The organism is Bacillus cereus group sp. RP32 (assembly GCF_040459735.1).
GTDB classification, from domain to species: Bacteria; Bacillota; Bacilli; order Bacillales; family Bacillaceae_G; genus Bacillus_A; species Bacillus_A wiedmannii.
The window spans coordinates 696824-754137 of the sequence record NZ_JARVHO010000001.1; the positions used below are offsets into that span (position 1 = coordinate 696824).

Here is a 57314-nt window from a genome sequence, read left to right on the forward strand (position 1 = left end):
AAATGGCGGAACTGGTATTACGAAGCGTGATGTGACGATTGAAGCAGTATCAGCGTTATTACATAAAGAAATTGTTGGGTTTGGTGAGTTGTTCCGCATGATTAGTTATTTAGAAGATATCGGAAGCAGCGCAATGTTAAGTAGAGCGATTGGTGGTACAATTGGGCGCAAAGTAGTTTTCTCGATGCCAGGATCGAGCGGAGCAGTTCGCCTTGCGATGAATAAATTAATTTTACCGGAATTAGGTCATATTACATTTGAGCTGCATCGCCAATGAGTAAATGGGCTGGAATTGTATTAGCGGGCGGTATGTCGAGTAGATTCGGTGAGCCGAAAGCGTTAGCGAGCTGGCAAGGGAGTACGTTTATTGAGCATATTTTGAAAGTGATGACAAGGACGCTCCAAGAGGTTGTAGTCATTAGTCATTCTGATATAAAAGAGCGAGTAGAGCAACTCGTACAAGTTCCTGTTATAGAAGATATTCCGCACTATAAAGGAAACGGACCACTTGCTGGGATTGTATCAGGAATGGAATATATAGAAGCAGATTGGTACGCTATTATGCCTTGCGATGCACCAAACGTTTCGCCAGAGTGGTTTACCATTTTACTAGAGCAAACGAGTAATGAATATGATGCGGTTGTACCTGTTATTAATGGAAGAAAACAACCGTTACTTGCAGCGTATCATAACCGTGTGAAAGAAAAGATTTATGCTTTGCTTCAGGAAGAAAAAAGAAGTGTGGGCCAGCTTTTATCACAATGTAATGTAAAGTATGTTGCTGGAGAAGATGTACAAGCGCATGCGGATTGGTTTATAAATGTGAATACGAAAGAAGAATATGTGCAGGCTCAAAAAAACCTTTCAAATGAATGAAAGGTTTTTTGGTATACAGAAATTGGGGAACAATTACTGTATAAAGGTATGTGAGTAAGTTGATTTTAAGGGGAATTCTTAAAATCACTATACAGTTAAAATACTATATAACCATATATTAATTTTATGGGTTTTTATTACAAGTCTGTTTAGTTATGTTTATTTTTGGTATAATGAATATAGAAATAAGACAATATTTAACCTTATGTATCATTTATGAAACTAAAATTTATAACTGTGTAATAAACTCCCTTCGTCTAGTTGAAGGGAGCTCTTCTGTTTAAGCGAGTAATTCTGATGCGGTGTTCTGAAGGACGGTTTCGTATTGGTCAAGTAACCCACGGAAAATCTCATCCCAGCTTTTTGTTTTAGCATAAGATGAAGCCGCTATGCTCATTTGCATAAGTTGCTCTTCATTTCGCAATAAAGAATGGATGGATGATAGAAATGAATCCGCATGTTTGGGCGGGCAAAGAACTCCTGTCTGTCCATCCGTAATAATATTTTTAACCCCGCCACTATTTGCACCGATGACAGGTGTACCGCATGCAAGTGATTCGAGTACGACATTTCCGAACGTTTCAGTAGCGGATGGAAATACCATGATGTTAGAACAAGCATATGCTTCAGCTAAATCCTTACCTTGTAAATATCCAGTAAAAGTGACATTTGTATTCGGAACAACTTCACGTAAATTTATTGCTAGAGGACCGTCTCCTGCAATGAGCCAATGAATATCGTTTCGAGTATGCGCTGTTTTCGCGATAAGGTGTTGTAACGTATCAATATCTTTTTCAGGGGCAAGCCGTCCAACATAGGAAAGGACATACTTCGCTGTAATATTATATTTTTTTCGGAATAGGTCTGTATTGTAAGATGGATGAAAGAGTGTGCAATCTACACCACGTCCCCATATGGAGAGGGCCTGAAAGCCTTTATTTTTTAGTTGGTGTAACGTTTCAAAGGAAGGAACGAAATTTTTTTGCATATGGCTATGAAACCATTTTAAATAGTTCCAAAGCATGTTAGAGAGAAATTCGATTTTGTAATAGCGTAAATAAGCATCGAAATCAGTATGATAAGAACCGACAACTGGGATGTTTAACTTTTTTGCATAATACAATCCACAAAGTCCCATGTTGAAAGGTGTAGCAATGTGAATAATGTCAGGTTTAAAGGAAAGAAGTTCTCGTTTAATGCGCGGAGTAGGAAAAGAAAAGCGGCATTCTGGATATAATATTGTTAACGGAATACTTCTCATCTTGTTCACATTAGCTACGAAATTATCTTCAGCTGTATGCTGAGGGGCGAAAACAGAATAGGCGATCTTTTCTTTCTGAAAGTAACGTGTTAATCGTTCTAATGTTTTCGCAACTCCGTTAACTTGTGGCGTAAAAGTATCGGTAAAAATGGCGATTCTCATCATATCACTCCTTTATGTGAAAAGTGGGATGAATTGATAAAAAGAGATGATGCCAGAGCAAGTGCCGAGGCACATACCGACGAATACATCAGACGGATAGTGAAGCCCTAAATAAATGCGAGAAATACCAACGCATAATGCTAACGGTAATAGAAAAGCAAATATGCTTGGATTATAGCAAATAAATGGAACAAGGACAGAGAAAACGGCTGTTGTATGACCAGACGGGAAAGAGTGGTCTTTTAATGGATGGACTGGATATTTCGCATCCTGAATTGTTAAATAAGGGCGTTTTCGCGGATACCATCTTTTTAATATTTGTACAGGAATATGGCTAATTGCTAAAGAAATAGCAGTTGCGATTGCAGCTTGATGCAAAGTCCCTTTTGCAAAAATTAAAAAGAAAAGTGTGAGTGCGATTGAGAAAGTAGCACCACCGATATGAGTAATATTGCTGAAAAAGATATTTAATGTTTTTTGATCAAAGTATCGGTTAATTCCTTTGAAAATGTAACATTCTATTTTATACAGTCCACTGACCTTCATGAAAATTCTCCTCCCTCGTTTACATATATATGGAGATATTAGCTTTTATTTTAATAAGATTTTATTGAGGGAGTAATAATGTTTTGTAAAGAAAAAGTTAGTTTTTATCCCGCTTTAATGGGCAGTAAGACCCCCACCTCAAAATTCAGCGAAAGCAAAGAAGTTAGGTGGGGGATCAACTGCCCATTAAAGTCCGATTGGTGAGGGCTAATAATCAGTGGGGGATGAAGAAAACCCCCACTGATTAAAGTTTCACTTTATATAAAAAGCTGCCACTTTAATGGCAGCTGGAAAAGTTACTTCTGTAATGATTTATAATACTGGCCTTTTTCAACATATTGTGTGCGAATTCGCTCCATGTCTTTACGGTCTTCTTCTGTTAATTCACGAACGACTTTAGCTGGTCGACCGAATGCTAATGTGTTTGGCGGGATTTTCTTTCCTTGTGAAACGAGGCTTCCAGCACCGATAAAGGCTCCTTCACCAATTTCAGCACCATCTAATATAATAGATCCCATTCCAATTAAAGCATCTTTTTTAATATGACAGCTATGTAAAATAACTTGATGCCCAATGGTTACGTCGTCTTCTAAAATAAGAGGATACTGTGGGCTTTGGTGAAGTGTACATTGGTCTTGTACATTTACCCGGTTTCCAATGATTGTTGGTGAAACATCACCGCGTATGACTGTATTAAACCAAATACTTGATTCTTCACCAATGGAAACGTCGCCTGTAATCGTAACATAATCAGCGACAAAAGCACTACTCGCAATTTTCGGATTTTTTTCTTTGTAAGGATATATCATGTAAAGTCTTCCTTTCCTAGAGACTAGTTTCAGTGTATCAAATTATGAGAAAGAGTGAAATGGAGGAGGTCCGTATGTGGAATTATGAAGCAGAGGAAGCGAAAGCTGTCGTTGTTATCGTGCACGGCGCAATGGAATATCACGGACGTTATGAAGTCGTTGCGGAAATGTGGAATCATATCGGCTATCACGTCGTGATGGGGGACCTTCCGTCACACGGAACGACTTCAAGAAATAGAGGACATATTGATTCATTTGATGAATACATAGAGGAAGTTAAATTATGGGTGAAAGAGGCAAGAAAGTATAGGTTACCTATTTTTATATTTGGTCATAGTATGGGTGGTCTTATTGTCATTCGTATGATGCAAGAAACGAAGAGAGAAGATGTAGACGGCATTATTTTAAGTTCGCCATGTTTAGGCTTAGTAGCTGGACCTTCAGCACCACTTCAAGCTGCCTCAAAAATATTAAATATTATCGCTCCAAAATTGCAATTTGCAACGAATCTTACAGTGGAAATGTCCACTCGTAATCATGAAGTTAGGGACGCGATGGAGAATGATTCATTGTTCTTGCGCAAAGTATCAGTACGTTGGTATAGTGAATTGATTAAGTCTATCGAAATTGCTCATAAAAAAATAGATGATTTTCCAGATGTTCCGCTCTTGCTAATGCAAGCTTGTGAGGATAAACTTGTAGATAAAATACGTGTCCGCACTTGGTTTGATAATGTTAAAATAAGTGATAAGGCTTTTAAAGAATGGCCGAATTGTTATCACGAGTTATTAAATGAGTATGAGCGTGATGAAATTTTGAATTATATTCAGTCATTTACTGAAATACGCATCAATAACATAATAGAAACAAACAAATAAGTAAATTATTTGTACATCGAATAGAGGAGATGAAGGAAGAAGTGAACGTACCGAGTAATCCCATAACGCTCATGGCGAAAGTATACCGTGATGTGTTTCCGGTAGTACACCATGAGCTAGCGGTGTGGAAAGAGCGTGCCTACCATATTCCGAATGATGAGCTTCATAGTCAGGCAATCGCGAGTATTGAGAATAAAACGTTTCATTGCGAAGGCGGTGGTATTTTAGCACTGTTAGCAAATGAGCACCGAGAGGAATGCATTCGTTTTATCGTAGCGTATCAAACAATCAGCGATTATTTAGATAATTTATGTGACCGCAGTACATCACTTGATCCGAATGATTTTGCCGCACTGCATGAATCTATGTTAATGGCATTATCACCTGAAGTAGAAGGTGGCGGTAATTATTATCGCTATCGTGATGACCAAGACGATGGTGGTTATTTAGATGAACTTGTTGAAACATGCCAAGATGTTTTAAAGAAAACGAAGCACTATGACAAAATTGCTCCTGTTCTTCATGAACTTGCTTGTTATTATTGTGATTTGCAAATTCATAAACACGTGAAGTTAGAAGAAAGAGAACCACGCTTACAAAAATGGTTTGAAGCACATAAAGAAAATTTACCTGAAATGAGCTGGTTTGAATTTTCAGCATGTGCCGGTTCTACACTTGGAATCTTCTGTCTTGTAGCATATGCATTTCATGATGAATTACATGATGAAGATATTGCGAAAATTAGACAAGGATACTTCCCATACGTACAAGGACTTCACATTTTACTTGATTATTTCATCGATCAAGAAGAAGACCGTATAGGCGGGGATTTGAATTTCTGTAGTTATTATGAAAACGAGCAAGCGATATTAGATCGTATGAAACATTTTGTAGAAGAAGCAGAGAAGAGCATTGGTGATTTACCTCATGCGAAGTTTCATCGTCTCATAAGCCGAGGGTTACTTGGTATTTATTTATCAGATCAAAAAGTATCAGCACAAAAGAATATGAACAAAATGGCACGGCGCATTGTAAAATACGGAGGGCTTACTTCACGATTCTTCTATTGGAACGGGAAGATGTACCGAAAGAAAATGGCGCAGTGATGAATAAAACCACTCATGTAGAGTGGTTTTTGTTATAATATGGTAAAGGTTGGTGGTGGAAATGAAGCGATTGTTTCAAAAGCTATATGAAAATATTGAAGTAACGTTACTCATGCTACTTTCCATTTCATTTGTAATTGGAATGTATATGATGATGAATAGGCCAAGTGGTCCTACTATGATGGATTATGTGCCGCAAGTAATAATTGGCACAATTATTATTGTAGATATCGTGTTCTTAATGAATAGTAGAAAAAAACAAACGAATAGTAAATAAAAAAGCATTTGTACACGAGAGTACAAATGCTTTTTTATTTATGATCGTATTTTTGCAAATACATATAAAAGAAGTTCAATCGCAAAAATAACTAAAACAGATAGTCCGAATAAAGGCATGACAGCGCCTAGTATAACCATCATGATAAAGAAAACGATTATGCTTTTCTTATCTCTTTGCTTTGGTGGTGCTGCTAATTTTCCTTTCGGCTTTCTTGCAAACCACATTTTTACTCCGTAATAAATAAGAAGTAATAAAGATAATGTCGTTAGTAAGCATAATATTTTATTTGGCCATCCGAATAAATGACCTTCGTGAAGCGGGATACCGTAAGTGAACCATTGTGCAAATAAGCCATAATCACGATAGTCCGTTTTTGAAATGAGTTTTCCGCTATATTGATCAAAGTAAGCTGTTATTTCTTCATTTGGTGCCACATCCATGCCCGTAATACCAGAACCGCTCGATTTCGAAACGGTGAATACACCTTTCGGATCAGTTGGTAGTGAGATAACGTATGGCTTCTTTATTTCAATTCCTTTTTGTAATTCATCGACAGAAATTGTTTTTAGCTCATTTGAATTCGATTCAGGAGGAGCTTCTTTTCTTGTTGCCCACGGCAATTCTTTTACCTTTGATTCAGGCGGTGCCATATACAACTTTGGATATCCAATCGATTCATTCGACGATGCGATTTTATAAATTTGGTTACCCATAAATCCTGACCATGGCAATCCAGATGCGACTAACAAAACGAGTGGAATTGTAAATATAATACCGATAATAGAATGACGTCGTTTTGCTTTTTCTCGCTTAGTGGATGCCGGTGTGTTTTTGAATTGGCGTATACTCATATACAATCCAGTCACAATTAAAAAGATTGTCCAGCATGCCGCAAGCTCTACAGTATAGTTGACGACAGTGCCACCAACTAAAAGAGAACTATGTAATTCCCGCATTATATTGGCAAACGTTTCACTTGCATTTTGATCTCCAATAATTTGATTATTGCTATCTAAATACACATATTTTTGTTGCCCCGTATATTCATTTGCAATAGTAAGCCTCGTATTATAATCCCCATTAAACTCACTAATTTTCGCCACACTATAATGTGGATATTTTTTCTCTGTTAAGGAAATAGAATCAGACATCGAAATAGATTCCGTTTGGGCGCTCTTCCCAAAATATAAATCTTTATAGATGAAATCTTCAACTTCTTCCCGAAATAAATACCCAATTCCGCTCAGTGACAACGTAATAAGAAGCGGTGTAATAAAAAGCCCAGCATAAAAATGCCAACGCCAAAAAATGTAATGAAGCGAACGATTTACTTTCATACTTTCAGTTCCCCTAACCTTTCCTATATGAATAACTACTTATTTAATATAGCGAGATTAAGTGTGATTACTTTGAAAGAATTGTGAAGAAAGTTAAAAGTTTTTAGGGCAGATTTTATCGGCAAGACATACAATACGCAATGCAAAGCTTAGTTGAATGAATTAGCTCTTCATTTCCTTTTTGTAGCCTAATTTGAAGCGCTTTTTGAAAACAAGTAAGGGCGGTTTGGAAGTGGCCCTTATCTAATTTACTTTTCCGTAATTAATGGTGCTATAGTATTAAGTCAATTTTTAAATTGATTTCATTGCTCAAGTTCTTAATCTAAAATATCTAATTGTTCAGCTGTTATTTGCTCCTTTCGTATATGTAACAGGACATTCGGTTCTTGCTCTAATTTAGCAATTGACTTACTTTTGTGTAAGCTTCATTTCTTTCCTCTAAAAGAAGCAGCTCATGTCCCGTAGCATTGTGTTCCTCTATGATGCCACCGCATTTTGCAGTTAACCTTTTCCCTACTTCATCTACTAAAAAGGAAATATTTATAATAAAAATAAAATGTAATATTCTGTATATTATCGAGAAAAATATGCTTAACTATAATTTCATTTGGTAATATGTTACAAATATATACAGGCGTTTCAAAATTTGAAATATACTAACAGTTAAAGGCGAGGGAATTTTATGGGGAAAACTCAATTGAATTTTAAAAAGGCAGGAATTATTACATTAACATCAGCTATGTTATTTGGCGGACTTTTGCCAAATATTTCTCATGCTGAAGAAAGTAACGTAGCAAAACTTCAAACATTCTCTTTATCTAACATGCCAGAAAAGGCAAAAAACATTGACTTAAATGAATTGAAAGAAACGGAGGAAGAATATTTAAGTGAAGAAGAGGTAAGGTCAATCGATCCATATCAATTAAATTTGATATTTAAAGAATTAAAAGATGAGATAAAGAATGGGAAATATACTCATGCTGAATTGAATCAAATTGCTAGTGAAAAGATAAAAAATAGCACAGCAAAATCCCCTAGTTTATATGGTTACGATATACCAGGAATGCCTGATTTAACAGAAGCGGAAATTTCGTTAGCAAAGAGGCATCCTATTGAATTCGTAACTTATGGAGGATGTTCAATTGATGCTCTTAATGAAGCAAAGAAATATTATGGTGGTGATCAACTTACTAAGGGAAATGGTGATGCGTTTAGACATGCTTATTGGAATGCGATTTTAGTTCCGAACATGGGTGGTTCTAGTGGTGCTGTATATGGCGAAGAAAGAGCAAAAGCTTGGACTGATGCTCATGAACAATATTCTGTTGGTATTGATAAAGAAATGGATCTTCATAACAATTGGTTTGGAAGATCTGTAGCAATGAATAATTATTATTGGACTACGTCAAAATATAGCAGTTACATGAGAGAAAGAGTAAGTAAAGGTTCTTTAGCACGAATAGTTAATAATCAATTAGTGGCCACAAATGGTGTTACTGGTAAGTAATGCACAGAATGAATGTGAGAAGAAGTAAGTATCCTATAGTATTGTCTTTATATTTTACTTAGTGATATTCTTTAAATTAACACCTTGAAAATACATATTTGTATAAAAAAGGAGACAAAGATTTTGAAAAAGAATTTAATACTGATTTTTTGTCTAGCTATTTTATTCATATTGTCTGCTTGTCAAAAAGAATACAAAGGAAAATATGTGAAATGGGGCGACACTGTAGAAACTGTTGACACAGAAAGATTTGAAAGAAACAATATTCCATATAAAGTAGAGGGCAATAAGGTGTATGTTCCAGAAGATGCATTTGATGATGCTATAGTATGTTGTTCTTAGGAAGTTGCGTTCTATGAATAGGTAGCAGTAAAACTCCAACATGGCGCTATGTTGGAGTTTTACTAAATTTGAGAGAGTGAAGCAATTGCGAGGTTACTCATTCAACAAGCAGGATGTACAAATCAAAACATAACCGCTTGTGGATCAATAGTTTAGAAGTAGATAATACTAAAAAGGTTTTCAGAATTTAAAGCCTGGTTCAGATTATGAGCACATGTTTGCTGAAGTGCAAGTACGTCAAATTAGCGATTGGATTATTGGAATGAATGCTAGTAGGTTATATACACTTTTCTTTCTTTGAATTGGAAGTGCAATTTACTTCTGAAAATGGTGGATACAAAGGGCATTATATAGAGAGATTTGCAACTAAAGGTGAATTAATGAACTTGCTGCAGCAACATAATCTTTCTGAAAACAATAGCCAGTAAGGTATATTCATTGGGACCCCCTTATATTTTCTACATACATCCTAACAACCGCTTTCGCAAGACATTGAGAGGAATCAACAAAATCCTCACTAGCCACAACATTTAAATCGGTACATGCGATAATTGCGGTATCTACTTCATTTCTCAATTGTAAAACGAGCGTATGCCACAATTCGCGGGCTTTTTCAATTTCTCCATCTTTAACACAAGAAATAGTTTGATTAATCATTTCTTGCCATTTTCCATGATGAATGTATTCTATATTCCGTTTTGCAATACCGTCTTGATAAATACCAGCTTGAATTGTCGCTTCTGTTGCGAGAAGAGCGATTCTTTTTGTATTCTCAGGAATTGCTTGTAACGTCTCATCGACTATATTTAAAATGGGGATAGAAAGAGAATGCTGTAATTCTTCAAAATAAAGATGCGCTGTATTGCACGGCATAGCGATAAAGTCTACGCCAATACTTTCAAGTTTTTGTGCCCCTTCAATAATTGCTTTTTTCATCGCCTCATGATCAATAGGCCGATCCATATAAAACGGTGTTGGACAAGAATAAATCATCATATGAGGAAAGTCCATATCATGCTTTGCTCCGTATATAGTTTGGCACCCTGCTACAACTGTATCAACGAATGGCCCAGTTGATTTTGGTCCCATTCCTGCTAGTATTCCGATCATTAGTTTGTCTCCTTTAATATGTAATTAAAAACGTTTTTTACGAAGGACAAAAAGAAATAAAATAAGTAATAAAAATGAATATACGATAGCCCAAGCTGTGAGCCATAGCGTGTGAGTAAGTATATTAAATTTGTATTGTCCAAGCATTAGAAAGCTTTCGACAGGTGGTAAAAACCATAGTAACTCTTTTTTAAACCGGATTGAGGCGATTGTTATAAGTAATATAAATATCAGGCTAAGCCAAGCTGTGCTTGCTTTTGGAATCATATTTCTAGTAAATAAAGTTGCAATTGAAATTCCTAGTATAGAGAAAGACATGTGAGTGAGAAATCCGACTAAAAATAAAGAAACTGTCATTTCTTCATTAAACATTTGCAAAAAAATTGGGTAGATTACGGATATAAAAGATAAAACAGTACAAATGAGAAGAGCTGTAATATATTTACCAACGTATAATGCTGAAATGTTATTTGTATGAGACATAGTAATTTGTTCTTGTACAGGATCTTCAGTATGAAAAATTGTGACCGTAATCCAAGCAGATAATAAATAAAGTGCGAGTGCCGTTTCTAAGTATGTCGGCACAATAGGAGTAGGTTTATATGCATATACAAAAAGTAAGCTCACAAAGTACATCGCAATAGGAGGGACGTACTTATACGATTTTGTATAGTCGAGAAAGTGATAACGAATAAGAGCAAACATAATAAACCTTCTTTCGATTTAAAAGTTAGGTTGTAGCAGTGTGATAGATGCTTTTTTATGTAATAAAAACTGAAGCATTTCGTTTGTATATTCTTTTTCGATTTGTAATTGAATAAGGTTTTGATTTGAATTGTGTGTAACGTGTATAAAACCTAATTGTTTCCGTAGTTCTATCGCTGAAAACGTTTCGTGAACGATTGCTTCAATATAGACTTGTTCTGCCACTTTTTGCACAGAGATATCTTCCGTGATTGTATGATTTGCTAACGTCACAATTCTATCGGCGAAGTTTTCTAGTAGTTGTTTTTCGTGACATGTGAAGAGTATAGATATGCCGTGTTGTTTTAATGAGAGTAGAATATGTTCTAGTTCTTGCTGAGAGTTAGGATCAAGTCCAGAAAGAGGTTCATCTAAAATTAATAAATGGACGTCTGTAAGCAATGCTTGCATAATGCCAGTTTTTTGTTTCATACCTTTTGAAAAGTTTCGTACAACGGAATGCCTTGCATGATGTAAATGAAAAGATTCAAGAAGCATCGGAATTTTATCTTTTAAATATTTTGTTGATAAGCCGTGGATGTGGCCGAGATGATATAAATAATCCTCTAATGTAAAACGAATCCCTTCAGGAAAATGTTCAGGTACATAGCCAATTTGTATATGTTCTTTTCTTTGAAGTGTCCCTGTTGTAGGTGAAATAAATCCTGCAATTATTTTGAGTAGAGTACTTTTTCCAGTCCCGTTCCCGCCGATAATAGCGAGCGCTTCTCCTTCTGGAATGGATAAATCAATGTTGTCTAGTATAAGTGATTTGCCATACTTCTTTTGGATTCCCCGTAGTTCTACTAGCAAAGTTCTATCCTTCTTTCTTTAAATAGTGTATATATCCATTATATAGGAGAATAACAAAAAGACGTGCAGTGAGTGCACGTCTTTTTTTGTTATCTTTTGTCGAATCGTCGATATATCGAAAAAATCGTTGATATATTTTATCGCTTCTCAATCGCCACAATAAATGGTGGGTTATTTTGCTGGTTAATGAAGCCGTATCGTAGTACGTGAGCTTGTTTTTGGTCGAGTTCTTCTGCAAATTTGAGAACAGCGTCGCGTTCTACTTGTCCTTCTGGGTGTCCGTGGTAAATGACAAGGACGATAATTCCTTCAGGTGCCATTACTTCTAGTAATTGTTCAATTGCTGAAATTGTTGAGTTCGGTTTTGTAACGATATGCTTGTCACCGCCAGGAAGGTAACCTAAGTTGAAGATAGCGCCTGTTACTTTTCCTTTTGCATCTTCTGGTAGTACGGATAGAAGCGTATCGTGACTATTGTGAACTAAAACAGTACGTTCAAAAAGCTCTTTTTCTTTTAGACGGATAGTAGAGCTTTCAATTGCTTCTTTTTGAATATCAAATCCAAATACTTTTCCGTTATCTCCAACGATTTCAGCTAGGAAGCATGTGTCATGTCCATTGCCGAGCGTTGCATCTACAGCGTAATCGCCTTCTTTTACTGCCGTTTGCAGTAGTGTGCGAGCAAACGGTAATACACGTTCTAATTTCATTGTTGTTTCTCCTCATTTGCATATTTTCCTTGCCAGCTTCCGCGGCGTACAAATTCTGCATCGATGGAATTTAATACTTCCCATTTATTTAAGCTCCACATTGGACCAATCATTAAGTCAGGCGGACCGTCACCTGTGATACGGTGCACAATTACGTCTTCTGGAATCATTTCAAGTTGGTCAACAACGAGACTTACGTAATCCTCAAGAGAAAGGAATTCTAGTTGTCCTTTTTCATATTGCTTCACCATTGGCGTTCCTTTTAATAAATGAAGTAAATGAATTTTAATTCCTTGTACATCAAGCTTCGCTACTTCACGAGCTGTTTCCATCATCATGTCGTAATCTTCAAGTGGAAGACCGTTAATAATATGAGAGCAAACTCTAATACCATGTTTGCGTAATTTATTTACGCCTTCCACGTAAGAAGGATAATCGTGAGCGCGATTAATAAGGTTTGCAGTTCGTTCGTGAACAGTTTGTAAACCGAGTTCAACCCAAAGGTATGTGCGTTTATTTAAGTCCGCTAAATATTCAACAACATCATCTGGTAAGCAATCTGGACGAGTTGCAATAGAAAGACCGACAACGTCTTTTTCTGCTAGAAGCGGTTCGAATTTTTCTTTTAACACTTCAAGTGGTGCATGTGTATTTGTGTATGCTTGGAAATAAGCGATACATTTTCCGTCTTTCCACTTTGAACGCATTTTTTCTTTCATTTCATGATATTGCGTTATAACATCATCGCGGCGATCACCAGCGAAGTCACCAGATCCGGCAGCACTGCAAAATGTACAACCGCCGTAAGCAACTGTACCGTCACGGTTCGGACAATCGAAGCCAGCATCTAATGAAACTTTAAAGATTTTTTCACCAAATTCATTTCGTAAATGGTAATTCCATGTATGATAACGTTTATTGTCGTTTGTATATGGAAAAGGGTTTTGAACCTTCATTACTTTCCCTCCTAAGCCGAGTCAAAATGAAACAAAATCCATTATAACATACTCATAAGGTAGAGATGGAAGGGACACACTAAAGGGGAATTGAAGCAAGGAGGGACAATTATGGCAGAGCGTCAATCACTTGAATCGTATATTACACAAGCGGAACAAGCTGTAGAATATGCGAAAGAACAATTAGACCAAGGCATGAGACAAGAGCATTACAATACGATGGAGTATTCGGATGCGCAGTTAAAATTAGAACAAGCATATAACGATTTACAAACGATGCAACAACATGCAAATGATGAGCAACGTGAGCAGTTAAATAGAGCACGCATGGCAATTCGCCAACTGCAACATCAAATGATTATTACACCGCACTAATAAGGAGTGAATGTAATGGCGAAACGTTCAGATCAAAATAACCCAGAGCAAAAAACACAAAATGGACATAACGCTGAGTTTTCAAATGAACTTGATCCAGTTGTTCAAGTGAAACAGCGCAACAGTAAAAAAGGACAACCTCAAAGATCAAAGCAATCAGAGTAAACCAGGTCGCAATATGACCTGGTTTTATTTTGCTATATGACAATAATGTAAGATTTCTGTAAGGTTTGCCGATAGTTGTAAGCTTACTTTTCCAGTAGAGTAAGGGAGGATTAAATTTTGGACAAGGAGTTGCTTTATGGGGAACAACATTACAAACAAACGAATTGATGAGTTAGATTACATTCGTGGCTTCGCATTACTGGGGATTATTTTAGTAAATATTCTTGCACTACTAAATATTAAGGTACCCGATCCTAATACAGTAGATGCCAGTTATCAAAGGTTTCTATACTTATTTGTAGAAGGTCGTTTCTTCTCGATTTTCTCATTCTTATTTGGAGTAGGATTCTACATCTTTATTACAAGAGCAATTGCGAAAGGGAAGAATGGGTACGTTCTATTTCTACGCCGCGTAGTTGCACTATTTATTTTTGGTTTAATTCATCAAATGTTTCAGCCTGGAGAAGCACTAGCGTTATACGCAATTTGTGGATTAGTCGTTTTACCGTTTTATAAAGCGAAAAAAGAAGTGAATGTAGTACTCGGTCTTATTCTTACGATAGCTTTTAGTATTATGGCAGCTAAGGAATTATTACCATTAGGTTTAATTTTATTAGGTCTTGCTGCAGGGCAGTATAAAGTGTTTGAAAACCTTTCAGCAAAAATCAAACAAGTCGCTATTTTTACAGGCATTATGTTTGTTTTAAGTGTTGCAGCGTTATGGTATCAATATGGGCACGTTCCTGCTAATCCATTTGTAAATATGATAATTATGAATGAAGATGGAACAATGGACGCTGCAGGTCAATTCTTAAAAATTGGTGTTACAGTTGGACCAATTATTTCAGCTTTCTATGTAGGAGCATTAATTTTATTACTTCAGTTAAAACCAGTTCAAACATTGTTAGCACCATTGAAATACTACGGTCGTATGGCTTTAACGAATTATATCGGACAAACTGCAATGATTTTAATTGCTGGTAGTGTATGTAACTTTGCAGGAAACTTAACATACATGCAGACGTTATATGTATGTATCGCAATTTATGCTATTCAAATTGTGTTTAGTGTAATTTGGATGAAAATCTTTAAAATGGGTCCACTAGAATGGATTTGGCGTGTTATTACGTATTGGACGGTAACACCTTTAAAGAAATAAAGAGAGAAGTGGGCTGTTCCTTTTGTGGAACAGCCCTTTTTTCTTGTTATCTTTTGTCGGTAAGTCGCTATATTTTGAAAATCGCTGATAAAAGTGGAAGAATCGCTGATAAAATTTCATTCACCAATGAAGTTGATCAAAAAGAAAAAACGAACCTTACACGCTCCCCTTTTTTATCTTACAAAAGTGTAAGGTAATTGTAATGTTAACAAATAGCAGTTCTCTTCTAAAAAGCGCAAAATAGGTAATGGAAAAACAAGCGTAGGAGGATATATATGACGAAGCCAGTTGTAGACGTGAAAAACGTTCAAAAAGTGTACGGTAAAAAAGGTGAGAACCAATCACACGCATTAAAAGGTGTTTCATTCTCAATTCAAGAGGGTGAGTTTGTTGGAATTATGGGACCATCTGGTTCTGGTAAAACGACATTATTAAATGTAATTTCAACGCTTGATAAAGCAACGGGCGGTGTTGTTGAAATTGCGGGTACGGACATTACGAAAATGAAGCAAGGTGAACTTTCTGATTTCCGTTCACAAAAGTTAGGATTCATTTTCCAAGACTTCAACTTATTAGAGAATTTATCTATTTATGAAAACATTGCACTTCCACTTTCCCTTCAAGGAGTTTCATCACGTAACATTGGACCAAAAGTAGAGAAAGTAGCGGGTATGTTAGGGATTACAGAAATTCTTCAAAAGTATCCATCTGAAGTATCTGGTGGACAGAAACAACGTTCAGCAGCAGCGCGCGCACTTGTGCATGAGCCAGCAATTATTTTAGGGGACGAGCCAACAGGAGCTCTTGATTCTAAAAATGCAGCGAGTTTACTTGATGCGATGACAAACTTAAATGAAGAACAAGGCGTATCTATTATGATGGTTACACATGATCCGTATAGTGCAAGTTACTGTCAGCGTATTTTATTCATTCAAGATGGTGAGCTATATAAAGAAATTCATCGCGGTGGTACGCGTGAAGAGTTCTACAAAGAAATTTTAGATGTACTTGCAGATTTAGGTACACAAAAAGCGTAAGAAAGGAGGTTCCAGTATGTTATTTAAACTTTCCATGTCGGGGCTGAAGAGTAAGCTGAAAGATTATATCGTCTTACTTGTTGGTCTTGTCATGTCTATCTCAATTTTTTATATGTTCCAAACGTTAGCGCTGAATAAAGCGTTTATCGAATCTAACTCAGTTATTCAATCAATTGGATTCGTATTCCAGGCAGGTTCATTTTTACTAGCCATTATAACGTTCTTCTATATTTTATATGCGAACTCTTTCTTATTATCTCTTCGTCAAAAAGAGTTTGGTATGTACATGATGTTAGGAGCAAAAAAACATAAAGTTACATTGCTTATGTTTATTGAAACAATTGTATTAGGTGCTGCGTCTCTTGCGATTGGTATTACAGTTGGTGTAGGACTTGCAGAAGGTATCGGGCAGTTATTAATGAAACAATTAGAATTTGCTGGTGAAGGGTATAAAGCGTTTTACCTTCCATCTATGACTGTTACTTGCATCTTCTTCTTTGCATTATTTGTATTATCAGCAATTATGAACAGTATTAAGTTATCACGTATTTCTGTACTGCAACTTGTACATGCAGATGCACAAACAGAACGTGTTGCAGTAAAAGGAAAAATGACAGGTTTAGTTGCATTCCTTGCGGTTATTTTATTAGGAATTGGCTATGCATCAATGATTTACATGGAAAAACTAAGAGAGATGGGAATCCTTATTGCATTAATTACAACAACAGCTGGTACTTACATGCTATTTGGATCACTTCTTCCGGTTATTATTAAAAAGTTAAAAAGTAATAAGAAGCGTAGTGAAAAAGGACTTAACGCTTTTACTTTTGCACAATTAAACTTCAGAATTAATAGTTTAACGAAAGTACTTGCGACGGTAGCGATGTTAGTTGCTCTTGGAGCCGGTGCAATTTCAGGTGGTATGGCGTTTAAAAATAACGTTATAAAAATGGTTGATGGTTTAGTAATCTATGATTCAGTGGTTCATAATCCAACAGCTGAAGAAAAGAAAATTTTGGATGGTATTACATTTAAAGAGAAAAGTGAATATCGTTACAAATTAGATGATAAATATGTTTACTATGTAAAAGAGGATTTAGAGAAAAATCGTCCTTTAATAAGAGATATGGCAAATATGGAGTCAATGAAAGATTTAGTGAATACGAAGAACGTTTCAGAGGAACTACAAGTAGGTGTAGTTTCTAGAGAAATGAATGAAAAAGATGCGAGTGCTAAAGAACTTCCAGAAGAATGGAACGAGGCTTTCAGAACAATTCAGCCATTTTATCTATATGAAGATCATGCAATTAAAATTGTAGATCAAAAAATGTACGATGGGATAAATGGTAAAGAAGGTATAGCATTTATCGGAAAAACAGATGACTTCTTAACATATACAAAAGAGTGGAAAAAACTTGACGAGTTGCAGCTAGTTAAATATAAAAATGTAAAAGCTGAAAGAATGGATAGTAAATATCAAGCTTACAATGGGTTCTATGGCATTGCGAGTGGAACAGTGTTTATGGGCTTCTTCCTTGGAATTGCTTTCTTAGCAATGATGGCAAGTTGTTTAATGTTTAAAATTCTTTCTGGTGCATCAAAAGATATTACGCGTTATCAAATGCTTCGTAAAATCGGTGTGCGCCGTGAGTTATTAACGAAATCGATTTATAAAGAGTTATTCTTAGTATTCTTATTCCCGGCAATTGTGGGTATCGCTCACGTATTAGTTGGTATGAATATTTTCGGATTTATTTTAATGGATCCTTACTTCCGTATTTGGGTACCAATCGTAATTTTCGTAGTTATTTATGCGATTTATTACTTCATTACAGTTCAATTGTATAAAGGAATTGTTCTTCCGAAAGAAGATTAATAGGTAAAAAGCCGAGTGAAAGTACTCGGTTTTTTATATTTTCAGAAAAAACACTTTAATGTTACTGAAATATATAATATAATGTAAATAAGTAACATAATATATGAGTATCAGCAACTGGAAAACGAAAGGAGGATTCGATCTATAGAAAGAAGCTGAACTTGTATCCCCTATTTTTCTACCCACCCCGTATTTGTACAATCATAAATTTCCAAATGAAAAATTGTCAGACCTAAGTCGTATATTGTGAAAATAATGGATAATACATGGAAATCTCATAGCATGATAAGGTAAAATGGACAGGATAATGAGAAAATTACTGTTCATAAGATGAGGAGATACATGTATGGAAGTTGTAGAGGCATTAAAAGATATAAGCCAAATTGAGGCTATGAAAAAGTATTTAAAAGAGCACTCGCAGCGAGATTATCTTTTATTTGTTATTGGAATTAACACTGGATTAAAGATCACGGAACTACTTAGTATGAAATTTGAAGAGGTATTGAATGAAGATGGAACTGTTAAAGAGTTCTATTCTCTTCCTGTGAAAGATGAAAAATTTAAACAAGATATTTATTTAAATACAAAAGTAAAAGAAGCCCTTTTAGAGTATGTAAAATCTATTGATGCTCAAAGAGAAAACTACGTATTTCAATCTAATAAAACGAAAAATTCAATCTCACGCCAACAAGCGTATCGCGTTATTCATAGTGCAGCTGAAGCGGTTGGGATTGTTGGAAAGATTGGAACGAATTCAATGCGAAAAACATTTGGATTTCATGCGTACAAAAGAGGAATAGCGATTGCGCTATTGCAAAAGCATTTTCATCACGCAACCCCATCAGAAACGCTCAAGTATTTAGGAATCTCAAAAGATGAGAAGTTTAAAACAGAGATTGATGTAGATTTGTAAAAGCCGTAACTAAAAACTTTAGGAGGCGGAAAATATGAATATTAGAGAGAGTGAACTACCGGGCATTGGATGTAAATTTGAAGTGATAACAAAAGGTAATGAAAAAATGGTTATCGTTATTCATGATGATGGCCGAAGAGAAATGTATCATTTTGATGCGGATCACGATGAGAGTATTTCAAGCATTTCTCTTCGTGATTCTGAAGCGAGACAAATTGCGGCTATATTAGGCGGAATGGTATATAGGCCGCAAGCGCTAGACACAATTGAGATGGCTTTTGAAGGATTATCAATTGAATGGTTTAAGGTGGAGAATAATGCACCAGTAGTACAACAAACAATTGGTAGCTTACATGTCAGAAAAACATATAACGTAACGATTATTGCTATTTTGAAAAAGAATATGAAGAAATTCTTTAATCCAGGTCCAGACTCTATTATTGAAGCTGGCGATATGCTCGTATTGTCGGGTGAAAGACATGAAGTGAAAAGAATTATTAATGAATTGCTTTCAGCAGGAGGTGATTCCTAATCGATGGATACTTTAATCTTTGAAGTTGGAACTGCGTTAGTATTAGTAGCTTTTGCAGCTATCCTCGCTGCGAAGTTAAAGTTCTCGATTATTCCGTTTCTCATTATACTCGGTATGTTAGTGGGGCCTCATGCCCCAGATTTAGGACTTATCGATTTAAGGTTTATTGAAAGCGGAGAAGTTATTTCCTTCCTCGGCCGTGTTGGCGTCATATTCCTCTTATTCTACTTAGGTTTAGAATTCTCAATAAAAAAATTAATTAAATCAGGAAAGTCGATTGCTTTTGGGGGGAGTATTCATATATCGCTTAATTTCATATTAGGTTTACTTTATGGATATGTTATGGGTTTCCCCTTATTAGAAACATTAATTATTGCTGGAATCATTACAATCTCATCGAGTGCAATTGTTGCAAAAGTAATTGTTGATTTAAGAAGATCTGGTAATAAAGAGACTGAATTAATATTAGGAATCATTATGTTTGATGATATCTTTTTAGCTGTATATTTATCAGTCGTTTCAGGGTTAGTACTCGGTGGTGCAACATCATTTGTAGGTGCTCTTACATCGGTGTTAATCGCGGTAGGGTATATGCTACTATTCTTTGTAATCGCTAGAAAAGCTACGCCGTTTCTAAATAAAGTATTAGATATTTCGTCAAACGAAATTTTTATTATTGTAATATTCGCCATTTTATTCTTTGTAGCAGGATTTTCAGAAACGATTCATGTTGCTGAGGCAATTGGAGCATTATTGTTAGGACTCGTCTTTTCTGAAACAGAGCATAGTGATCGGATTGAGCATCTCGTCGTTCCATTTCGTGACTTCTTTGGAGCCATATTCTTTTTCAGTTTCGGTTTAAGTATAGATCCGTTTTCACTTGGAGGAGCAGTGTGGTTGGCATTAGGAGCAGTTTTCATTACGCTCATCGGTAATTTTACAGCTGGAATGATGGCGGGACGTAAAGCTTGGTTATCGCATAAGGCTTCTACGAATATCGGTTTAACCCTCGTATCACGCGGAGAGTTCTCCATTATTGTAGCCAATATCGGCATTGCGGGTGGTTTAATGGCAACGATTAAACCGTTCTCTGCACTGTACGTTTTAATATTAGCATCGTTAGGACCGTTATTAACGAAGGAGTCTGGGAGAATATACTCTCTACTAGATAAAATATTTAAATGGAGTGCGAAAGAACGTGCGAAGCGAGAAAAAGAAGTTGGATAGTATAAATAAGGGGGAGACTGGATGAACTTTATGCAGTCTTCCTTTTTTATATATTGTTGTTGATGTCGTTTTTTGTCGGTAAGTCGATATATTTTAATAATCGCTGACATATTTTGAGATTCGCTGATATATTTTCAAGTGACAATTCATATAATTTCATTTACCGAAAAACCATTATCTGAATTTCATCAACTATTAATCAGTTGCCTTCCTATTTAAAAACGACTACAATTTTACTGTTATAGATGAACGAAAAAAATAGAATAGGAGGGGAGACTATGCCAAGGAAAGTATGGCTATTAGTAGCTGGGATGATTATTAATGTCACGGGTGCTTCTTTTTTATGGCCTTTTAATACAATTTATTTGCATGATCACCTAGGAAAATCTTTATCTGTGGCCGGAATGGTATTAATGATCAACTCGCTTACTGGTGTAATCGGAAACTTGCTCGGCGGTGTTTTGTTTGATAAATGGGGCGGTTATAAATCAACTTTAGTAGGGATTGTCATTACACTTGTATCGATTTTAGGCCTTGTGTTCTTCCACGGTTGGCCGTTATATGTTGTGTGGCTAGCATTAATCGGCTTTGGTTCTGGAATGGTCTTCCCATCGATGTATGCGATGGTCGGTACGGTTTGGCCAGAGGGCGGAAGACGAGCATTTAATGCGATGTATGTTGGGCAAAACGTTGGTATTGCTATCGGAACAGCGTGCGGTGGTTTAGTTGCATCTTACCGTTTTGATTATATTTTCTTAGCCAATTTTGTTTTGTACTTTGTTTTCTTCTTAATTGCTTTTATCGGATTCCGTGGTATGGAAGATAAAAAAGAGCCAGGAGTGCAAAAAGAAGTCGAAACGAAAAAAGGTTGGTCGCTTACACCTGGCTTCAAAGCGCTTCTTATCGTATGTGTAGCATATGCTTTATGCTGGGTTACATACGTGCAGTGGCAAGGGGCGATTGCAACACATATGCAAGAATTAAACATTAGCCTTCGTCACTACAGTTTATTATGGACGATAAACGGAGCGATGATTGTTTGTGCGCAGCCATTAGTTAGTATGCTAATTCGCTGGATGAAGCGTTCTTTAAAACAACAAATTATGATTGGGATCTTTATTTTTGCGGCGTCATTCATTGTTTTAAGTCAAGCGCAGCAATTTACGATGTTCCTCGTTGCGATGGTAACTTTAACAATTGGTGAGTTATTCGTTTGGCCAGCAGTTCCAACGATTGCAAATATACTTGCGCCAAAAGATAAATTAGGTTTTTATCAAGGTGTTGTAAATAGCGCGGCGACCGTAGGGAAAATGTTCGGACCGGTCGTTGGCGGAGCGATTGTTGATTTATACAATATGGAAGTATTGTTTATAGCAATCATGGTAATGCTTGTAGTAGCGATTATTGCAACGAGCATGTATGATAAACGAGTAAAAGTAGAAGAAACAGTAGAAGAAAAAATTGCAGTTTAGTTTGACGGAACATGTAACATGTTTTAGAATATATTTAAATAAAACAACCTTTGGAACAAGGGAGATAGCTCGGCTGTCCTAAGACGAATTCGTTAGTTATTAAGAGTAACGATTAACCGAGAAGCCTTAGCTTCAAGTAAGCTCTTTAGAGATACGAAGTGGTGGGTAGTTCACATTAACTTATATTTGTAATAACAGTGAGAAGGAGTAGTAGTAATAGAAGCTGGTTTAGAGAGTTGACGGTCGGTGCAAGTCAATCCACGTTTCGTTATGAACTCGCCTTTGAGTTGCAGTTGTGAAACTAGTAGTAGCAATTGCCGTTAATCCACGTTACGGATCTAAGCGAATGTATATTTTTACATTAATTTAGGGTGGTACCGCGGGAATCTATAACCTCTCGTCCCTTTCTAGGGATGAGAGGTTTTTTGTATTTTGGGCGGTGAAAATAAATAGAATTTCAAGGAGGGTATCTCATGAGCTTTAATCATCAAAATATTGAGAAGAAGTGGCAAGGGTACTGGGAAGAGAATAAAACATTCCGTACGCCAGATGAGACAGAAAAACCAAAATTTTATGCACTAGATATGTTCCCATATCCATCAGGTGCAGGTCTACACGTAGGACATCCAGAAGGTTATACAGCGACAGATATTTTATCTCGTATGAAGCGTATGCAAGGATATAACGTTCTTCATCCAATGGGATGGGATGCGTTCGGTCTTCCAGCAGAGCAATATGCACTTGATACTGGAAACAGCCCGGCAGAATTTACAGAGCTTAATATTAATACGTTCCGTAATCAAATTAAAGCATTAGGCTTCTCTTACGATTGGGATCGTGAAGTAAATACAACAGATCCAAACTACTATAAGTGGACACAATGGATCTTCCTAAAACTATTTGAAAAAGGTTTAGCTTACGTTGATGAAGTACCTGTAAACTGGTGCCCAGCACTTGGTACAGTACTTGCAAATGAAGAAATCATTGACGGTAAGAGTGAGCGCGGTGGACATCCAGTTGAGCGTCGTCCGATGAGACAGTGGATGTTAAAAATTACAGCTTACGGAGATCGTCTATTAGAAGATCTAGATGAGCTTGATTGGCCAGAAAGCTTAAAAGATATGCAACGTAACTGGATTGGTCGTTCTGAAGGTGCAGAAGTACACTTCAACATCGATGGTACAGACGAGAAATTCACAGTTTTCACAACGCGTCCTGATACACTATTTGGTGCGAGCTACTGTGTACTTGCTCCAGAGCATGCGCTTGTTGCTGACATTACAACAGCAGAGCAAAAAGAAGCTGTAGAAGCTTACATTAACTCTGTTAAAATGAAGAGTGACCTAGAGCGTACAGAACTTGCGAAAGAGAAAACTGGTGTATTCACTGGTGCTTACGCAGTTAACCCAGTAAATGGCGAGAAATTACCAATCTGGATCGCTGACTATGTTCTTGCAACTTACGGAACAGGTGCTGTAATGGCAGTTCCAGCTCATGATGAGCGTGACTATGAATTCGCATCAACGTTCAATCTTCCAATGAAGGAAGTTGTAAAAGGCGGAGACATTACGAAAGAAGCATACACAGGTGATGGTGCGCACGTAAACTCAGCATTCCTTGATGGTTTAAATAAAGAAGAAGCAATCGTAAAAATGATTGAATGGCTTGAAGTAACGAGCGCAGGAAATCAAAAAGTAACGTACCGTCTACGTGACTGGTTATTCAGCCGTCAACGTTACTGGGGTGAGCCAATTCCAGTAATCCATTGGGAAGATGGCACAATGACAGCTGTGAAAGAAGAAGAATTACCATTAGTTCTTCCTAAAACAGAAAACATCCGTCCTTCAGGTACAGGTGAATCACCACTTGCTAACATTGAAGAGTGGGTAAACGTTGTTGATCCTGAAACTGGTAAAAAAGGTCGTCGTGAAACGAACACAATGCCACAATGGGCTGGTAGCTGCTGGTATTACCTACGTTACATCGATCCAAACAATAGCGAAGCACTTGTAGATCCTGAAAAAGTAAAACAATGGCTTCCAGTTGATATTTATATCGGCGGAGCGGAGCACGCTGTACTTCACTTGCTATATGCTCGTTTCTGGCACAAAGTATTATACGATATCGGTGTAGTTCCAACGAAAGAGCCGTTCCAACAATTATTCAACCAAGGTATGATTCTAGGTGAAAACAACGAGAAAATGAGTAAATCAAAGGGTAACGTTGTAAACCCTGATGATATCGTAGCAAGCCATGGTGCAGATACACTTCGTCTATACGAAATGTTCATGGGACCATTAGATGCTTCGATTGCTTGGTCTGAAAATGGTCTTGACGGAGCTCGTCGTTTCCTAGACCGCGTATGGCGTCTATTCATTCAAGATAATGGTGAATTAAGTGAGAAAATTACTGATGTACCAAATAAAGAGCTTGAAAAAGCTTACCACCAAACAGTGAAGAAAGTAACAGAAGACTATGCAGAGCTTCGCTTCAACACAGCGATTTCTCAAATGATGGTATTCATCAACGATGCATATAAAGCTGAAACACTTCCGAAAGAATATGTAGAAGGTTTCGTAAAAATGATTGCACCAGTTGCACCTCACATCGGGGAAGAACTATGGAGCAAACTTGGATACAATGAAACAATCACATATGCAAGCTGGCCAACATTTGATGAGTCTAAACTTGTAGAAGATGAAGTTGAAATCGTTGTTCAAATTATGGGCAAAGTTCGCGCAAAACTAACAATGAGTAAAGATGCATCAAAAGAAGAAATGGAACAACTTGCACTTGAAGCAATTCAAGAACAAATCGAAGGAAAAACAGTTCGTAAAGTAATTGTAGTTCCTGGAAAACTTGTTAACGTTGTTGCAAACTAATTCATTCTAAATAAAAGCTCAGAGTATTTATACTCTGAGCTTTTTTGTGTAGAAAATAATCTCAGGATCACCTTCATCTAAGTTTTCAATCATTCCACTGCGTACAAATAAAAGAGCGGAATTCCAATACAGACAAACACCTATTTTTTTATAGGAAATATGATAAAAAAGGTAGGCTAAATTAAGTAGAAGAGGTGAAAGGAATGAAAGGGATGGACAATAATGCACCACATGGCTTCTTCGGAGGTGGATCGGGTAGTTATGAACAAATGATGTTAATGGGAGGAGCTGACCAACAAGGATATGGTGGAATTCCGAGCTGGATGGGTGGAGCAGCAGGAGGCTTTCCAACATCGGTAGCTGGCGTACAAACAGGAATTCCAGTAGGAGCACCAACTACATTTCCTTCTTTCGTTGGAGGAGTGCAGACAGGATTTCCGGTACCGGGAGTAGGTGTTGTAGCTGGAGGAATAGGTGGGTATCCGCAAGTTGTTCATGGCCATCATGGACATCACCACCATCAAGGCCAACACGGTCATCATGGACACCATCATCACCAAGGCCAACACGGCCATCATGGACACCATCATCACCAAGGCCAACACGGCCATCATGGACACCATCATCACCAAGGTCATCACGGCCATCATGGTCATCACCATCACCAAGGCCAACACGATCACCATGGTCATCACCACCATCACGGCCATCAGGGGCAACAAGTACATCACCACGGACATCATCACATTCATCCGCAAGCTGTTCTTTATCAAATGCACCAAGGCCACCAAGGCCACCATGGTCAACACGATCATCATGGTCAACACGGTCATCATGGTCAACACGGTCATCATGGTCAACACGGCCATCATGGTCAACACGGCCATCAAGGCCAACATGGTCATCAAGGTCAGCACGGTCATCAAGGTCAACACGGTCATCAAGGCCAACACGTTCACCAAGGTCAGCACGTTCACCAAGGTCAGCACGGTCATCAAGGCCAACAGGGTCAACAACAGCAACAATATCAGCAATATCAACAACAGCAACAATCTTCTCCTTGGGCAGGTGGAATTGGAGCGGGAGCAGCAGGAGCAGCGGCAGGAGCGGCTAGCATTAGTGGAGCAGCAGGGCATGCGGGACACGTGGGGCATTAATGAATTGCAGAAAAAAAGACATAATAAAAAACTGCTAGGAAATCCTAGCAGTTTTTTTCAGCTTCTTTGCGCTGACGTTCGATTTCAGCACGAAGTTGTGGTTCTGGTGCTTGCCAGCCTTCTGGTTTTAGAATTTTGCCATCGCCTTCGCGGAATCGAGGTTTCCCATCAGGGAATAATTTTGCCATGTTTGCGTTATTTACAATTTCGAATCCTTTATCTGGACGTACGCCCATTTCTGCAAACGTTCCGAATGCAAAGTAAATAAGATCAATCAGTGCATCATATTGATCTTCAACAGTCGTTGCTTCTAGAAATTCTTCTAGCTCTTCTTGCATAAAACTTGCACGGATTTTTGCACGTTCTTCTGTTAGTTTTGTTGGAGTATTTGTCACAGGATGTCCGAACTCTTCATGCATTTTTGCAACAAGTTCGTACCCTTTATCTAAACCTTTTTCGTTTGTCATGTTGTTTCATCCTTTCTCGCTTTGTCCGAATCTCATTGTAACATAGGGTGATTATGAAATGAAAAGGGACTGTTCAAAAGTTTCATCTTTTAGTTAAGGTAGGGAGAGCGTATATCGACTAAATGCCAAAACATAACCCGTTAATAAAAAAAAGCCATCCCGAAATAATTTTGGGATGGCCCTGCTCGTTATTTTTCTTCTTTTATTAAAATGGATAAAATAAGATCGATGCCAAACATACCAACGAGCAACATTGGTATAACGACAAGTAAATAACGTGTGAAGGAAACATTTTTTAAATATGTATGAGCAAATAAAAAGACGCCGAGAAATAAAATACCATTTAAAATAGGCTTTACTAATTTTTTAGACATAAGCTCCCCCATAAATATCTTCTCTCTCTATCTAAAATAAAAACTCCTCTTTCCGTTGTATCATGCCGGGGAGAGGAGTTCAATCATTTCTCATTCAATCACACCAGAATTTGTAATGTTTACGGTGTATTTTACAGTGACGGGGACATCTTTGTACATCTGTCTCCATTTTTCTAATTTGAATGGACGATAATGTTGCTTATATTTAGCCCCTAGTCCAAGGGGGTCGACGCCTAAAGATTTAAACTGCTTAATTAATTTAGCAGCTTGTGTATTTAATTGTTTTTGTACATCTTTTTCAATGTTTTTTGTGTTCTTGTTATTTTCTAAGTTAATTTGTTTCGATAGTTCTTGAATGCGCGCCTCAAGATGAATGTGAATGAAGAAAGAAGGCTTTCCATTTTTAATTTTTATATCGTAAGTTGGAACAGAAAGAATGTTATTAATCATTACGTACGCAGAATCGGTTTTAAATTCATGTGAATCTAATTTATGTTTTTCTAATAGCCCTTTAAATATGAACATATCTTTTTCCGCAATTTTACCGATATATTTATCCTTTTTAAAAAGGCCGATTCCAGTGATTTTTATTTTATCACCATGCTTTTTTAAAATTGGAATATAGTAGTCTTTCCCTTCTTGATAATAACGGAATGCTCCTACATGCAGATTATCCGTTGGTAAAGGACCCGTTTCCATGTTATGCTCTAACAATTTTTTTATATAAATTGCAACATTGTATGAAGTCGTATATTTTCCTTTCAAAAGTTCAGTACCATTACCTTCAAGTAAAGCAACATATAAAGCGTTCCCTATATTCACATCTCGAAGTAATGTATCGAATGAAGTAGACATGCCTTTTTTGGCAAGTCTTATAGTATATAAAGCAACACGCATTTGTCCACTAGCAAATGGTTGGGAAGACTCTAAAGATGTGTCTGCTTTTACTTGTTTTACAGCGTTTGCGGTACCTTCAAAAACTTGAACTTTATTTCCTTTTTTCTGAATGGGACAAACGAATGTTACTTTTACTTTATTATCCTTTGCTGTATCAAAAACGGTTCCTTGAATAAGTTGTACATCATCGATAATATTTTTTTGTAAACATCCAGTTAAACTAAAAAGTGCTATACAAGAAATAAGTATTAATTTGCTTTTGATTTTTTCCATTTTCTTTTCACCCACACAATAATAAATAGGATTGGGATGTATACATAAATAAGCCAAAAACTCCCCTTTGATGCATTACTAATAAAATTATTAATATCGTGTCTGTTTGTTAAAAGTTGTGAAACAATGAGAGTGATAAAGATAAAAGCGATTAAAACACCTCTTTGTTTTACACGGAATATTTCATGGGTTGCTCTCATTGATGCCCATAAAGGGAGGATAAAACTTGAAATAATAACGAGTGCATAGCCTGAAATTGCAATATATTCTAGTCTTTCTATAAATGGTAATTGAATGACTTGGGTCATAGAAAGTTGGGCCCATATCGTTTTTAACAATTGTTTTTCACTAAAAAATACAAAGGCTAAAAGGGTGCTAAATAAATATAGAAGATTTGAAAATAGTGCTCCAAGCTGAGCGTATTTATGAGATTGCATAGGCTTTTTCACAAATGGATACACCATGAGGTAAACTTCAAAACCGGTCATACTGTAGATTGACACTTGAGCGGATTTTAAAATGTCTGAAAAAGAATGTGTGAATATAGGTAATAAATTATCCCAATGTGAGTATTTCAAAACGAATAAGCTTAGAAATAAATATCCTAATGTACCACCAACAGAGATGACGCAAATACCGGTAATGACACGAAATCCAGAAGAGATAATGTAATAGCTAACTAAGCACAAAAAGAGTGTTAACATCCACGTGGAAGCAGTTGGGAACATCCATACTTGAATAATTTCAACATACGTTCGAATAACCGAAATACTGACGATTAAAAAATAGGCTGCAAAGATGATATTAAAGACATTCCCTATCCACTTTCCAAACGTTTGTCGTTGTAAATCAATTAAATTTCCGTTTGTTTCTTTTAATAAAAAATACATCATCCATATAAGGAGATGGATACAGAGTCCTGTGATTAGAACGCCTATCCAGCCGTCGTATCCAGCGGTCTTGGCAGTAATTCGAGCGAAGCCGAGAACGCCAGCTCCAAACTGTGCACCGTGAATTAAGAAGAAGACAAAAACAGGTGATATTTGATATTTTTCTTGAACTTTACTCATCAATGCACCTCATTCCTTAATCATCAAAGTCTGATCTATGTTTTGTTGAAATTCCTTTCGCTGCTTTTTTTACATGTTGTGGTCTTGCTTGTACATCTCTTGTATCAATCATTGTTAAGGGAAAACGAATCCAAGAGTCCTTAACGGATTGTTGTCTCGTTGGATAAAACAAAGCGTACGGTTTACGTAAGGAAGTGAGCCTGAATAGATGAGTAAATAAAAAGATAAATCCAAGAGAAATCCCGAACAATCCGCCTATTTCTGCAAACATAAGAAATGGAAAACGTAGTAGTCGAACTGCATTACCCATTTTATAAATAGGTGTAATAAAGGAAGCAAGTGCTGACAAGGCAACGATAATTAATAAAATGTTACTCGTTAACCCAGCTTGTACAGATGCTTGTCCGATTACGATACCGCCTACAATACCGAGTGTTTGACCAACTTTCATTGGTAACCTCGCGCCAGCTTCTCTTAATAAGTCGATTGCAAGTTCTAAAAAGAGTGCCTCAATTAAAGGTGGGAACGGTACTTGTGCCCTTGATAAAATCAAAGTCTCAAGTAAATCACTTGGAATGAGTTCGTAATGATAATTTAAAATTGCAACGTATAACGGTGTAGCACAAATTGAAAATAGAACGGCGATTAATCTTAAAATCCTTGAAAATGTAGCGTATAACCAGGAAACGTTATAGTCTTCTGGCGAAATGAAAAAATCAAAATAAGATACAGGTGTTAGTAGAACGCTTGGAGAACCATCCACAAAAATAGCGATTTTCCCATCAATGAGTGCTTTTGTAACTCTATCAGTACGTTCTGTATTGATATAGAGGGGGAAAATTGACTTTTCTCCCATTAGTTCTTGTATATAAGCACTATCATTAATTTGATCATATTCAAGAGCGCGTAATGACTCCTCGAGAAAATCTACATTATCTTTTTCAGCGAGGTTGTCTAAATACATCATGACAACCTTTGTTTTGGAAAACTCACCGACAATCATTTCTTTTGTTTGTAAATCTAAAACTGGAAGACGTTTTCGTACTAAATTAATATTTGTATCAATATCCTCTACGAAACCTTCTTGAGGACCGATAACAGTTGATTCATTTAAAGGAGGTGTTGGTGCGCGATAATTATCAATTGCAATGTTTGCGAGCATACACTTTTGATCTTGCTGATTCAATTGAATAATTGCATGCCCTTTTAAAACCATATCCTCAATTTTTTGTAAATCGTTCGTAATTGTAATGCCGCTCATCGGAATATGTTCTTTCAGCTCTTCTAGTGAAGCGTTAGGTCGTTCTAAAAGAGTAGGCATTAAATACTTTTGCAATTTCTCACCATCAAGCGAAGGTCGATAGTAAGAAATCCAATAGGGCATCGTTTCATCGTCGGATGTATGGTAATTAACAAAATCACTAGACTTTTTGAGCTTTTCTATTAAATCTTGTAGAGAATGAATACGGTCTTTTTCTGGTTTTGTAAAATCATAAATACTATTATTTCTGGAGTGTTGCTGTTGATCTTGAGATGAGTCATTTTGTTTAGAACTTTGCTGTTTATCCTGATTCGAATCATCTTGTTTAGAGTCTTGCTGTTTATCCTGATTCGAATCATCTTGTTTAGAGCTTTGTTGTTTATCCTGATTCGAATCATCTTGTTTAGAGCTTTGTTGTTTATTCTGATTCGAGTCGTCTTGTTTAGAACTTTGTTGTTTATCCTGAGCTGATTCGCCTTGCTTAGAATGATGCTGCTTATCCTGATTCGAATCATCTTGTTTAGAGCCTTGTTGTTTATCCTGATTCGAGTCGTCTTGCTTAGAACTTTGTTGTTTATCCTGATTCAAATCATCTTGTTTAGAGTCTTGTTGTTTATCCTGATTCGAGTCGTCTTGCTTAGAACTTTGTTGTTTATCCTGATTCGAGTCGTCTTGTTGAGAACTTTGTTGTTTATCCTGAGCTGATTCGCCTTGTTTAGAATGTTGCTGTTTGTCTTGAGAAGAATCCTTGTTTTCCTCTTTTTTTTGCTCGCCATTGTTATCTTTATTATGCTTCATACTTCTAGTCTGTTTTTGGTTATCATCCTCTTGATTGTTAAGTTGTTGCTCCGAGTTATCTGTTTCGCTTTTCTCTGTTGTATTTGATTTTTTTTTCTTACGTAGCCAATTCCAAATCATATGTATGCCCTCTTTAATTGTGTAATATAGTGCTATTTTGTGGCTAATTTTGTATATTATTCATTTATTTATGAAAAGGAGGAGGAGATTGGTTTGCATAGAAAAAATCCTTTAGTAAGCAATTCATACTATGTCAGGAAGAGGGCGAGTCTGTGCAATTTGTGAAAAAAGAGAAGTTTATTTCAAAAGAGTTTACATTTCAAAATGGCAGGGAAATTCCTGTTCAAATGGGGTATGAGACGTATGGTATTTTAAATAGAGAGAGGTCAAATGCGATTTTGGTTTGTCATTACTTTAGTGCAACGAGTCATGCGGCAGGAAAATATACGGCGCATGATGAGGAGTCTGGCTGGTGGGATGGTTTAATTGGACCAGGAAAAGCAATTGATACAAATAAATACTTCGTTATATGCACTGATAATCTTTGTAATGTGCAGGTGAAGAACCCTTATGTGATGACAACAGGACCGAAATCGATTAATCCGAAAACTGGAGATGAATATGCGATGGACTTTCCGGTTTTTACATTTCTTGATGTAGCTCGTATGCAATATGAGTTAATCAAAGATATGAGGATCTCGAGGCTATATGCTGTAATGGGACCGTCAGCTGGCGGGATGATTGCACAGCAATGGGCTGTTCATTATCCTCATATGGTAGAGCGGATGATTGGTGTTATTACGAATCCGCAAAATCCAATTATTACGTCGGTAAATGTAGCGCAAAATGCCATTGAGGCTATTCAACTAGATCCAAGTTGGAAGGGCGGAAAATACGGAGAAGAGCAGCCAATGAAGGGGCTTCATTTAGCAAATAGAATGATGTTTATGAACGCGTTTGATGAGCATTTTTATGAAACAACATTTCCTCGTAATAGTATAGAAGTAGACCCTTATGAAAAGATTTCTACATTAACATCATTTGAGAGAGAAATAAATAAAGTTACAAAAAGAAGTATAGCTTTAGTAGATGCAAATTCGTGGATATATACTGCGAAAGCAGTTTTATTACATGATATTGCGCATGGATTTTCATCTTTAGAAGAGGCACTGTCTAACATAGAAGCGAATGTACTTATGATTCCGTGCAAACAAGACCTGCTTCAGCCATCACGTTATAATTATAAAATGGTAGATATTTTGCAAAAACAAGGGAAATATGCGGAAGTGTATGAGATAGAAAGTATAAATGGGCATATGGCGGGAGCGTTTGATATTCATTTATTTGAAAAGAAAGTTTATGAATTTTTAAATCGGAAAGTGTCTAGTTTGGTGTAGAAAATAAATGGTGTGAAAAAGGTGCGATGTATGTAGTAGGCACCTTTTTTTACATGATTTGTAGACGGAAAATATATGTGGCAATTGCTATACCGAAGAATGCGATACTAAGCAATAGAAATAAGAATGACATTTCTTGTGGTGATTTTATCTTTTTATTATTCTTCATACTAAGTGCAATAATTGCGGCGATTAAGAAAATGATGCCCGTAATGAAAAGAAAAAGTGTCATTTTCATTGGCTCCTTTCATAAAACAAGTATATTGAGGATACAATGCACGAGTTATGTTTGTAAAGAATAAGTTTTGCGAGAAAATTGAGAAATAAAATTTCCATTCTTTGCGTTCTTTCTTTCGCATGCTAAAATTGACTAGATCTGCTTGTTTAAGGAAGAGACTAAAGGTTTTATTGTATATAAGGAGGAACGAAATATGACAGAAGTTAAAACAATTACTACAGAAGAAGTGCAAGAGCGTTTAGAAAATGGAGAAACGTTATTTTTAGTAGACGTAAGGGAAGATGAAGAAGTAGCAACAGGGAAAATTCCAGAAGCTGTACATATTAAAATGGGCGATATCCCAAATAAAGTAGATTTCTTTGATAAAGAGAATGAATATATCTTTATTTGTCGTTCGGGGATGCGCAGTGAAAATGTATGTCATTATTTAAATGAGCAAGGATTTAAAACAATGAACATGGTTGGCGGTATGCTTCAATATGAAGGTGAAATTAAATAAGTAGTTAAAAAAACTTGAAACGTGTTTGTTTCAAGTTTTTTTCTTTTGCATACAGTGTACAAAAGGGGGATAGGTAAATGGGGATTAACTTGCGGAAAGTAAAAATTATTAATAATACAGGGGCTGTTAATGTCGGTGACTGTTATGATATCTCACCTTTAGCTGTAGCAAAAATATACGCAGGTGCTGGAGGATCGAGTGCGGCTATTTTTTTAAATGGGAAAAGACAGTCAGAAGCGGTGATTAGAACATCAGTGTTTCTTCCGCCATTAGCAACGAGTACACGTACATTAGGTTCATAGAGGAAAGGTAGAGTGTAATTATGCCTGCTCATATAAAAGAGTTTGTTATTGTGAATAACACTGGGAATATATTTACTGGTGATAATTTGAGTGATACGTCATTTACTGCTACGAAATCGTATAGTGGCTCAATGGGGTGCACTTGGATCGATGTTGTTACAGTAATAGGGACGGAGACGAAGCTTTGTTTACAGCCAGGTGATTCGGTGACGACAACATATACAAGAGGCACTCCTGCTGGTACTGTAACAGGAACAAATATGGGGCAAAGTGTAAACGCATCGAGTATAGCACAAGCTGTCCCTAATACAGATAATATGGATTCAACTGCTGGACTCCCTTAAGGAATTAAGGGGGTTTTTATTTATTTGAAATAAAAATAGTCTTTGAGATTGTTTTTATAAATACATATTAAGAAGAGGTTTGTTTCATGTAAAAAAGATGGTGTGTAGGTGGTGGAAGTGTGAAAGAGCGCGATAAACAAAATTCATTAAACTCTAATTTCAGAATTTCACCAAATCTTATTGGACCTACTTTTCCTCCTGTTCCAACGGGATTTACTGGCATTGGGATTACTGGTCCAACCGGTCCACAAGGTCCGACTGGCCCACAAGGACCAAGAGGATTGCAAGGTACGATGGGGGAGATGGGCCCGACAGGTCCTCAAGGTGTCCAAGGGATTCAAGGACCAGTTGGACAAATGGGTGCAACTGGTCCAGAAGGACAGCAGGGGCCACAAGGATTGAGGGGACCAGAAGGAGCAACAGGAGCGACAGGCCCTCAAGGGGTGCAAGGGTTACAAGGTCCGATTGGTCCAACCGGAGCGACTGGGGCACAAGGTATACAGGGGATACAGGGATTACAGGGGCCAATTGGAGCTACTGGACCTGAGGGACCTCAAGGAATACAAGGAGTGCAAGGAGTACCAGGAGCAACTGGTTCGCAAGGAATACAAGGACCTCAAGGGATACAAGGCTCACAAGGACCGAGTGGAAATACGGGAGCAACAGGAGCGACAGGTCAGGGGATTACTGGTCCGACTGGCATAACAGGTCCAACAGGGATAACAGGTCCATCTGGAGGACCTCCTGGTCCAACGGGGCCAACTGGTGCGACAGGTCCGGGGGGCGGACCGAGTGGGAGTACAGGTGCGACGGGAGCAACAGGAAATACAGGGACAACAGGAAGTACAGGTGCAACTGGAGTAATGGGAAATACAGGTCCGACTGGAAGTACAGGAGAAACAGGAGCACAGGGACTGCAAGGAACCCAAGGGGTTCAGGGGATTCAAGGGATAACGGGGGCAACTGGAGATCAAGGAACACAAGGTATACAAGGGGCTATAGGACCTCAAGGTGCAACCGGAGCAACTGGAGATCAAGGTCCACAAGGAATCCAAGGAGTACCAGGGCCAACAGGAGAAACGGGAATACAAGGAGTTCAAGGGCTTCAAGGCCCGATGGGTGAGATAGGACAAACAGGCCCAGAAGGCCCAGAAGGGATTCAGGGTCCGCAAGGAATACAAGGGGTGCCAGGACCAGCTGGAGCAACCGGTCCAGAGGGTCCGCAAGGTATACAGGGAATTCAAGGGCCAATAGGAGCAACCGGTCCAGAAGGTCAACAAGGAATTCAAGGAATCCAAGGGGTTCAAGGTGTAACAGGAGCAACCGGAGCACAAGGAGCAACTGGAATACAAGGTGTACAAGGGAATATAGGTGCAACAGGTCCAGAGGGGCCGCAAGGGGTTCAAGGTACTCAAGGGGAAATAGGTCCAACAGGTCCAATGGGAGCACAGGGAATTCAAGGTATTCAAGGGATCCAAGGTCCGACGGGAGCACAAGGAGTGCAGGGGGCACAGGGAATTCAAGGAATCCAAGGTCCAACAGGAGTAACAGGAGATACGGGCGTAACTGGAGCGACAGGGGAAGGAACTACAGGACCGACAGGAGTAACTGGTCCAACAGGGATAACAGGTCCTTCTGGAGGGCCTGCAGGACCGACTGGTCCAACGGGGCCATCAGGTCCGACGGGAGTGACAGGTCCATCTGGTGGACCACCTGGACCAACAGGAGCAACCGGGGCGACAGGCTCAACTGGAGTGACAGGAGCGACAGGAGAAACAGGAGCAACTGGAGTGACTGGCTTACAGGGTCCCCAAGGAATTCAAGGTGTTCAAGGCGAAATAGGCCCAACCGGTCCGCAAGGTGTTCAAGGTCCACAAGGGATTCAAGGAGTAACTGGAGCAACAGGAGATCAAGGCCCTCAAGGAATTCAAGGATTGCAAGGAATCCAAGGTCCAACTGGTCCACAAGGAATTCAAGGAGACCAAGGCCCACAAGGAATCCAAGGTGTGACAGGAGCAACAGGTTCACAAGGTCCGCAGGGAATTCAGGGGATACAAGGGGTGCAAGGTCCGACCGGTCCACAAGGCCCAACCGGAATTCAAGGTGTTCAAGGCGAAATAGGTCCAACCGGTCCACAAGGCGTGCAAGGATTGCAAGGTCCACAAGGCCCAACAGGGGATACTGGGGCAACCGGAGCACAAGGTCCCCAAGGAATTCAAGGTCCACAAGGCCCAACGGGATCCACTGGAGAAACCGGAGCGACCGGTCCTCAAGGAATTCAAGGCCCACAAGGAATCCAAGGTCCAACAGGCCCGACTGGAGCGGGAGCAACCGGGGCTACTGGAGCAACGGGTGTGACCGGAGTTAGTACAACTGCAACGTACTCATTTGCAAATAATACATCAGGAAGTGCTATTTCTGTTCTGTTAGGTGGTACGAATGTACCGTTACCGAACAATCAAAATATTGGTCCAGGGATCACTGTTAATGGTACGAATACGGTATTCACAGTTGCGAATGCAGGGAATTATTATATAGCTTATACAATTAATATAACGGCAGCTTTACTCGTAAGTTCACGTATAACTGTAAATGGGGTTCAACTTGCAGGAACCGTTAATTCACCAGCAGTAGCTACAGGTTCGTTTAATGCGACAATCATTGCTAATTTGCCTGCTGGAGCTGCTATTAGTCTGCAGTTATTTGGATTACTTGCAATAGCTACATTATCTACGACAACACCAGGAGCTACACTAACTATTATTAGGTTAAGTTAATAGGGAGAAAACCTTGGGGCTTTTATGCTTCAAGGTTTTTTATCTCGTTATAAGTAGGAAGTCTAATTGGTTAGGAAAGTTTCACTTTATTCACTTGAGCAAAAACATCGCAGTTCGAAAATATATTATAATAGAATGAAAAGAGAGAAATTTGACAGAAAGGGAGGGTGGCGATGCAGGAGATGGTTACAGATTTTTTTGGACGCCCACTTCAAGATTTGCGCATATCTGTCATTGATCGTTGCAATTTTAGATGTACATATTGTATGCCAGCGGAAGTTTTTGGGCCAGATTATGCTTTTTTGAAAGATGAGTTTTTACTGACGTTTGATGAAATTGAGCGTTTGGCAAAACTATTTGTTAGCATCGGTGTACGAAAAATTAGACTTACTGGTGGCGAGCCACTACTGCGTAAAGATTTAACAAAACTTATTGCTCGTCTCGTGAAAATTGAAGGGTTAGTAGATATAGGGTTAACGACAAATGCAATTCATTTAACGAAACAAGCAAAAGCATTAAAAGAAGCTGGATTACATAGAGTAAATGTTAGTTTGGATGCAATAGATGACGATGTATTTAAGGACATTAATGGCCGGAATATCAATACGAAACCTGTTATAAAGGGAATTATGGCTGCAAAAGAGGCCGGGCTTGATGTAAAGGTAAATATGGTTGTGAAAAAAGGGATGAATGAACATCAAGTACTTCCGATGGCTGCTTATTTTAAAGAGCAAGGAATCACACTTAGGTTTATTGAGTTTATGGATGTTGGTAGTACAAATGGATGGAACTTTGATCAAGTCGTTACAAAGCAAGAATTAATTGAAATGATTCATAGTGTGTATCCACTTGAGCCAGCTGAAGCGCATTATTTCGGTGAAGTTGCGAAGCGATATCGTTACGTTGGAACAAATATCGAAGTCGGTTTTATTACTTCTGTTTCAGAGTCATTTTGTTCCTCTTGTACGAGAGCAAGAATTTCGGCAGATGGAAAGTTTTATACTTGCTTATTTGCGACAGAAGGATTGGATGTAAGGGAACTTCTTAGAGGAAATCTTTCGGATGATGAGTTAGTAAGCGTTATACAAGATGTATGGATGAATAGAAAAGACAGGTATTCGGATGAACGGACAGAAGAAAGTGCAAAGAATCGTCCGAAAATTGAAATGTCTTATATAGGAGGATAAGAAAGGGGGCTATCGTATGCAGGAGCGATATTCAAGACAAATATTATTTTCTGGTGTTGGAGAAGAAGGTCAGAGAAAAATTAGAGAGAAGCATGTGCTTATTATCGGTGCTGGTGCTCTCGGGGCAGCGAATGCAGAAGCAATTGTTAGAGCAGGTGTTGGCAAAATAACAATTGCGGATCGTGATTATGTAGAATGGAGTAATTTACAAAGGCAACAATTATATACAGAAGAAGATGCAAAGCAATATAAACCAAAGGCGGTAGCAGCAGCAGAGCATTTACAAGCGATTAATTCTGAGGTGAAAATAAATCCGGTTGTGACTGATGTAACAGTGCAAGAAATGGAAGAGCTAGTGAATGATGTAGATTTAATATTAGATGCGACAGATAATTTTGAAACGCGTCTTCTTATTAATGATATTTCACAAAAGTATAATATTCCGTGGATATATGGTGGTTGTGTCGGAAGCTACGGAGTAACGTATACAATTTTACCAGGAAAAACACCGTGTTTCCGCTGTTTAATGGAACATCCAGCGAGCGGGGCAACATGTGATACGGCTGGTATTATACAGCCGGCAGTACAATTAGTAGTTGCGCATCAAATAACGGAAGCGCTGAAAATATTAGTAGAAGACTATGGGGCACTTCGCGAAACGATGTTATCGTTTGATCTTTGGAATAATCAACAGATGGCATTTAAAGTGAATAGGCAGAAAAAAGACACATGTTTATCTTGCGGAAGATTACGTACATATCCGAGTTTAACATTTGAAGCACAAACGAAAACAGAAGTGTTATGTGGCCGAAATACAGTACAAATCCGTCCAGGTGTGCGGAATGAATTTAATTTAGAAGAAATTAAAAAGCGCTTACAAAGAAGTGTGGATGTAAAAGCTACTCCGTATTTATTATCATTTCCGGTGGAGGAATTTCGTTTTGTTTTATTTACAGATGGCAGGGCGTTCATTCATGGAACGAATGATATAAATATAGCAAAACGCTTATATGCAAGATATATAGGTTGAACCTAAAGGAAGCCCTTTAGGTTCAACGGAAAGAAGATTAAGACTTTCTCGTATAATCTCCACTTTTTCCACCTGTTTTTTCAAATAAGTAAGTTTCGCCAATAATCATACCTTTATCAACAGCTTTGCACATATCGTACACAGTAAGAGCTGTAGCGGAAGCGGCTGTTAAAGCTTCCATTTCAACACCGGTGCTACCTTCTGTTTTAACTTTTACTTCAATAAGTAATCGATATTGTTCTTCGGATTGTTTCCAATCGAAAGAAACGTCAACACCTTTTAATAATAAAGGATGGCACATTGGGATAATATCAGAAGTGCGTTTCGCAGCCATAATACCTGCGATTTGTGCAACTGCTAATACGTCACCTTTCCCAATTTCATTGTGAGAGATTTTATCGTAAATCTCTTTTGTAACGACAATGCTAGAGCACGCAATTGCTGTTCGGACGGTTACTTTTTTGTCACTTATATCAACCATCTTCGCGCGTCCTTGGTCATTAAAGTGTGTGAATGAAGACATGGAATTCCTCCTTGAAGTAATTTCTATTTAATATATAAAGTTTAATCGAGATAAAAAAAATTGCAAATATGAGGTGAGAAACGATGATAGAAAAACGAATTCCAATTCAAGTTGCTGAGGCAGTAGAGAGAGTAATGGAATATGCGAAAAATGGTGAAGTAGAAGAGGTTTCTATTACGGAAAGTTACGGGAGAATTCTTGGGGAGGATGTTATCTCTGATCATGACGTTCCTCATTTCGATCGTTCTCCTTACGATGGTTTCGCGATTCGAGCAGAAGATACGAAAGAAGCAAATCAAGAGAATGCGATTGAGTTTGAAGTAATAGGAGAAATCGGGGCAGGATCTGTTTTTCCAGAAGAAGTAGGACCTTTTCAGGCGGTTCGTATTATGACAGGAGCAGCTATTCCAGAGGGGGGGAATGCAGTCGTAATGCTAGAGCTGACGGAAGGTTTTGAGAAGAATGGAAAAACATATATGAAGGTAAAGCGTCCTTTTAATAGTGGTGACAATGTTTCATTTAAAGGGGAAGATATAAAACGAAATCAAGTTCTCGTTAAGAAAGGTGTTGCAATCAATCCAGGTGTTGCCGCCTTATTAGCGACGTTTGGATATAGTACTGTGAAAGTTGTAAAACAGCCTGTTGTTGGTATCGTGACGACAGGAAGTGAATTGTTAGAAGTACATGAGTCGTTACAGCCGGGGAAAATTAGAAATAGTAACTCGTATATGATTGCAGCTCAAATTATGAAAGCCGGAGGGAAAGTGCGTTATTATGGTCAACTTGCCGACGAGTTAGATGCATGTTTTGCAGCTGTTCAATCGGCGATGGATGAGGTTGATATTTTAATTACGACAGGCGGTGTGTCGGTAGGAGATTATGACTACTTGCCAGCTATTTATGAAAGATTACAGGCGAATGTACTCTTTAATAAAATAGCGATGAGACCAGGAAGTGTAACGACAGTAGCTGAAGTTGATAGAAAGTTACTTTTCGGTTTATCAGGAAATCCGTCAGCTTGCTACGTAGGCTTTGAGCTATTTGTGCATCCGGTTATAAAAACATATTTGTATGCGAAAGAACCCCACGTATATAGAGCAGATGCTATTTTACAAAAAGATTTTCCGAAGCCAAATCCGTTTACTCGTTTTGTAAGAGCAAACGTGACAATCGTGGACGGGGCATTACAAGCGATGCCGGTCGGTTTAGATAAATCGAGTGCGGTCTCTTCACTCGCCGATGCGAATGCTTTTATTGTGTTGCCTGGAGGAACGAGAGGATTTGAGGCAGGGATGAAAGTATCTGTATTATTGTTAGAGCACGACGAGGGATGTGATTGGCCATGGGCAAAGCCCCTTCAATCTTACAAATAGTAGGATATCAAAATAGCGGAAAAACAACGCTTATTGAGAAAATTGTATATGCATTAGCTGAACGAAAAATGAAAGTTTCTACAATTAAGCATCACGGGCACGGAGGTTTTCCAGAAGTAGCGCAAAAAGATAGTGAAAGGCACCGAAAGGCTGGGGCTGTTGTCAGTAGTGTAGAAGGCGCTGGATTACTTTCACTGTCGTCATTAAGAGAGGAATGGTCCTTGCAAGAAATTATTCGCTTATATGAGTTTTTTGAAGTGGATACAATTTTAATAGAGGGCTATAAAAAAGAGAGATATCCGAAAGTAGTATTACTTCGTTCTGCGGAAGACGTTGAACTTTTACATAAAGTAGAAAATATAGTAGCCGTTATTACGTGGCATGATGCACCTGCAAACTTACGAGAAGAATATAAAGTATTTCATATAACAGAAGAAGAGTTGTATATAGACTGGTTTATACAAACGGTAAGGAGTACGAAATGACAAATACGTATTATGAAGTAATTGATACAGAAATCTCGATTGAAGAGGTAGCAAAGAAGGTTATTCGCCGCGAATGCGGTGCTGTTACAACATTTATTGGAACGGTTAGGGAGTTTACGAAAGGGCGTCGTACATTATACTTAGAATACGTCGCTTACAAAACGATGGCAGAAAAAATGCTAGAGAAAATTGGTTCAGAAGTGAAAGAGAAGTGGCCAGGTACACACGTTGCCATTACACATCGCATCGGTACACTGCAAATTTCTGATATCGCGGTTGTTGTTGCTGTTTCAACACCGCATCGTAAAGCGGCCTATGAGGCGAATGAATACATTATGGAACGCATAAAACAAATTGTTCCGATTTGGAAAAAGGAGTTTTGGGAAGATGGAGACTCATGGATTGGTGATCAATTAGAAAAAACACCATATCCGGCGGGAGAGCCTGGGAAGGAGCTATAAGTATGATTCGAGTATTATTATTTGCGCACTTGCAAGAAGAAGCAGGAACAAGTGAATTACAAATAGAGAAAGAAAATATTACGGTTGCAGAGTTAAAAGCTGTTGTTGCCAGAGAATATAATGTACCAGTTTCAGCGCCAATTATGGTTGCAATTAATGAAGAATATGCGAATGAAGATGATACGATCCGAGATGGTGATGTTGTTGCACTAATCCCACCAGTGAGCGGTGGTTAATATTGGATTCATTAAAACGACTTTCCTACATAGGGAAGTCGTTTTTTTATGGAAGTTTTGCGAACACTAACTTATAGAACAAGGAGGGTGTTATGAAAAAAATATGTGTAGTTATTACAATGCTATGTGCAATCTTTTTCTCTTCTCCAAGTGATTCTTTTGCGAAAGAATCGAGGGAGCAGCTGTTAGAGAGTGCATTATCAAATAGGTATTATTCAGTTATTAGACAAGTGACAGAAGATCAGTATGAATGTGCTTCCGTTATAAATATAAAACGTCTCGGTAAGAATGGTGAGTTCGTTCCTAGATTTGAAATTACGCTACAATTTCTTACGTTCCAAGGTGCACATAATCCGCCGAATGATAAAGTTACACTTATTTTGGAAGATTATTTAGATCACGTAAAAATAAAGAAGGTGGAGCGAGAAAAGAATGTTTCTGGTGCTATTGCAGAAAAAGTTTGTGAACGGGAAAAAGAAAAAATAAAAGCTCACTCTAATGATTCAGAGTGATAACTTATGACATTTAGTAAAGAAAGGTAATGAGCGATGGACATACTTTTAGCGATTTTACCGGCTATATTTTGGGGAAGTATTGTGCTATTTAACGTGAAACTGGGCGGGGGACCGTATAGTCAAACGCTCGGTACAACGTTTGGGGCACTTATTTTCTCGATTGTTGTTTATATTTTTATGAAGCCAGTATTAACTCCTACTGTTATTGGAGTTGGAATTGTGTCAGGTTTATTTTGGGCACTTGGTCAGGCGAATCAATTAAAAAGTATTGATTTAATGGGCGTTTCGAGAACGATGCCCATTTCAACAGGACTGCAATTAGTTGCGACGACTTTATTTGGAGTCATCGTATTTCATGAGTGGTCCACGACTATATCAGTCGTCCTTGGTGTTTTGGCTCTCGTTTGTATTATTATCGGTGTTATTTTAACATCACTTCAAAGTGAAGAAGAAAAGAGTGCAGAGCAGGCCGGGAATTTTAAAAGGGGCATTATCATTTTATTGATTTCAACAGTCGGTTATTTAGTTTACGTAGTAGTGATTAGGCTATTTAACGTAGATGGTTGGTCAGCTTTATTGCCACAAGCAGTTGGTATGGTGTTAGGGGGCGTTTTGCTTACGTTTAAACATCATCCATTTAATAAATATGCACTACGAAATATTATCCCAGGATTAATTTGGGCAGCTGGAAATATGTTTTTATTCATTTCGCAGCCGCGTGTTGGAGTGGCAACAAGTTTTTCGCTATCGCAAATGGGAATTATTATTTCAACGCTTGGCGGGATTCTTATATTAGGTGAAAGAAAAACGAAACGCCAATTAACGGGGATTGTTGTCGGTATCGTTTTTATTATCGCAGCCGGAATAATGTTAGGTGTTGCAAAAAGTTAAAGGGGGTATTGAAATGTATAGTGATTTAGCAGGAAAAGTTGTCGTTATTACAGGATCAGCAACTGGTCTTGGAAGAGCGATGGGAGTACGGTTTGCTAAGGAGAAAGCAAAAGTAGTAATTAACTATCGCTCACGAGAGTCAGAAGCGCATGATGTATTAGAAGAAATTAAAAAAGTAGGCGGAGAAGCGATTGCTGTAAAAGGTGATGTGACAGTTGAATCTGATGTCGTGAACCTCATTCAATCTGCTGTGAAAGAGTTTGGTACGCTTGACGTTATGATTAATAATGCAGGGATAGAAAACGCGGTCCCGTCGCATGAAATGCCGTTAGAGGATTGGAATAAAGTAATCAATACAAATTTAACAGGTGCTTTTTTAGGAAGCCGTGAAGCGATTAAATATTTTGTAGAACATGATATTAAAGGTTCTGTTATTAATATGTCGAGTGTTCATGAGAAAATTCCGTGGCCACTATTCGTGCACTATGCGGCGAGTAAGGGTGGTATTAAACTGATGACAGAAACGTTAGCGTTAGAATATGCACCAAAAGGTATTCGAGTAAATAATATTGGGCCAGGTGCAATAAATACGCCAATTAATGCAGAAAAGTTTGCTGATCCTAAAAAACGTGCTGACGTAGAAAGTATGATACCGATGGGCTACATTGGAAAGCCGGAAGAAATTGCAGCAGTCGCAACGTGGCTCGCTTCATCAGAAGCGAGTTACGTAACTGGAATTACGTTATTTGCAGATGGTGGAATGACTTTATACCCGTCGTTTCAAGCAGGTCGCGGGTAATATAAAAGGACAAAGAGGTTTATCTCTTTGTCCTTTTTTCTGCAAAAAAAATAGCGGTCGGCTATTTTAAATTTAATGATTAATTGTATCTTGAAGAAATTCTGTTGCTTGATGTTCAGAAACATTTTGCACAAGTGCAACTTCGCTAATCATCATTTTGCGTGCATTATCTAGCATTTGTTTTTCGCTCGCATTTAATGCTCTCTCTTTATTACGGCGAAGTAAATCGCGAACAACTTCTGCGCTATCTTGCAGATTGCCGTTTTTCATTTTTTCCATATTCATTGTATATCTCTGTTTCCAGGAAAGTGATGTGTCTGATTCCCCGTTTTGAAATTCAAGAAGTATAACATCTAACGTACCTTTATCTACGATATAACGAATACCTGATTTTTGTAATTGATCCATAGGAAGCATTATTTGCATGTCTTTACTAATGATACGTATCACACAATATTGACGTGTTGTTCCTAATATTTCTTTCTCTTCAATGGCTTCGATGACTCCTGCGCCGTTCATTGGATAAACGATTTTATCGCCAATTTGAAACAAATCATCCACCTCCATATGTGGTAACCACTTTTAATGATAGCACAAGTGAGTGAAAATGTCAAATTTTATATAATACCATAATGTTGATATTATAGTCAATAAGCAAAAACTCTTTTTTTTATATATTTTTTTGCTCTTATTTATTGATGATTTTTTTTGGAAAATAGTACAGATGAAGAAAGAAGGCATATCCACTTATTTTTAAGCATAAAATGTAAAATCGCTAATACAATATACCTAAATCCGTTCTTTGCAAGGGAGGGAGAGAAGGTGGGGCGCACAATAAGAATTGATATTACAAATAAAGTTGTAGCTAAATTTAGACCGGATTATTTGGAATTATATACGAGTAAATTTATGATAGGTAAGTTTTATGTCTATACTGAAGGTAAACAATATGTGTTAGAAGACGGATATATATATGAAGACGGAAAATTTTATCGCATCATAGATACGCACCGTGGCAATAATCAAGCGGCGGAGGGCTGCGATCTAGGATGGTGTTAACATGATTCGTGTGAAAGTGTTTGATGAAAGTCACGAAAAAGACTTAGAAGACGCTGTAAATGTTTTTTTGAAAAAGATTGATGATAGTAATTTTGTAGATATTAAGTACCAAGTCGGTGTTTCCATTAATGATGACGAAAACCAAATTTATTGTTTTTCAGCAATGATCGTTTATAAAGCATAAAAAAGAGCTGGGTGAGCCAGCTCTTTTTTATGTTTTATGTTGGGACAACATGTGTCGGTAATACGTTCATAATAGATTGAGTTGTGCCTAATTTCTTTTTCGCTAAAAGAGGCTCTCCTGTTTCATGATTTTGGGCATCGTTACACATACCAAGGTGATAACGATCACCTAAAAATGGATCGATATAAAAACCGTTTTTGAATACTTTATCATTCGGATGTTTTTCATGGTGAATGTCAGAGCAATTAATGCAATAGAACATAGCTTTCATCCCCTTTTTATTTTTTTTTGAAAAAAGTGAGTCGGTAGTCATTTCGCTCCTAAGGAAATGTTGAGGAGAAGAGAAATAACTACCTACTCAAATGGTGGGCATATTTCTTCTGATTTTTCATATCTCGCGTAGTGTCCCTGAGGGAAGGAGGAGAGACGAAATACGCATGATATACGTAAGGCACTTCTTTCAAGATGAATGATGGAGTTTCATGTTGAGAGAAGTTTTTATTTTTTGTTGCCTTTGTGAGTATATTATGAGGGAATGCTCAGAGGGTGTTTGTCCTGTTGAAAAAATGTTGAGAATTTCTCAACAATAAAAAATAACTAGCGTTGACATGAAACTAAAAGGTGTTATATTATCAAAGTGTAACCAAAAGGTGTTATATTTAATTGCCGAATAAAGGAGAATGAAAATGGAACAACAAAATACATTAACTGATATTAAACAAACGATCGTTTTTAACGCGTCTATTCAAAAAGTATGGAATGTAGTATCAACTGCAGAAGGGATTGCGTCATGGTTTATGCCGAATGATTTTGTATTAGAGGTAGGACATGAATTTCGTGTGCAATCACCATTTGGCCCATCACCATGTAAAGTGTTAGAAATTGATGAACCAAACCATCTATCTTTCTCATGGGATACAGATGGCTGGGTCGTTTCATTTAATCTGAAAGACCTAGGAGATAATAAAACAGAATTTACGTTAATTCACGGCGGCTGGAAACATCCTGATGAAATTCTTCCGAAAGCGAATGCGAAGAGCTCTATTATTCGCGATAGAATGAGTGGCGGCTGGGTAGCGATTGTAAATGAAAAACTGAAAAAGGTTGTTGAAGGCTAAGTGTCTTCATTAGCAGCGAAATATGATGTATTTCAAGCAATTGCTGATCCAACCCGCCGAGAAGTAATACGGTTATTAAGTGATAAAGAGTTACCGATTTCCAAAATAACGGATCATTTTCCGATGAGTCGTACTGCGGTTGTAAAGCACCTTCATATTCTTTCGGAAGCGAATTTAGTAAGCGGAAGAAAAAGCGGAAGAGAGAAGATATATCGTTTGCATCCAGAACCATTAGAGGAATTACAACAGTGGCTCTCATATTATGAACGTTTTTGGGATAATAAATTATCTATGCTGAAACATATTGTGGAGAATGAAGAGTAAAAAGAGGATGACCAAAATGGTCATCCTCTTTATTATTGCTCACTTGTTTGAGTAGCTGGTTTTAATAAAATCCAAGCGATAATTAGTGTAAATACTGCTAATACGAAAGTACTCATATAAATGACGTGTACACTGGATGCTAATGCGGATTGCGATTCGGTTACTACGTTTGCTGTAGTTCCTCCGTGTCCGCCGCCAGATACAAGATCAAGGTTTTGAATACCGCGTGCATGAATCATCGTATTAAAGATTGTGCCAAAGATTGCAGCACCTAACGTTTGACTAAATGTATTAATAAATGTGTTTAAACCAACGGCTGTTCCGCGTGTATGAGCTGGTACGGCTGCTTGAATTGTTACCATATAAATAGGTGTCACAAGCCCCATTCCTAATCCGAATAATCCGACTGCTACATAAATAAGGAACGATGGTGAATTTGTTGATAATGTAAATAATAAGAACGTAGCGACTGATAAAATGCTAGCTCCAAGTAAAATGATTTGTTTCGTTTTTAATTTGCCTACTAAGTTACCAGAGAAAATAGCGCCAAATGTCCACATAACAGGGATTGGCATTAAAATAAGTCCGGCTTCTGTCGCATTTTTTCCTAATACACCTTGGCTCCAAATTGGAAGGTACATTGTAATACTAATGATCATTGCGCCAGCAATGAGCGTTAATATGTTTATTGTAGATAATGTACGGTTAGAGAAAAGTGCTAGCGGAATTAATGGTTCCGGAGATTTTTTCTCGATGAATAAGAAAATAATGAATGAAACGACGGCGAAGATTAATAGGCCGATAATTGTTATGTCTCCCCAGTTTTGCTTACTGCTACCTGTTAATAATGCATATAGTAGAGCGATCGTACTTAATGAGAAGACTGTTGCACCAAGATAGTCGATATGGTGTTTAGCGGGCTTAATAGATTCTTTGTAGTAAATGGCGATCATTAAGCAAGCGATAATTCCGAATGGGACGTTTAAGAAGAAAATATAACGCCAAGATAGAGAATCAACTAAAAATCCACCGACTAACGGTCCGATAACACCCGATACACCCCAAACAGCACTCATCCAACCTTGTGCTTTCGCGCGGTCTCTCGCTTCGCTATATAAGTCTCCAATAATCGTCATTGTGATCGGCATAACAGCACCAGCACCTATACCTTGAAGAGCACGGAAGAAGATTAATTGTTCCATTGATGTAACGACTCCGCAAAGCGCAGAACCGATTAAGAAGATTGTAGCTCCGATGAGTAAAACTTTTTTACGACCGAATAAATCAGCCAACTTTCCGTATATTGGAGTCGAAACAGCTGTTGCAAGCATATAAATTGCATATACCCAACTAACAAGTTCGACGCCTGACAAATCACTCGTTATACGAGGGATCGCTGTACTAACAATCGTTCCTTCTACCGCAGAAAGAAACGTCATTAGCATTAAAGACATCATGACTTTTTTTCTCATATTTTTTCCCCTTACCCTTTTTCAAATATTCAACAATATAAAATATAAAGGTACTAAGGTATATAAAGCAACAAAAAAGCAATGGGAAGTTAGGAGGAACGTATATTTTTCGCTTATTTTTGGTAAGTCGATATATTTAAGAAATCGCTGATATATTCGAGGAATCGCTGATATATGTTGTAGAATCGCTGATATAATTTCATATACCTAAAAAAAGAAACAGGAAGCCCTGTTTCTTTTTTTAATATTGCATTTTCGCGTTTTCTCCAGCTGTTGTTCCGGCAATTCTACCAGTAACGAGAGCAGATGTAATATTATAGCCGCCAGTATAACCGTGAATATCAAGAACTTCTCCGCAGAAATATACGCCGTTCGTGAATTTAGAAGACATTTCTTTCGGGTTAATTTCTTTAACGGATACACCGCCGCCAGTAACGAATGCTTTTTCAATTGACTGCGTACCATTTACATTCACAGTAAACTCTTTAAAGTCTTTCACAAGTGCACGAATTTTCTCGTGAGAAACTTGTCCAGCTTGTTCGCTGCCATCAATTTCATTCTTTTCTAATAAGAATAGGAAGTAACGTTCAGGAACATAACCTTTTAATACATTTTTAATCCCTTTTTTCGGATCTTCTTTCATTTGTTTCAGCATGCGCTGGAATAGTTGTTCACTATTTTCTTCTGGCAATGCATCGATGCTCATTTGAATCGTATTTGTTTTAAACTTTTTCAGTGCTTTCACGACGAATTGGCTACAACGGAGAGCGGCAGGACCAGATAGGCCGAAATGAGTGAAGAGCATGTCCATTTTGTGAGAAATGATAGCTTTTCCTTTCGGGTTTAATACGCTTAAGTTTACATCGCGTAAAGCAAGACCTTGTAAGGATCGGTCACGAATAAATGGTTCGTTTGAAAGGATTGGTACTTCTGTTGGGAATAATTCTGTAATAGTATGTCCAGCCTTTTCAGCCCAAGCATATCCATCTCCAGTAGAACCAGTTTGAGGAACAGATTTTCCACCAACAGCGATAACGACGTGATTCGTTTCTAACACTTCACCAGTTTGCAGTACTACAGCTTTCGTTTGACCGTTCTCATATTCAATCGTTTCAACAGGTGTATTCGTACGGATTTTTACACCTAAGTCTTTTAATCGTGTTAAAAGTGCGTCTACTACTGATTGTGCTTTATTTGATATAGGGAACATGCGACCATGATCTTCTTCTTTTAGTTGCACGCCAAGCTTTTCGAAGAATGTAATAATATCTTCATTATTGAAAATAGAAAAAGCGCTGTATAAGAAGCGGCCATTTCCTGGTATATGTTTAACAATCTCATCAAGTGGTAGACGGTTCGTTACGTTACAGCGACCGCCACCAGAAATCGCAAGTTTACGCCCTAGTTTATTTCCTTTATCAAGAAGTAAGACACTTGCGCCTTCTTCTGCAGCACCGATTGCAGCCATTAGCCCAGAAGGCCCGCCGCCGATGACAATAACATCATAATGCATAATATATCGACCTCATTTTCTACATTTCCTGCCTAAAAGAATAGCATGTTTTCCCTTAAAAGAAAAATAGAGTGAAGTACTGCTTAAGGAGAGAATTGTGGTACAATACAAAAGTTAGAGTTCAGCACTATCCTGCTATTTGTGGGCAATAAGACAAAAACCTTAAGATGTAAGAGAAATAAAAAGGGAATTTGGTAGCCCATAAATGCTCGAATAGTTCAACTAATAATCAGTGGGGAAGAACACCCACACTGATTAAAGTTTCACTTTATGTAGATGTAGGAGGATTTTTGTATGTCCGATTCGAAATTTCTGCGCGGAACGCTTATTGTTACGTTAGGGACATTTTTAGTAAAGTTCTTAGGCATGATTTACGTCTTTCCGTTTCATGCATTAGTAGGTACAGAAGGCGGAACGCTCTATACATATGGATACATTCCATATACGATCTTTTTAAGTATTGCAACGGCAGGGGTGCCGCTTGCTGTTTCCAAATTTGTTTCCAAATATAATGCGCTTGGCGATTATAAAACGAGCCGGAGAATGTTCCGTTCGGGAATGGTTATGATGATAGTAACAGGAGTTCTTTCGTTCCTAGTTCTATACATGACAGCGCCACTGTTTGCAGAAGCAATGCTTGGTAAACAAAGTATACACAGTAATGTAGAAGAAGTTACGACGATTATTCGTCTTGTAAGTTTTGCACTTATTGTTGTACCAGCAGCGAGTTTAATTCGTGGTTATTTCCAAGGTCACCAATCGATGGGACCGACTACTGTTTCGCAAATTATTGAACAAATTATTCGTATCGTCTTTTTATTAGCGGGTAGTTTTATCGTTATTAAAGTACTTGGCGGTACAGTTGCAACAGCAGTTGGGGTAGCGACATTTGCTGCGTTCGTTTCAGCAGTTGGAGCGCTCGGTGTACTCATTTGGTACTGGTTAAAACGTAAAAAACATTTGGATCAATATTTAATTGAACAAACTGTACCAGAATCGACAGTGAGTACGGTTCAATTATTTAAAGAATTATTTGCATATGCGATTCCTTACGTTGTAATTGGGTTAACAATTCCTTTATATCAACAAATTGATACATTGACATTTAACTCAATTATGCAAGCGATTGGCCAAGGTGATATCGCAGAGCGAGCGCTTGGTATTTTCACAATGTGGACGCATAAATTAATTATGATTCCTGTATCGCTTGCAACAGCGTTTAGTTTAACGCTTGTACCAGCGATTACAAAATCATTTACTGAAAAACAATACCGTTATTTAAAGTTACAAATTACACAAACATTCCAGGCAAATATGTTCTTAACATTGCCAGCAGTTGTCGGTATTTCAACACTTGCATATCCAATTTATACTGCGTTCTATGACTCAGATCCACTAGGTGGACAAGTATTAATGTGGTATGCACCGGTTGCGTTGTTATTCGCTTTATTTACAGTAACAGCAGCAATTCTGCAAGGAATCAATCAACAAAAACATGCGATTGTCGCGCTTATTATGGGTGTTATTTTGAAATTCGTATGTAACGTAATCTTTATTCGTTATTTCGGTACAGTTGGAGCGATTTTAGCAACTGCAGTCGGATTCTTAGCTTCCGTATGGTATACGAATCGACAAATCAAAAAACATGTACACTATTCATTTGGTGTTGTATATAAGAGAACTTTCCAAATTGCAGTATTAACACTTGTAATGGTCATTGCTGTAAAGTTATCACAATGGACTCTGTCCTTCATGATCTCACCTGATGGCCGAATGGGTGCTCTTATTACAGTTGTGGTTTGTGCAGGTATTGGTGGTCTTGTGTATGGATTGTTAGCAATTCGCACAGGAGTACTTGAACGAGTATTTGGCGGAGAAGCGTTAGAGAAAATCCAACGTAAACTTGGCAATAGATTCAAAATAAAGTTGAAATCAAAAGGGGCGTAATTACGTCCCCTTTTCTATGATAAACAAAGAAGGTGAAAAACGTGAGATTAGATAAATTATTAGCAAATATGGGATATGGAAGTAGAAAAGAAGTAAAGAAATTATTGAAAGACGGCGTTGTAAAAATTGATGGAACGCCAGTGAAAGATGCGAAGGTTCATGTAAATGTAGAAGAGCAAGAAGTTATGATTCACGGAGAAGTTGTGGAATATAAAGAGTTTGTTTATTTAATGTTGCATAAACCACAAGGCGTTATTTCAGCGACAGAAGATGATAATCATGAAACGGTAATAGATTTATTAGAGTTAGAAGATGCAATCTTTGATCCGTTCCCAGTTGGACGACTTGATATTGATACGGAAGGTTTCTTATTGATAACAAATGACGGGAAGTTATCACATCAATTGTTATCTCCGAAAAAGCATGTGCCGAAAAAATATTATGCACACGTTGCAGGAGTAGTAACAGAAGAGGATGTAAAAGAGTTTGCTAAAGGTGTTATTTTAGATGATGGCTATGAAACAAAGCCAGGTGCACTTACAATATTAAAAAGCGATGAGATTTCTGAAATCGAGCTTGTAATTACAGAAGGAAAGTTCCATCAAGTGAAGCGTATGTTTGAAGCGGTAGGGAAAAAAGTAGTCTACCTAAAGAGAACAGAGATGGGACCATTAGTATTAGATGAAGAGCTAGAACTTGGACAATACCGAGAGCTATCAGATGAAGAAGTAGAAATGTTAAAAACATATCAAGTAGATACTGAGAAATAGTGCTGTTTTTGGCGCAGAAAAGACCCCTTTCTAATGAGTTAGAAAGGGGTATGTATTTATTTACATACAATTATTTTTTCGTTATGAGGTCATTCTCACTTTCTTTCCTGTTGTTGTCCACTTACCGCGGCAAGGGCTATACACGAGTTCATTAAACTGCAACACATTTAGATCACGTTGTATCGTTCGCGGTGTGATCCCGAACTCATCTACAAGGTCTTTCGTCGTTACCGTTCCGTTTTCATTGATGTACATATAAATTGATTTAATGCGTGTTAGCATACGAGTAGTTGTAGGTTTCAAGAGAAAACCACTCCTCTACTAGTTTTTTTGACCCCATTCAGGAAAGAAGGTCGTTACTACCATTGTACTCTACATGATAAAATTCATGCTTTAATCTACTTAAATTTTACAGAAATTTAACAAATATTCATATAGAAAAATATTGGTAGTTGACATTGTATATATGGTCAGTCAACTAACACATAAAATTCTACGTAAAACGTCAAATTCCTGCAAATTTTTTTAGAAAAATAAAAGAAAAACTAATAAGAAATATCTGAAATATTACAATTGTTAGGTATTTGAGTTTCGTATATGGCATAAGAGATTTCGGTTTGTTATGATGAAAGAAACAATATAGTGAAGGATGGATGCGTGATGTCAGCGATTAATTGGACAGAAGAAGTTGCAAAACGAAAAGATGATTTAATTCGTGATACACAACAATTTTTACAAATTAAAAGTGTATGGGAAGAAGAATCAGCGAAAGAGGGCGCACCATTCGGTGAAGGTGTAGAAAAAGCTTTATCTTTCATGTTACATAAAGGAGAAACTGAAGGTTTTGCTTCTAAAAATTTAGAAGGGTATGCAGGTCATCTTGAAATGGGACAAGGAGAAGAGTTAGTAGGTATTCTTTGTCACGTTGATGTTGTGCCAGAAGGAGATGGCTGGACGACTCCGGCATATAGTGCAGATATTCGCGATGGAAAGATTTTTGCACGTGGTGCAATTGACGATAAAGGCCCAACGATGGCAGCTTATTATGCGATGAAAATTGTGAAAGAATTAGGTTTGCCTCTTTCAAAACGCGTTCGCATGATTTTAGGAACAGATGAGGAAAGCAATTGGAAATGTGTAGATCACTACTTTAAAAACGAAGAAATGCCAACAATCGGTTTTGCACCAGACGCAGACTTTCCAATTATTAATGCAGAAAAAGGAATTTCTGATATACAAGTTGTGCAAAGTGGTAGTGAAGAAAAGAAAGGTACATATGAACTTGTTTCATTTGAATCAGGTCGCCGTTTAAATATGGTTCCTGATTTTGCAGAAGCGATTATTACAGGAGAAGATGTAAATGCACTTACAGTAGCATATGAAGAGTATTTACAAACTGCTAAAAAAATAGGTGAAGCAATTGTAGAAGGTAATACGGTGACGTTGCAAATTAAAGGGATTTCAGCTCACGGATCTACTCCAGAGAAGGGTGAGAATGCAGGTTTATTACTGGCAACCTTCTTAACGAAAGTCGCTCTTGATGGAAAGGGAGCTTCGTTTGCAACATTTGCAACAGAAACATTTATTGGTGATATTTATGGTAAAAAGGCTACTATCGCTTATAAAGATGAAGTTAGTGGTCCATTAACAGTGAATGTTGGTCGTCTTTCTTATACGAAAGAAAATGGTGGCAATTTAGGATTAAACGTACGTTACCCAGTTACGACTAACTTCGAAGAGATGATTGCGAAGTTAAAAGAATACGTTGGTACTTATGGATTTGAAGTAGCGGATTATTCAAACTCTCGCCCGCATCATGTTGATAAAGACCACGTGTTAATTCGTACGTTGCAGCGCGTATATGAAGAACAAACAGGAGAAAAAGCAGAGCTATTAGCAATCGGCGGCGGTACTTACGCTCGTTCATTGAAAGCTGGCGTTGCGTTTGGTCCGTTGTTCCCTGGAAAAGAAGAACTTGCGCATCAAAAAGACGAGTACATTGAAATTGAAGACTTATTAAAAGCAACAGCAATTTACGCGCAAGCAATTCATGAATTAGCGAAGTAATGGATATATAAATAAGGAGAGGCCGTCCCAATAAATATTTTGGGACGGTTTTCTGTTACGTATAGGTTGCTTTTCTTATCGTATTTAGTTGTTAAGTCGATATAATTTCATTTATTATTGCGATCTTAACTTGGTTAGACTGTTAGGGAAGTTTGATTCTTATTAATTGAATGAGATAAGAAAGAAAAGCAACAATAGAAAGAAGGAGAAGATGTACATGGAGCCGCATTATTTTGTCGCGATTACGTTACCGAATCATATAAAAGAAGTGCTGTCTAACTATAAAGAGGAAATGCAGGAGGAATTACCATTTCGTTCATGGGTACATAAAGAAGACTACCATATTACCCTTTCATTTTTAGGTAGTGCAACAGAGGAACAATTAGAAGGAATAAAGAATGGATTGCAAACCCTTACAGAAACGCAAGAACTAGCGTTCACATTACAAGGATTTTCTACGTTCGGTATGGAAGATAGGCCGCGTATTTTTTGGTCGAAGGTAAGCGAGAATTACGATTTGCTTCAATTACAAAAGCAAGTGCACGCTATGTGTGAAGGGAATGGATTTTCTTTAGAAGCGCGCCCGTATCATCCGCATATTACTGTTGCTCGTAAATGGGTAGGAGAAGAGAAGTTTGATTTAGAACATATAAAGGAAGTACCTGAAATATCATTTCAAGCGGATACGATTACTTTATACGAATCTCACGTGAAGGAGACACCGAAGTATAAAGCGATTGCTGAAATAAAATTACAAAAATAGAATGTATGAAAACGTTTTTTATACAGGTGAATATACTATAGAGAATAATGAGTTACTGTATAGGGCTTCGATGATAAGAAAAGTCTTATCATTTGCAGCTCGTTTCATCCCTCTATTTGCGGGCAGTAAGACTCCTACCTCAAAATTAGGATCAAGCAAAGAAGTTAGGTGGGAGATCAACTGCCCATAAAGGCCCAATTGGTGAAGGCTAATAATCAGTGGGGTAAAGCTTTCCCGCTGATTAAAGTTTCACTTTATTTTAACTTTAAGAATGATGGTGATTTTTTTATGTTGAAAGTAAAACGTCCATTTGATGCCTATTTAGATGAAATGAATAAGATTACAATTTTGCTCCCACATGCGTATGGAACAAGCCGGACATTTCGTTTGCAAGAAGGAAGTAACGTGAAAGATTTACCGATTGCTCATACAATTGCGCTTCCGGATGCAACGAAGTATGAGTGCTTTATAGAAGAGCCGCTAGATGTGGGGAAGTATTATACAGTACGAGATGAACGGAATGAAGAAACAGATTTACAAATAGGTGCTGTCATAAGAACAGCGATTTTCGATGAAAAGTATTATTACGAAGGTACAGATTTAGGGGCTGTTTATCAAAAAGAAGCAACGACATTTAAAGTATGGGCTCCAACTGCGAGGCTTGCGAAAGTAAGGATTTATAAAAGTGATAAAGAATATACCGATCATGAAATGTATAGAGGAGAAAGTGGGGTTTGGACTCATACATTACAAGGTAATTTAGCTGGAGAAAAGTATACATTTCTTGTTTGTATTAATTTAATATGGAATGAAGCAGTGGATCCTTACGCAAAGTCAGTGACTGTAAATGGGAAGTACGGCGTTGTTATCGATTTGGAAAAGACAAATGTAACAAGACGAGAGCAATTACCACCATTACACGCAATGACAGATGCCATACTGTATGAACTGCATATTCGTGATGCCACTATTCATCAGGGCAGTGGAGTGAGTAAAAAAGGAACATATAAAGGGCTAATGGAAGAAGGGACAACAGGGCGAAATGGGACGTTAACAGGCTTGTCTCATATAAAAGATTTGGGTGTTACACATGTTGAATTATTGCCTTTATATTGTTTCGGTGGTGTAGATGAGGCGAATCCTTCTTCTGCATATAATTGGGGTTACAATCCATTATATTACAATGCGCCTACGGGATTTTATGCTACAAACCCTTCTGACCCGTATAACAGGATAGTAGAGTGTAAGCAACTAATTGAAACATTTCATGAGCACGGCATTAGGGTGATTATAGATGTTGTATACAATCATGTGTATGAAAGAGAGCTATCATCATTTGAAAAGCTTGTCCCAGGATATTATTTTCGTCATGGTGAAGATGGTATGCCTTCTAATGGGACGGGAGTCGGAAATGATATAGCATCTGAACGGAAAATGATGAGGAAATTTATTGTAGAGTCTATTTTATATTGGCTTACTGAATACAATGTTGATGGATTCCGATTCGACTTAATGGGAATTTTAGATGTTAATACAATGAATATAATAGAAAAAGAAGTACGAAACATAAAGCGAGATGCATTGTTATTAGGAGAAGGGTGGGAGCTACAAACACCACTTCCTCTAGAGGAAAAAGCAACGTTAAATAACGCAAAGAAAATGCCGCAT

General features: G+C 37.7%; 62 protein-coding genes, 2 pseudogenes and 1 other annotated feature (2 of these 65 running past the window's edge). Of the genes and pseudogenes, 42 read left to right on the top strand and 22 right to left on the bottom strand.

All coding sequences use genetic code 11. From position 1 onward, the window contains the following. Both QCI46_RS03535 and QCI46_RS03540 read left to right on the top strand, forming a co-directional pair. On the top strand, window positions 1–277 hold the 3' portion of the coding sequence (locus QCI46_RS03535; protein ID WP_098047254.1) for a MogA/MoaB family molybdenum cofactor biosynthesis protein. Its footprint begins 233 nt before the window's first position; only the last 277 of its 510 coding nucleotides appear in the window; the start codon falls outside the window, past its left edge; its stop codon occupies window positions 275–277. Continuing rightward, the gene (locus QCI46_RS03540) at window positions 274–876 is read left to right on the top strand and encodes a molybdenum cofactor guanylyltransferase (RefSeq protein WP_353839605.1); all 603 of its coding nucleotides are present in this window, start codon (window positions 274–276) and stop codon (window positions 874–876) included. The genes QCI46_RS03535 and QCI46_RS03540 overlap by 4 nt, the downstream gene beginning before the upstream one ends. 280 nt (window positions 877–1156) lie before the next feature. On the opposite strand, the gene QCI46_RS03545 is transcribed toward QCI46_RS03540, so the two are convergent. From QCI46_RS03545 to QCI46_RS03555, 3 genes are all read right to left on the bottom strand, one after another. Beyond that, window positions 1157–2299 carry a glycosyltransferase family 4 protein gene (locus QCI46_RS03545; protein ID WP_353841828.1) on the bottom strand — a complete coding sequence of 381 codons (1143 nt, stop codon included), beginning with the start codon at window positions 2297–2299 and terminating at the stop codon, window positions 1157–1159. 12 nt (window positions 2300–2311) lie between these two features. Continuing rightward, on the bottom strand, window positions 2312–2845 hold the full coding sequence (locus QCI46_RS03550; RefSeq protein WP_353839606.1) for a phosphatase PAP2 family protein: 534 nt from the start codon (window positions 2843–2845) through the stop codon (window positions 2312–2314). 296 nt (window positions 2846–3141) lie between these two features. Next, window positions 3142–3654 (bottom strand): gamma carbonic anhydrase, encoded by a 513-nt coding sequence (locus QCI46_RS03555; RefSeq protein ID WP_000640213.1) that lies wholly within the window; start codon window positions 3652–3654, stop codon window positions 3142–3144. Window positions 3655–3728: 74 nt separating this feature from the next. On the opposite strand from QCI46_RS03555, the gene QCI46_RS03560 reads away from it, so the two are divergent. The 3 genes from QCI46_RS03560 (at window position 3729) to QCI46_RS03570 (ending at window position 5915) form a co-directional block, all read left to right on the top strand. Continuing rightward, the gene (locus tag QCI46_RS03560; protein ID WP_098047257.1) at window positions 3729–4532 is read left to right on the top strand and encodes an alpha/beta hydrolase; all 804 of its coding nucleotides are present in this window, start codon (window positions 3729–3731) and stop codon (window positions 4530–4532) included. Between the two features lie 41 nt (window positions 4533–4573). Continuing rightward, the gene (locus QCI46_RS03565) at window positions 4574–5638 is read left to right on the top strand and encodes a tetraprenyl-beta-curcumene synthase family protein (protein WP_141499258.1); all 1065 of its coding nucleotides are present in this window, start codon (window positions 4574–4576) and stop codon (window positions 5636–5638) included. 61 nt (window positions 5639–5699) lie between these two features. Next, complete coding sequence (locus tag QCI46_RS03570; protein ID WP_353839607.1) at window positions 5700–5915, top strand: hypothetical protein; 216 nt, start codon at window positions 5700–5702, stop codon at window positions 5913–5915. A 38-nt stretch (window positions 5916–5953) separates the two neighbouring features. Here QCI46_RS03570 and QCI46_RS03575 read toward each other — a convergent pair whose 3' ends face one another. Further along, complete coding sequence (locus QCI46_RS03575) at window positions 5954–7255, bottom strand: PepSY-associated TM helix domain-containing protein (protein WP_353839608.1); 1302 nt, start codon at window positions 7253–7255, stop codon at window positions 5954–5956. A gap of 697 nt (window positions 7256–7952) precedes the next feature. Here QCI46_RS03575 and QCI46_RS03580 point away from each other — a divergent pair. From QCI46_RS03580 to QCI46_RS03590, 3 genes and pseudogenes are all read left to right on the top strand, one after another. Then, entirely contained in the window at window positions 7953–8762 is an 810-nt protein-coding gene (locus QCI46_RS03580; protein WP_353839609.1) for a DUF6973 domain-containing protein, read from the top strand. 123 nt (window positions 8763–8885) lie between these two features. Then, window positions 8886–9104, top strand: a complete 219-nt coding sequence (locus tag QCI46_RS03585) for a hypothetical protein (RefSeq protein WP_000739867.1) — start codon at window positions 8886–8888, stop codon at window positions 9102–9104. Window positions 9105–9188: 84 nt separating this feature from the next. Then, window positions 9189–9529: pseudogene (locus QCI46_RS03590) on the top strand (DNA topoisomerase III); the annotation flags it as partial. A gap of 10 nt (window positions 9530–9539) precedes the next feature. Here the strand turns inward: QCI46_RS03590 and QCI46_RS03595 are convergent. The 5 genes from QCI46_RS03595 to mnmL all read right to left on the bottom strand — a co-directional run bounded on the left by QCI46_RS03595 (window position 9540) and on the right by mnmL (window position 13437). After that, window positions 9540–10214 (bottom strand): aspartate/glutamate racemase family protein, encoded by a 675-nt coding sequence (locus tag QCI46_RS03595; protein ID WP_353839610.1) that lies wholly within the window; start codon window positions 10212–10214, stop codon window positions 9540–9542. A 24-nt stretch (window positions 10215–10238) separates the two neighbouring features. Then, on the bottom strand, window positions 10239–10919 hold the full coding sequence (locus QCI46_RS03600; RefSeq protein WP_353839611.1) for an ABC transporter permease: 681 nt from the start codon (window positions 10917–10919) through the stop codon (window positions 10239–10241). Window positions 10920–10937: 18 nt separating this feature from the next. After that, window positions 10938–11771 (bottom strand): ABC transporter ATP-binding protein, encoded by an 834-nt coding sequence (locus QCI46_RS03605; RefSeq protein WP_087984868.1) that lies wholly within the window; start codon window positions 11769–11771, stop codon window positions 10938–10940. Between the two features lie 137 nt (window positions 11772–11908). Next, a complete protein-coding gene (gene mnmM / locus QCI46_RS03610; RefSeq protein WP_071718139.1) occupies window positions 11909–12481 on the bottom strand; it encodes a tRNA 5-(aminomethyl)-2-thiouridylate-methyltransferase MnmM in 573 nt (190 codons plus the stop codon). After that, a complete protein-coding gene (mnmL, locus tag QCI46_RS03615) occupies window positions 12478–13437 on the bottom strand; it encodes a tRNA modification radical SAM protein MnmL/YtqA (protein WP_029440192.1) in 960 nt (319 codons plus the stop codon). Before mnmL ends, mnmM begins: the two co-directional genes overlap by 4 nt. Before the next feature lie 111 nt (window positions 13438–13548). On the opposite strand from mnmL, the gene QCI46_RS03620 reads away from it, so the two are divergent. From QCI46_RS03620 to leuS, 10 genes are all read left to right on the top strand, one after another. Beyond that, window positions 13549–13812 (top strand): YtzC family protein, encoded by a 264-nt coding sequence (locus QCI46_RS03620; protein WP_000840868.1) that lies wholly within the window; start codon window positions 13549–13551, stop codon window positions 13810–13812. A gap of 15 nt (window positions 13813–13827) precedes the next feature. Continuing rightward, complete coding sequence (locus tag QCI46_RS03625) at window positions 13828–13977, top strand: hypothetical protein (RefSeq protein WP_001129345.1); 150 nt, start codon at window positions 13828–13830, stop codon at window positions 13975–13977. Between the two features lie 136 nt (window positions 13978–14113). Further along, entirely contained in the window at window positions 14114–15136 is a 1023-nt protein-coding gene (locus QCI46_RS03630; protein WP_088064618.1) for a DUF418 domain-containing protein, read from the top strand. Window positions 15137–15411: 275 nt separating this feature from the next. Next, entirely contained in the window at window positions 15412–16173 is a 762-nt protein-coding gene (locus QCI46_RS03635; protein WP_000165855.1) for an ABC transporter ATP-binding protein, read from the top strand. A 16-nt stretch (window positions 16174–16189) separates the two neighbouring features. Beyond that, window positions 16190–18049 carry an FtsX-like permease family protein gene (locus QCI46_RS03640; protein ID WP_353839613.1) on the top strand — a complete coding sequence of 620 codons (1860 nt, stop codon included), beginning with the start codon at window positions 16190–16192 and terminating at the stop codon, window positions 18047–18049. Between the two features lie 346 nt (window positions 18050–18395). Then, window positions 18396–18962 (top strand): tyrosine-type recombinase/integrase, encoded by a 567-nt coding sequence (locus QCI46_RS03645; protein ID WP_353839614.1) that lies wholly within the window; start codon window positions 18396–18398, stop codon window positions 18960–18962. 34 nt (window positions 18963–18996) lie between these two features. Continuing rightward, window positions 18997–19494, top strand: a complete 498-nt coding sequence (locus tag QCI46_RS03650; RefSeq protein ID WP_001026048.1) for a cation:proton antiporter regulatory subunit — start codon at window positions 18997–18999, stop codon at window positions 19492–19494. Window positions 19495–19497: 3 nt separating this feature from the next. After that, window positions 19498–20721, top strand: a complete 1224-nt coding sequence (locus QCI46_RS03655) for a cation:proton antiporter (protein ID WP_353839615.1) — start codon at window positions 19498–19500, stop codon at window positions 20719–20721. 278 nt (window positions 20722–20999) lie between these two features. Further along, entirely contained in the window at window positions 21000–22193 is a 1194-nt protein-coding gene (locus QCI46_RS03660; protein ID WP_327958121.1) for an MDR family MFS transporter, read from the top strand. A gap of 188 nt (window positions 22194–22381) precedes the next feature. Next, window positions 22382–22601 (top strand) — a binding site (T-box leader). Window positions 22602–22666: 65 nt separating this feature from the next. Continuing rightward, window positions 22667–25075 (top strand): leucine--tRNA ligase, encoded by a 2409-nt coding sequence (gene leuS, locus QCI46_RS03665; RefSeq protein WP_353839616.1) that lies wholly within the window; start codon window positions 22667–22669, stop codon window positions 25073–25075. Window positions 25076–25102: 27 nt separating this feature from the next. On the opposite strand, the pseudogene QCI46_RS03670 reads toward leuS, so the two are convergent. After that, window positions 25103–25183 (bottom strand): annotated as a pseudogene (locus QCI46_RS03670) (GNAT family N-acetyltransferase); the annotation flags it as partial. A gap of 95 nt (window positions 25184–25278) precedes the next feature. On the opposite strand from QCI46_RS03670, the gene QCI46_RS03675 reads away from it, so the two are divergent. Further along, window positions 25279–26232, top strand: a complete 954-nt coding sequence (locus tag QCI46_RS03675) for a hypothetical protein (RefSeq protein WP_353839617.1) — start codon at window positions 25279–25281, stop codon at window positions 26230–26232. 44 nt (window positions 26233–26276) lie between these two features. Here QCI46_RS03675 and QCI46_RS03680 read toward each other — a convergent pair whose 3' ends face one another. The 5 genes from QCI46_RS03680 to QCI46_RS03700 all read right to left on the bottom strand — a co-directional run bounded on the left by QCI46_RS03680 (window position 26277) and on the right by QCI46_RS03700 (window position 31492). Continuing rightward, a complete protein-coding gene (locus tag QCI46_RS03680; RefSeq protein ID WP_048562049.1) occupies window positions 26277–26699 on the bottom strand; it encodes a pyrophosphohydrolase domain-containing protein in 423 nt (140 codons plus the stop codon). Window positions 26700–26887: 188 nt separating this feature from the next. Next, entirely contained in the window at window positions 26888–27073 is a 186-nt protein-coding gene (locus QCI46_RS03685) for a hypothetical protein (RefSeq protein ID WP_000038782.1), read from the bottom strand. Between the two features lie 90 nt (window positions 27074–27163). Continuing rightward, complete coding sequence (gene gerHC, locus QCI46_RS03690; RefSeq protein WP_353839618.1) at window positions 27164–28243, bottom strand: spore germination protein GerHC; 1080 nt, start codon at window positions 28241–28243, stop codon at window positions 27164–27166. Beyond that, entirely contained in the window at window positions 28219–29313 is a 1095-nt protein-coding gene (locus QCI46_RS03695; protein WP_353839619.1) for a spore germination protein, read from the bottom strand. Before QCI46_RS03695 ends, gerHC begins: the two co-directional genes overlap by 25 nt. A gap of 16 nt (window positions 29314–29329) precedes the next feature. Then, complete coding sequence (locus QCI46_RS03700) at window positions 29330–31492, bottom strand: spore germination protein (RefSeq protein ID WP_353839620.1); 2163 nt, start codon at window positions 31490–31492, stop codon at window positions 29330–29332. Window positions 31493–31644: 152 nt separating this feature from the next. On the opposite strand from QCI46_RS03700, the gene QCI46_RS03705 reads away from it, so the two are divergent. Continuing rightward, entirely contained in the window at window positions 31645–32769 is a 1125-nt protein-coding gene (locus QCI46_RS03705; protein WP_483299009.1) for a homoserine O-acetyltransferase family protein, read from the top strand. A gap of 49 nt (window positions 32770–32818) precedes the next feature. Here QCI46_RS03705 and QCI46_RS03710 read toward each other — a convergent pair whose 3' ends face one another. Continuing rightward, window positions 32819–33001 carry a hypothetical protein gene (locus tag QCI46_RS03710; protein WP_000171896.1) on the bottom strand — a complete coding sequence of 61 codons (183 nt, stop codon included), beginning with the start codon at window positions 32999–33001 and terminating at the stop codon, window positions 32819–32821. Between the two features lie 199 nt (window positions 33002–33200). On the opposite strand from QCI46_RS03710, the gene QCI46_RS03715 reads away from it, so the two are divergent. From QCI46_RS03715 to QCI46_RS03740, 6 genes are all read left to right on the top strand, one after another. Further along, window positions 33201–33506 (top strand): rhodanese-like domain-containing protein, encoded by a 306-nt coding sequence (locus QCI46_RS03715; RefSeq protein WP_353839621.1) that lies wholly within the window; start codon window positions 33201–33203, stop codon window positions 33504–33506. Between the two features lie 77 nt (window positions 33507–33583). Beyond that, window positions 33584–33808 carry a spore germination protein gene (locus QCI46_RS03720; RefSeq protein WP_064474525.1) on the top strand — a complete coding sequence of 75 codons (225 nt, stop codon included), beginning with the start codon at window positions 33584–33586 and terminating at the stop codon, window positions 33806–33808. Between the two features lie 20 nt (window positions 33809–33828). After that, window positions 33829–34152 (top strand): hypothetical protein, encoded by a 324-nt coding sequence (locus QCI46_RS03725; protein WP_353839622.1) that lies wholly within the window; start codon window positions 33829–33831, stop codon window positions 34150–34152. A 119-nt stretch (window positions 34153–34271) separates the two neighbouring features. Beyond that, the gene (locus tag QCI46_RS03730) at window positions 34272–36929 is read left to right on the top strand and encodes a BclA-related collagen-like exosporium protein (protein ID WP_353839623.1); all 2658 of its coding nucleotides are present in this window, start codon (window positions 34272–34274) and stop codon (window positions 36927–36929) included. A gap of 173 nt (window positions 36930–37102) precedes the next feature. Further along, window positions 37103–38116, top strand: a complete 1014-nt coding sequence (gene moaA / locus QCI46_RS03735) for a GTP 3',8-cyclase MoaA (RefSeq protein ID WP_087984854.1) — start codon at window positions 37103–37105, stop codon at window positions 38114–38116. A 16-nt stretch (window positions 38117–38132) separates the two neighbouring features. Next, a complete protein-coding gene (locus QCI46_RS03740; RefSeq protein WP_048540776.1) occupies window positions 38133–39146 on the top strand; it encodes a molybdopterin-synthase adenylyltransferase MoeB in 1014 nt (337 codons plus the stop codon). Window positions 39147–39183: 37 nt separating this feature from the next. Here QCI46_RS03740 and moaC read toward each other — a convergent pair whose 3' ends face one another. Next, window positions 39184–39669 (bottom strand): cyclic pyranopterin monophosphate synthase MoaC, encoded by a 486-nt coding sequence (gene moaC, locus QCI46_RS03745; RefSeq protein ID WP_353839624.1) that lies wholly within the window; start codon window positions 39667–39669, stop codon window positions 39184–39186. Window positions 39670–39752: 83 nt separating this feature from the next. Between moaC and moeA the strand changes: the two genes are divergently transcribed. From moeA to QCI46_RS03780, 7 genes are all read left to right on the top strand, one after another. After that, complete coding sequence (gene moeA / locus QCI46_RS03750; RefSeq protein WP_353839625.1) at window positions 39753–41042, top strand: molybdopterin molybdotransferase MoeA; 1290 nt, start codon at window positions 39753–39755, stop codon at window positions 41040–41042. Continuing rightward, window positions 41012–41527 carry a molybdopterin-guanine dinucleotide biosynthesis protein B gene (mobB, locus tag QCI46_RS03755; RefSeq protein WP_353839626.1) on the top strand — a complete coding sequence of 172 codons (516 nt, stop codon included), beginning with the start codon at window positions 41012–41014 and terminating at the stop codon, window positions 41525–41527. The genes moeA and mobB overlap by 31 nt, the downstream gene beginning before the upstream one ends. Continuing rightward, window positions 41524–41988 (top strand): molybdopterin synthase catalytic subunit MoaE, encoded by a 465-nt coding sequence (moaE, locus tag QCI46_RS03760; RefSeq protein ID WP_000185929.1) that lies wholly within the window; start codon window positions 41524–41526, stop codon window positions 41986–41988. Before mobB ends, moaE begins: the two co-directional genes overlap by 4 nt. A 2-nt stretch (window positions 41989–41990) precedes the next feature. Beyond that, window positions 41991–42224 carry a molybdopterin converting factor subunit 1 gene (moaD, locus tag QCI46_RS03765; protein ID WP_088609961.1) on the top strand — a complete coding sequence of 78 codons (234 nt, stop codon included), beginning with the start codon at window positions 41991–41993 and terminating at the stop codon, window positions 42222–42224. Between the two features lie 92 nt (window positions 42225–42316). Continuing rightward, entirely contained in the window at window positions 42317–42736 is a 420-nt protein-coding gene (locus tag QCI46_RS03770; RefSeq protein WP_048540764.1) for a DUF3888 domain-containing protein, read from the top strand. Window positions 42737–42772: 36 nt separating this feature from the next. Continuing rightward, on the top strand, window positions 42773–43630 hold the full coding sequence (gene glcU / locus QCI46_RS03775; RefSeq protein WP_048540762.1) for a glucose uptake protein GlcU: 858 nt from the start codon (window positions 42773–42775) through the stop codon (window positions 43628–43630). 13 nt (window positions 43631–43643) lie between these two features. Further along, window positions 43644–44429: a glucose 1-dehydrogenase gene (locus QCI46_RS03780; RefSeq protein ID WP_000286669.1), complete on the top strand. Its 786-nt coding sequence runs from the start codon at window positions 43644–43646 to the stop codon at window positions 44427–44429. 72 nt (window positions 44430–44501) lie between these two features. Here QCI46_RS03780 and QCI46_RS03785 read toward each other — a convergent pair whose 3' ends face one another. Next, entirely contained in the window at window positions 44502–44996 is a 495-nt protein-coding gene (locus tag QCI46_RS03785; RefSeq protein ID WP_000451450.1) for a CarD family transcriptional regulator, read from the bottom strand. Between the two features lie 255 nt (window positions 44997–45251). Between QCI46_RS03785 and QCI46_RS03790 the strand changes: the two genes are divergently transcribed. Both QCI46_RS03790 and QCI46_RS03795 read left to right on the top strand, forming a co-directional pair. Beyond that, on the top strand, window positions 45252–45488 hold the full coding sequence (locus tag QCI46_RS03790; RefSeq protein WP_000533808.1) for a DUF2553 family protein: 237 nt from the start codon (window positions 45252–45254) through the stop codon (window positions 45486–45488). 1 nt (window position 45489) lies between these two features. Further along, window positions 45490–45672: a sporulation protein Cse60 gene (locus QCI46_RS03795; protein WP_000621751.1), complete on the top strand. Its 183-nt coding sequence runs from the start codon at window positions 45490–45492 to the stop codon at window positions 45670–45672. Between the two features lie 34 nt (window positions 45673–45706). On the opposite strand, the gene QCI46_RS03800 is transcribed toward QCI46_RS03795, so the two are convergent. Then, window positions 45707–45934, bottom strand: a complete 228-nt coding sequence (locus QCI46_RS03800) for a DUF3973 domain-containing protein (protein ID WP_353839627.1) — start codon at window positions 45932–45934, stop codon at window positions 45707–45709. A gap of 424 nt (window positions 45935–46358) precedes the next feature. Between QCI46_RS03800 and QCI46_RS03805 the strand changes: the two genes are divergently transcribed. Together QCI46_RS03805 and QCI46_RS03810 are read left to right on the top strand one after the other, a co-directional pair. Then, a complete protein-coding gene (locus QCI46_RS03805) occupies window positions 46359–46790 on the top strand; it encodes an SRPBCC family protein (RefSeq protein WP_098047279.1) in 432 nt (143 codons plus the stop codon). Next, a complete protein-coding gene (locus tag QCI46_RS03810; protein WP_000096277.1) occupies window positions 46791–47114 on the top strand; it encodes an ArsR/SmtB family transcription factor in 324 nt (107 codons plus the stop codon). 32 nt (window positions 47115–47146) lie between these two features. On the opposite strand, the gene QCI46_RS03815 is transcribed toward QCI46_RS03810, so the two are convergent. Further along, window positions 47147–48586 carry an MDR family MFS transporter gene (locus tag QCI46_RS03815; RefSeq protein WP_075311134.1) on the bottom strand — a complete coding sequence of 480 codons (1440 nt, stop codon included), beginning with the start codon at window positions 48584–48586 and terminating at the stop codon, window positions 47147–47149. Between the two features lie 241 nt (window positions 48587–48827). Continuing rightward, on the bottom strand, window positions 48828–50099 hold the full coding sequence (locus tag QCI46_RS03820) for a BaiN/RdsA family NAD(P)/FAD-dependent oxidoreductase (RefSeq protein ID WP_353839628.1): 1272 nt from the start codon (window positions 50097–50099) through the stop codon (window positions 48828–48830). Window positions 50100–50393: 294 nt separating this feature from the next. On the opposite strand from QCI46_RS03820, the gene QCI46_RS03825 reads away from it, so the two are divergent. Both QCI46_RS03825 and QCI46_RS03830 read left to right on the top strand, forming a co-directional pair. Continuing rightward, window positions 50394–52046, top strand: coding sequence for a putative polysaccharide biosynthesis protein (locus QCI46_RS03825; protein WP_001284033.1), 1653 nt, complete (start codon window positions 50394–50396; stop codon window positions 52044–52046). Between the two features lie 41 nt (window positions 52047–52087). Then, window positions 52088–52816, top strand: a complete 729-nt coding sequence (locus tag QCI46_RS03830; protein ID WP_001234944.1) for a pseudouridine synthase — start codon at window positions 52088–52090, stop codon at window positions 52814–52816. 81 nt (window positions 52817–52897) lie between these two features. Here the strand turns inward: QCI46_RS03830 and QCI46_RS03835 are convergent, their stop codons facing one another. Beyond that, on the bottom strand, window positions 52898–53119 hold the full coding sequence (locus QCI46_RS03835) for a DeoR family transcriptional regulator (RefSeq protein WP_000805512.1): 222 nt from the start codon (window positions 53117–53119) through the stop codon (window positions 52898–52900). A 357-nt stretch (window positions 53120–53476) separates the two neighbouring features. On the opposite strand from QCI46_RS03835, the gene pepV reads away from it, so the two are divergent. The 3 genes from pepV to pulA all read left to right on the top strand — a co-directional run. After that, on the top strand, window positions 53477–54883 hold the full coding sequence (gene pepV / locus QCI46_RS03840; protein WP_353839629.1) for a dipeptidase PepV: 1407 nt from the start codon (window positions 53477–53479) through the stop codon (window positions 54881–54883). Between the two features lie 217 nt (window positions 54884–55100). Beyond that, window positions 55101–55646: an RNA 2',3'-cyclic phosphodiesterase gene (thpR, locus tag QCI46_RS03845; RefSeq protein WP_098147795.1), complete on the top strand. Its 546-nt coding sequence runs from the start codon at window positions 55101–55103 to the stop codon at window positions 55644–55646. 288 nt (window positions 55647–55934) lie between these two features. Continuing rightward, window positions 55935–57314, top strand: the 5' portion of a protein-coding gene (pulA, locus tag QCI46_RS03850) for a type I pullulanase (RefSeq protein WP_353839630.1). Its footprint extends 762 nt past the window's final position; the window shows 1380 of its 2142 coding nt (coding positions 1–1380); its start codon is at window positions 55935–55937; the stop codon falls past the right edge of the window.

Bases quoted from the DNA above. Each gene is read 5' to 3' on its own strand.
- moaC (WP_353839624.1), bottom strand. From the start codon at position 39,669: ATGTCTTCATTCACACACTTTAATGACCAAGGACGCGCGAAGATGGTT.
- QCI46_RS03785 (WP_000451450.1), bottom strand. From the start codon at position 44,996: ATGGAGGTGGATGATTTGTTTCAAATTGGCGATAAAATCGTTTATCCA.
- QCI46_RS03815 (WP_075311134.1), bottom strand. From the start codon at position 48,586: ATGAGAAAAAAAGTCATGATGTCTTTAATGCTAATGACGTTTCTTTCT.
- QCI46_RS03550 (WP_353839606.1), bottom strand. From the start codon at position 2,845: ATGAAGGTCAGTGGACTGTATAAAATAGAATGTTACATTTTCAAAGGA.
- QCI46_RS03595 (WP_353839610.1), bottom strand. From the start codon at position 10,214: ATGATCGGAATACTAGCAGGAATGGGACCAAAATCAACTGGGCCATTC.
- QCI46_RS03740 (WP_048540776.1), top strand. From the start codon at position 38,133: ATGCAGGAGCGATATTCAAGACAAATATTATTTTCTGGTGTTGGAGAA.
- moeA (WP_353839625.1), top strand. From the start codon at position 39,753: ATGATAGAAAAACGAATTCCAATTCAAGTTGCTGAGGCAGTAGAGAGA.
- QCI46_RS03710 (WP_000171896.1), bottom strand. From the start codon at position 33,001: ATGACACTTTTTCTTTTCATTACGGGCATCATTTTCTTAATCGCCGCA.
- QCI46_RS03795 (WP_000621751.1), top strand. From the start codon at position 45,490: ATGATTCGTGTGAAAGTGTTTGATGAAAGTCACGAAAAAGACTTAGAA.
- QCI46_RS03715 (WP_353839621.1), top strand. From the start codon at position 33,201: ATGACAGAAGTTAAAACAATTACTACAGAAGAAGTGCAAGAGCGTTTA.
- QCI46_RS03540 (WP_353839605.1), top strand. From the start codon at position 274: ATGAGTAAATGGGCTGGAATTGTATTAGCGGGCGGTATGTCGAGTAGA.
- moaA (WP_087984854.1), top strand. From the start codon at position 37,103: ATGCAGGAGATGGTTACAGATTTTTTTGGACGCCCACTTCAAGATTTG.
- QCI46_RS03700 (WP_353839620.1), bottom strand. From the start codon at position 31,492: ATGATTTGGAATTGGCTACGTAAGAAAAAAAAATCAAATACAACAGAG.
- moaD (WP_088609961.1), top strand. From the start codon at position 41,991: ATGATTCGAGTATTATTATTTGCGCACTTGCAAGAAGAAGCAGGAACA.
- QCI46_RS03575 (WP_353839608.1), bottom strand. From the start codon at position 7,255: ATGAAAGTAAATCGTTCGCTTCATTACATTTTTTGGCGTTGGCATTTT.
- QCI46_RS03630 (WP_088064618.1), top strand. From the start codon at position 14,114: ATGGGGAACAACATTACAAACAAACGAATTGATGAGTTAGATTACATT.
- QCI46_RS03805 (WP_098047279.1), top strand. From the start codon at position 46,359: ATGGAACAACAAAATACATTAACTGATATTAAACAAACGATCGTTTTT.
- QCI46_RS03675 (WP_353839617.1), top strand. From the start codon at position 25,279: ATGAAAGGGATGGACAATAATGCACCACATGGCTTCTTCGGAGGTGGA.
- QCI46_RS03770 (WP_048540764.1), top strand. From the start codon at position 42,317: ATGAAAAAAATATGTGTAGTTATTACAATGCTATGTGCAATCTTTTTC.
- leuS (WP_353839616.1), top strand. From the start codon at position 22,667: ATGAGCTTTAATCATCAAAATATTGAGAAGAAGTGGCAAGGGTACTGG.
- pepV (WP_353839629.1), top strand. From the start codon at position 53,477: ATGTCAGCGATTAATTGGACAGAAGAAGTTGCAAAACGAAAAGATGAT.
- mnmM (WP_071718139.1), bottom strand. From the start codon at position 12,481: ATGAAATTAGAACGTGTATTACCGTTTGCTCGCACACTACTGCAAACG.
- QCI46_RS03570 (WP_353839607.1), top strand. From the start codon at position 5,700: ATGAAGCGATTGTTTCAAAAGCTATATGAAAATATTGAAGTAACGTTA.
- mobB (WP_353839626.1), top strand. From the start codon at position 41,012: ATGGGCAAAGCCCCTTCAATCTTACAAATAGTAGGATATCAAAATAGC.
- QCI46_RS03800 (WP_353839627.1), bottom strand. From the start codon at position 45,934: ATGTTCTATTGCATTAATTGCTCTGACATTCACCATGAAAAACATCCG.
- mnmL (WP_029440192.1), bottom strand. From the start codon at position 13,437: ATGAAGGTTCAAAACCCTTTTCCATATACAAACGACAATAAACGTTAT.
- QCI46_RS03655 (WP_353839615.1), top strand. From the start codon at position 19,498: ATGGATACTTTAATCTTTGAAGTTGGAACTGCGTTAGTATTAGTAGCT.
- gerHC (WP_353839618.1), bottom strand. From the start codon at position 28,243: ATGGAAAAAATCAAAAGCAAATTAATACTTATTTCTTGTATAGCACTT.
- QCI46_RS03560 (WP_098047257.1), top strand. From the start codon at position 3,729: ATGTGGAATTATGAAGCAGAGGAAGCGAAAGCTGTCGTTGTTATCGTG.
- QCI46_RS03620 (WP_000840868.1), top strand. From the start codon at position 13,549: ATGGCAGAGCGTCAATCACTTGAATCGTATATTACACAAGCGGAACAA.
- moaE (WP_000185929.1), top strand. From the start codon at position 41,524: ATGACAAATACGTATTATGAAGTAATTGATACAGAAATCTCGATTGAA.
- QCI46_RS03680 (WP_048562049.1), bottom strand. From the start codon at position 26,699: ATGACAAACGAAAAAGGTTTAGATAAAGGGTACGAACTTGTTGCAAAA.
- QCI46_RS03640 (WP_353839613.1), top strand. From the start codon at position 16,190: ATGTTATTTAAACTTTCCATGTCGGGGCTGAAGAGTAAGCTGAAAGAT.
- QCI46_RS03600 (WP_353839611.1), bottom strand. From the start codon at position 10,919: ATGTTTGCTCTTATTCGTTATCACTTTCTCGACTATACAAAATCGTAT.
- QCI46_RS03635 (WP_000165855.1), top strand. From the start codon at position 15,412: ATGACGAAGCCAGTTGTAGACGTGAAAAACGTTCAAAAAGTGTACGGT.
- QCI46_RS03660 (WP_327958121.1), top strand. From the start codon at position 21,000: ATGCCAAGGAAAGTATGGCTATTAGTAGCTGGGATGATTATTAATGTC.
- QCI46_RS03645 (WP_353839614.1), top strand. From the start codon at position 18,396: ATGGAAGTTGTAGAGGCATTAAAAGATATAAGCCAAATTGAGGCTATG.
- thpR (WP_098147795.1), top strand. From the start codon at position 55,101: ATGGAGCCGCATTATTTTGTCGCGATTACGTTACCGAATCATATAAAA.
- QCI46_RS03780 (WP_000286669.1), top strand. From the start codon at position 43,644: ATGTATAGTGATTTAGCAGGAAAAGTTGTCGTTATTACAGGATCAGCA.
- QCI46_RS03625 (WP_001129345.1), top strand. From the start codon at position 13,828: ATGGCGAAACGTTCAGATCAAAATAACCCAGAGCAAAAAACACAAAAT.
- QCI46_RS03555 (WP_000640213.1), bottom strand. From the start codon at position 3,654: ATGATATATCCTTACAAAGAAAAAAATCCGAAAATTGCGAGTAGTGCT.
- QCI46_RS03720 (WP_064474525.1), top strand. From the start codon at position 33,584: ATGGGGATTAACTTGCGGAAAGTAAAAATTATTAATAATACAGGGGCT.
- QCI46_RS03545 (WP_353841828.1), bottom strand. From the start codon at position 2,299: ATGAGAATCGCCATTTTTACCGATACTTTTACGCCACAAGTTAACGGA.
- QCI46_RS03650 (WP_001026048.1), top strand. From the start codon at position 18,997: ATGAATATTAGAGAGAGTGAACTACCGGGCATTGGATGTAAATTTGAA.
- QCI46_RS03695 (WP_353839619.1), bottom strand. From the start codon at position 29,313: ATGAGTAAAGTTCAAGAAAAATATCAAATATCACCTGTTTTTGTCTTC.
- QCI46_RS03685 (WP_000038782.1), bottom strand. From the start codon at position 27,073: ATGTCTAAAAAATTAGTAAAGCCTATTTTAAATGGTATTTTATTTCTC.
- QCI46_RS03825 (WP_001284033.1), top strand. From the start codon at position 50,394: ATGTCCGATTCGAAATTTCTGCGCGGAACGCTTATTGTTACGTTAGGG.
- glcU (WP_048540762.1), top strand. From the start codon at position 42,773: ATGGACATACTTTTAGCGATTTTACCGGCTATATTTTGGGGAAGTATT.
- QCI46_RS03820 (WP_353839628.1), bottom strand. From the start codon at position 50,099: ATGCATTATGATGTTATTGTCATCGGCGGCGGGCCTTCTGGGCTAATG.
- QCI46_RS03725 (WP_353839622.1), top strand. From the start codon at position 33,829: ATGCCTGCTCATATAAAAGAGTTTGTTATTGTGAATAACACTGGGAAT.